General features: G+C 71.0%; 42 protein-coding genes and 1 tRNA gene (2 of these 43 running past the window's edge). 9 read left to right on the top strand and 34 right to left on the bottom strand.

Going from position 1 to position 57,671, the window contains the following annotated elements; genetic code table 11:
• The 4 genes in view from MUN74_RS16435 to MUN74_RS16420 are tightly spaced (at most 51 nt apart) and all read right to left on the bottom strand, a layout consistent with a single transcriptional unit that may run on beyond the window.
• Nucleotides 1-304 carry the 5' portion of an AAA family ATPase gene (locus MUN74_RS16435; RefSeq protein WP_370647311.1) on the bottom strand. It extends 725 nt beyond the left edge of the window, so 304 of the gene's 1,029 nt are visible here — the first part of the coding sequence; its start codon is at nt 302-304; the stop codon falls past the left edge of the window.
• A complete protein-coding gene (gene coaD / locus MUN74_RS16430) occupies nt 301-792 on the bottom strand; it encodes a pantetheine-phosphate adenylyltransferase (RefSeq protein WP_244853670.1) in 492 nt (163 codons plus the stop codon). Before coaD ends, MUN74_RS16435 begins: the two co-directional genes overlap by 4 nt.
• Before the next feature lie 51 nt (nt 793-843).
• Nucleotides 844-3,135 carry an ATP-dependent DNA helicase RecG gene (locus MUN74_RS16425; protein WP_244853669.1) on the bottom strand — a complete coding sequence of 764 codons (2,292 nt, stop codon included), beginning with the start codon at nt 3,133-3,135 and terminating at the stop codon, nt 844-846.
• On the bottom strand, nt 3,132-3,962 hold the full coding sequence (locus tag MUN74_RS16420) for a tetratricopeptide repeat protein (protein ID WP_244853667.1): 831 nt from the start codon (nt 3,960-3,962) through the stop codon (nt 3,132-3,134). The genes MUN74_RS16425 and MUN74_RS16420 overlap by 4 nt, the downstream gene beginning before the upstream one ends.
• A 103-nt stretch (nt 3,963-4,065) precedes the next feature.
• Here MUN74_RS16420 and rsmD point away from each other — a divergent pair, with 103 nt between their 5' ends.
• A complete protein-coding gene (rsmD, locus tag MUN74_RS16415) occupies nt 4,066-4,659 on the top strand; it encodes a 16S rRNA (guanine(966)-N(2))-methyltransferase RsmD (protein ID WP_244853665.1) in 594 nt (197 codons plus the stop codon).
• On the opposite strand, the gene thiL is transcribed toward rsmD, so the two are convergent.
• A complete protein-coding gene (gene thiL / locus MUN74_RS16410; RefSeq protein WP_244853663.1) occupies nt 4,629-5,636 on the bottom strand; it encodes a thiamine-phosphate kinase in 1,008 nt (335 codons plus the stop codon). The genes rsmD and thiL overlap by 31 nt on opposite strands.
• 143 nt (nt 5,637-5,779) lie before the next feature.
• Between thiL and MUN74_RS16405 the strand changes: the two genes are divergently transcribed.
• Nucleotides 5,780-7,513: a substrate-binding domain-containing protein gene (locus MUN74_RS16405; protein WP_244853661.1), complete on the top strand. Its 1,734-nt coding sequence runs from the start codon at nt 5,780-5,782 to the stop codon at nt 7,511-7,513.
• A gap of 44 nt (nt 7,514-7,557) precedes the next feature.
• Entirely contained in the window at nt 7,558-8,109 is a 552-nt protein-coding gene (locus MUN74_RS16400) for a DUF3515 family protein (RefSeq protein WP_244853659.1), read from the top strand.
• 60 nt (nt 8,110-8,169) lie between these two features.
• Here MUN74_RS16400 and MUN74_RS16395 read toward each other — a convergent pair whose 3' ends face one another.
• The 20 genes from MUN74_RS16395 to MUN74_RS16300 all read right to left on the bottom strand — a co-directional run bounded on the left by MUN74_RS16395 (nt 8,170) and on the right by MUN74_RS16300 (nt 41,407).
• Nucleotides 8,170-9,258 carry a D-alanine--D-alanine ligase family protein gene (locus MUN74_RS16395; protein ID WP_244853658.1) on the bottom strand — a complete coding sequence of 363 codons (1,089 nt, stop codon included), beginning with the start codon at nt 9,256-9,258 and terminating at the stop codon, nt 8,170-8,172.
• A complete protein-coding gene (locus MUN74_RS16390; protein ID WP_244853656.1) occupies nt 9,158-10,291 on the bottom strand; it encodes an NAD(P)H-dependent glycerol-3-phosphate dehydrogenase in 1,134 nt (377 codons plus the stop codon). The genes MUN74_RS16395 and MUN74_RS16390 overlap by 101 nt, the downstream gene beginning before the upstream one ends.
• Nucleotides 10,281-11,057 carry a lysophospholipid acyltransferase family protein gene (locus MUN74_RS16385; protein WP_244853654.1) on the bottom strand — a complete coding sequence of 259 codons (777 nt, stop codon included), beginning with the start codon at nt 11,055-11,057 and terminating at the stop codon, nt 10,281-10,283. The genes MUN74_RS16390 and MUN74_RS16385 overlap by 11 nt, the downstream gene beginning before the upstream one ends.
• 7 nt (nt 11,058-11,064) lie before the next feature.
• A complete protein-coding gene (gene murA, locus MUN74_RS16380; RefSeq protein WP_244853653.1) occupies nt 11,065-12,435 on the bottom strand; it encodes a UDP-N-acetylglucosamine 1-carboxyvinyltransferase in 1,371 nt (456 codons plus the stop codon).
• On the bottom strand, nt 12,432-13,052 hold the full coding sequence (gene leuD, locus MUN74_RS16375) for a 3-isopropylmalate dehydratase small subunit (protein WP_244853651.1): 621 nt from the start codon (nt 13,050-13,052) through the stop codon (nt 12,432-12,434). The genes murA and leuD overlap by 4 nt, the downstream gene beginning before the upstream one ends.
• A complete protein-coding gene (gene leuC, locus MUN74_RS16370) occupies nt 13,052-14,500 on the bottom strand; it encodes a 3-isopropylmalate dehydratase large subunit (RefSeq protein WP_244853649.1) in 1,449 nt (482 codons plus the stop codon). Before leuC ends, leuD begins: the two co-directional genes overlap by 1 nt.
• A gap of 167 nt (nt 14,501-14,667) precedes the next feature.
• Complete coding sequence (locus tag MUN74_RS16365) at nt 14,668-16,974, bottom strand: transglutaminase domain-containing protein (protein ID WP_244853647.1); 2,307 nt, start codon at nt 16,972-16,974, stop codon at nt 14,668-14,670.
• Entirely contained in the window at nt 16,971-18,341 is a 1,371-nt protein-coding gene (locus MUN74_RS16360) for a DUF58 domain-containing protein (protein ID WP_244853646.1), read from the bottom strand. The genes MUN74_RS16365 and MUN74_RS16360 overlap by 4 nt, the downstream gene beginning before the upstream one ends.
• Nucleotides 18,338-19,306, bottom strand: a complete 969-nt coding sequence (locus tag MUN74_RS16355; protein WP_244853644.1) for an AAA family ATPase — start codon at nt 19,304-19,306, stop codon at nt 18,338-18,340. The genes MUN74_RS16360 and MUN74_RS16355 overlap by 4 nt, the downstream gene beginning before the upstream one ends.
• Nucleotides 19,307-19,358: 52 nt before the next feature.
• Complete coding sequence (locus MUN74_RS16350) at nt 19,359-24,743, bottom strand: Ig-like domain-containing protein (protein ID WP_244853642.1); 5,385 nt, start codon at nt 24,741-24,743, stop codon at nt 19,359-19,361.
• A 136-nt stretch (nt 24,744-24,879) separates the two neighbouring features.
• The gene (locus MUN74_RS16345; protein ID WP_244853640.1) at nt 24,880-25,470 is read right to left on the bottom strand and encodes an FHA domain-containing protein; all 591 of its coding nucleotides are present in this window, start codon (nt 25,468-25,470) and stop codon (nt 24,880-24,882) included.
• Between the two features lie 9 nt (nt 25,471-25,479).
• Nucleotides 25,480-27,786, bottom strand: a complete 2,307-nt coding sequence (locus MUN74_RS16340; RefSeq protein WP_244853638.1) for a transglutaminase TgpA family protein — start codon at nt 27,784-27,786, stop codon at nt 25,480-25,482.
• Nucleotides 27,783-29,117 (bottom strand): DUF58 domain-containing protein, encoded by a 1,335-nt coding sequence (locus tag MUN74_RS16335; RefSeq protein ID WP_244853637.1) that lies wholly within the window; start codon nt 29,115-29,117, stop codon nt 27,783-27,785. The genes MUN74_RS16340 and MUN74_RS16335 overlap by 4 nt, the downstream gene beginning before the upstream one ends.
• A complete protein-coding gene (locus MUN74_RS16330; RefSeq protein WP_244853635.1) occupies nt 29,114-30,082 on the bottom strand; it encodes an AAA family ATPase in 969 nt (322 codons plus the stop codon). Before MUN74_RS16330 ends, MUN74_RS16335 begins: the two co-directional genes overlap by 4 nt.
• A 73-nt stretch (nt 30,083-30,155) precedes the next feature.
• Complete coding sequence (locus MUN74_RS16325) at nt 30,156-35,504, bottom strand: Ig-like domain-containing protein (RefSeq protein WP_244853634.1); 5,349 nt, start codon at nt 35,502-35,504, stop codon at nt 30,156-30,158.
• A 201-nt stretch (nt 35,505-35,705) separates the two neighbouring features.
• A complete protein-coding gene (locus MUN74_RS16320) occupies nt 35,706-36,425 on the bottom strand; it encodes an FHA domain-containing protein (protein WP_244853632.1) in 720 nt (239 codons plus the stop codon).
• On the bottom strand, nt 36,422-38,119 hold the full coding sequence (locus tag MUN74_RS16315; RefSeq protein ID WP_244853630.1) for a serine/threonine-protein kinase: 1,698 nt from the start codon (nt 38,117-38,119) through the stop codon (nt 36,422-36,424). Before MUN74_RS16315 ends, MUN74_RS16320 begins: the two co-directional genes overlap by 4 nt.
• The gene (locus MUN74_RS16310; RefSeq protein ID WP_244853629.1) at nt 38,119-39,384 is read right to left on the bottom strand and encodes an FHA domain-containing protein; all 1,266 of its coding nucleotides are present in this window, start codon (nt 39,382-39,384) and stop codon (nt 38,119-38,121) included. The genes MUN74_RS16315 and MUN74_RS16310 overlap by 1 nt, the downstream gene beginning before the upstream one ends.
• The gene (locus MUN74_RS16305) at nt 39,377-40,249 is read right to left on the bottom strand and encodes a PP2C family protein-serine/threonine phosphatase (RefSeq protein ID WP_244853628.1); all 873 of its coding nucleotides are present in this window, start codon (nt 40,247-40,249) and stop codon (nt 39,377-39,379) included. Before MUN74_RS16305 ends, MUN74_RS16310 begins: the two co-directional genes overlap by 8 nt.
• 120 nt (nt 40,250-40,369) lie before the next feature.
• Nucleotides 40,370-41,407, bottom strand: a complete 1,038-nt coding sequence (locus MUN74_RS16300) for a TerC family protein (RefSeq protein WP_244853627.1) — start codon at nt 41,405-41,407, stop codon at nt 40,370-40,372.
• Nucleotides 41,408-41,620: 213 nt separating this feature from the next.
• Here MUN74_RS16300 and MUN74_RS16295 point away from each other — a divergent pair, with 213 nt between their 5' ends.
• On the top strand, nt 41,621-42,316 hold the full coding sequence (locus tag MUN74_RS16295; RefSeq protein ID WP_244853626.1) for a TIGR00645 family protein: 696 nt from the start codon (nt 41,621-41,623) through the stop codon (nt 42,314-42,316).
• A gap of 166 nt (nt 42,317-42,482) precedes the next feature.
• Here MUN74_RS16295 and MUN74_RS16290 read toward each other — a convergent pair.
• Nucleotides 42,483-42,555 (bottom strand) — tRNA-Glu (locus MUN74_RS16290).
• Nucleotides 42,556-42,714: 159 nt separating this feature from the next.
• On the opposite strand from MUN74_RS16290, the gene MUN74_RS16285 reads away from it, so the two are divergent.
• Nucleotides 42,715-43,353: an MBL fold metallo-hydrolase gene (locus tag MUN74_RS16285; protein ID WP_244853625.1), complete on the top strand. Its 639-nt coding sequence runs from the start codon at nt 42,715-42,717 to the stop codon at nt 43,351-43,353.
• Between the two features lie 21 nt (nt 43,354-43,374).
• Here MUN74_RS16285 and MUN74_RS16280 read toward each other — a convergent pair whose 3' ends face one another.
• From MUN74_RS16280 to MUN74_RS16250, 7 genes are all read right to left on the bottom strand, one after another.
• Entirely contained in the window at nt 43,375-45,807 is a 2,433-nt protein-coding gene (locus MUN74_RS16280) for a transglycosylase domain-containing protein (RefSeq protein WP_244853623.1), read from the bottom strand.
• Between the two features lie 133 nt (nt 45,808-45,940).
• The gene (locus MUN74_RS16275) at nt 45,941-46,774 is read right to left on the bottom strand and encodes an ATP-binding cassette domain-containing protein (protein WP_244853621.1); all 834 of its coding nucleotides are present in this window, start codon (nt 46,772-46,774) and stop codon (nt 45,941-45,943) included.
• On the bottom strand, nt 46,771-47,622 hold the full coding sequence (locus MUN74_RS16270; protein ID WP_244853620.1) for an ABC transporter ATP-binding protein: 852 nt from the start codon (nt 47,620-47,622) through the stop codon (nt 46,771-46,773). The genes MUN74_RS16275 and MUN74_RS16270 overlap by 4 nt, the downstream gene beginning before the upstream one ends.
• Nucleotides 47,619-48,506, bottom strand: a complete 888-nt coding sequence (locus tag MUN74_RS16265) for an ABC transporter permease (protein WP_244853618.1) — start codon at nt 48,504-48,506, stop codon at nt 47,619-47,621. Before MUN74_RS16265 ends, MUN74_RS16270 begins: the two co-directional genes overlap by 4 nt.
• On the bottom strand, nt 48,503-49,453 hold the full coding sequence (locus MUN74_RS16260; RefSeq protein ID WP_244853616.1) for an ABC transporter permease: 951 nt from the start codon (nt 49,451-49,453) through the stop codon (nt 48,503-48,505). Before MUN74_RS16260 ends, MUN74_RS16265 begins: the two co-directional genes overlap by 4 nt.
• Nucleotides 49,454-49,458: 5 nt before the next feature.
• Nucleotides 49,459-51,087 carry an ABC transporter substrate-binding protein gene (locus MUN74_RS16255; protein ID WP_244853614.1) on the bottom strand — a complete coding sequence of 543 codons (1,629 nt, stop codon included), beginning with the start codon at nt 51,085-51,087 and terminating at the stop codon, nt 49,459-49,461.
• 83 nt (nt 51,088-51,170) lie between these two features.
• Nucleotides 51,171-52,271: an amidohydrolase family protein gene (locus MUN74_RS16250; protein ID WP_244853613.1), complete on the bottom strand. Its 1,101-nt coding sequence runs from the start codon at nt 52,269-52,271 to the stop codon at nt 51,171-51,173.
• 129 nt (nt 52,272-52,400) lie between these two features.
• Between MUN74_RS16250 and MUN74_RS16245 the strand changes: the two genes are divergently transcribed.
• Complete coding sequence (locus tag MUN74_RS16245) at nt 52,401-53,078, top strand: FadR/GntR family transcriptional regulator (RefSeq protein WP_244853611.1); 678 nt, start codon at nt 52,401-52,403, stop codon at nt 53,076-53,078.
• Nucleotides 53,071-53,859 carry an ankyrin repeat domain-containing protein gene (locus MUN74_RS16240; RefSeq protein WP_244853609.1) on the top strand — a complete coding sequence of 263 codons (789 nt, stop codon included), beginning with the start codon at nt 53,071-53,073 and terminating at the stop codon, nt 53,857-53,859. Before MUN74_RS16245 ends, MUN74_RS16240 begins: the two co-directional genes overlap by 8 nt.
• 33 nt (nt 53,860-53,892) lie before the next feature.
• Here MUN74_RS16240 and MUN74_RS16235 read toward each other — a convergent pair whose 3' ends face one another.
• On the bottom strand, nt 53,893-54,864 hold the full coding sequence (locus MUN74_RS16235) for a cytochrome b/b6 domain-containing protein (protein ID WP_244853607.1): 972 nt from the start codon (nt 54,862-54,864) through the stop codon (nt 53,893-53,895).
• A 132-nt stretch (nt 54,865-54,996) separates the two neighbouring features.
• On the opposite strand from MUN74_RS16235, the gene glsA reads away from it, so the two are divergent.
• Together glsA and MUN74_RS16225 are read left to right on the top strand one after the other, a co-directional pair.
• Entirely contained in the window at nt 54,997-56,028 is a 1,032-nt protein-coding gene (gene glsA / locus MUN74_RS16230) for a glutaminase A (RefSeq protein WP_244853605.1), read from the top strand.
• Nucleotides 56,028-57,671: the 5' portion of an MFS transporter gene (locus MUN74_RS16225; RefSeq protein WP_244853603.1), read on the top strand. The gene runs 39 nt beyond the window's last position; 1,644 of the gene's 1,683 nt are visible here — the first part of the coding sequence; the start codon lies at nt 56,028-56,030; the stop codon falls past the right edge of the window. The genes glsA and MUN74_RS16225 overlap by 1 nt, the downstream gene beginning before the upstream one ends.

Raw genomic sequence — 57,671 nt, 5'->3', positions numbered from 1 at the left:
ACACGCCGGTCACGTCGCTCGGCAGCAGGTCGGGCGTGAACTGGATGCGGTTGATCGTCGCGTCGACCGAACGGGCGAGCGCCTTGGCGAGCATGGTCTTGCCGACGCCCGGCACGTCTTCGATGAGCAGATGCCCTTCGGCGAGCAGCACCGTGAGCGCGGCGGTGACGGCGTCGCGCTTGCCGGCGATGACGGTCTCGACGTTGGCGACGATGCCCGCCGCGAGCGCGCCGACCTCGTCGATGCCCATGATCTCGCGACCGGTGGCACCCGGCTCGCCCGACACCGCCACCGCCTCGCTCATGGCGTCATCGCCGTCTCGAGGTAGTCGGCGACGACGGTCGGCACGTAGGGGGCGACATCGCCGCCGAGCGACGCGACCTGCCGCACGAGCGAGCTCGACACGTGGGCGTTCGCCGGGTCGGGCAGGAGGAAGACCGTCTCGACGCCGGCGAGATGGCGGTTGACGATCGCCATGGGCGTCTCGTAGGCCACGTCGACCTGCGAGCGGATGCCCTTCACGAGCACCGTCGCGCCGACGTCGGTGCAGTAGTCGACGAGCAGCCCCATGCTCCAGGATGCGACGACGATGCGACCCTCGATGCCGGCGTCCTCGATCGAGCGTTCGATGAGCGCGACGCGCTGTGCGATCGGCAGCAGCGCCGACTTGTCGGGGTTGTGCACGACGACGACGTGCAGTTCGTCGTAGAGGCCCGCGGCCCGCGCGATCACGTCGAGGTGGCCGCGCGTGACGGGGTCGAACGATCCGGGAACGACGGCGATCCGCTGCATACGCACCAGCGTAGTGTCTCCGCGGTGCGCCGCGGCGCCCGGTCGAGAGTCTCAGCCCTTGCTCAGGTATCCGCTCGCCTCGTCGTCGAGCCGCCGGTGCACGGCGGCGGCGAGCGCGCGGTGGTCGGCGAGCTCGGGGTCGGTCTCGAGCAGCTGCTCGGCCTCGGCTCGTGCGTCGGCGATGACGTCGCCGTCGCGCACCACCCGCAGCAGCTTGAGCGACGACCGGCCGCCCGACTGCGAGGCCCCGAGCACGTCGCCCTCGCGCCGGAGCTCGAGGTCGACCCGGGCGAGCTCGAACCCGTCGAGGGTCGCCGAGACGGCCTCGACGCGCTGCAGTGCGAGCGAACCGGGCGGCGCCTGCGTCACGAGCAGGCAGAGGCCGGGCACCGAACCCCGGCCGACCCGCCCGCGCAGCTGATGCAGCTGCGAGACGCCGAACCGATCGGCGTCGACGACGACCATGACGCTCGCGTTGGGCACGTCGACGCCGACCTCGATCACGGTCGTCGAGACGAGCACGTCGAGCTCGCCGGCCGCGAAGGCCCGCATGACCCGGTCTTTCTCGTCGGCGCTCATGCGGCCGTGGAGGGGGGCGACCCGCAGCTCGGCGAACCCGGGGTGCGCGGCCAGCTCGGCGAGCACCGTCTCGACCGAGGCGACCGGCGCGGATGCCGCCGGCTCGCGCCCGTTCGCGGCGTCGCCGTCGTCGGCGCCGGAGCGGGCGGCGCTCGGGCCGCCCTCGCCCGGCCCGAGGTCGACGGTCTCGCCGTCGTCCTCGGCGACGCGCGCCTCGATGGCGGGGCACACGACGAAGCCCTGCCGACCGAGCGCGACCTCTTCGGCGAGACGCTCCCAGACCCGCGGCCGCCATGCCGGCCGGATCGCGAGCGGCACGACCTGCGACTCGATGCCGGCGCGACCGGCCGGCAGCTCGGCGATGGTCGACACGTCGAGGTCGCCGAAGACCGTCATGGCCACGGTGCGCGGAATCGGCGTGGCGGTGAGCACGAGCACGTGCGGCGGCTCGGCCCCCTTCTGGCGCAGGGCCTCGCGCTGCTCGACGCCGAAGCGGTGCTGCTCGTCGACGACGACGAGTCCGAGGTCGGCGAACGAGACGCGATCGCCGATGAGCGCGTGCGTGCCGACGATGAGGCGCGACTGGCCCGCGGCAGCCCGCAGCAGCGCCTTCTTGCGCTCGGCGGCGGGCAGCTGCCCCGTGATGAGGGTCGGGATCAGCTCGGCCGAGAGCTCGGGGCCGAGCATCTTCGCGATCGAACGCAGGTGCTGGGCAGCGAGCACCTCGGTCGGCGCGAGGAGCGCCGACTGCCCGCCGGAGTCGGCGACGGCGAGCATGGCCCGCAGGGCGACGAGGGTCTTGCCCGAGCCGACCTCGCCCTGCACGAGCCGGTTCATCGGCACGGGCTCGCCGAGGTCGTGCGCGATCTCGGCGCCCACCAGCTGCTGGTCGCCGGTGAGCGAGAACGGCAGCGCGGCGTCGAAGCGCTCGAGCAGGCCACCGGCCGCCGGACGCCGCGCGAGGGCACGGGTCGAGCGGAGTGCGGCGCGCCGCTGCAGGAGGGCGGTCTGCAGCACGAACGCCTCGGTGAACCGGAGGGTACGGCGCGCGGCCTTCCACTCGGACTCGTGCTCGGGACGATGCACGCGCTCGAGGGCGTCGCAGTGCCCGAGGAGCCCTCGCCCCGATCGCACCGACGCGGGCAGCGGGTCGTCGACCGGGCCGAGCCCGTCGAGCAGGAGCGCCATCGACTTGGCGAGCTGCCAGCTCGCGATCGTCGACGTCGCCGGGTAGATCGGGATGGGCGACTCGGCCCAGCGCTTGGCCGCCGCGTCGCCGACGGCGACCGGTGCGAGATCGTCGAAGAGCTCGTAGTCGGGGTGGGCGAGCTGGCGGTTGCCCTTGTAGTCGCCCACCTTGCCCGCGAAGATGCCGCGTCGGCCCGGCCGCAGGTCGTTCTCGCGCCAGCGCTGGTTGAAGAACGTGAGCGTGAGCACGCCGGTGCCGTCGGAGATCTTCGCCTCGACGATCGAACCCCGGCGCTGTCGCATGTCGCGCACGCGCACCTCGAGCACCTCGGCCACGATCGTGACGTTCTCGTCGAGCGGCAGCGAGGCGAGCGCGGTCAGTTCGCCGCGCAGCGCGTACCGACGCGGGTAGTGCGCGAGCATCTCGCCGACGGTCGCGTAGCCGAACGCACGCTCGACCGCCTTCGCCGTGCGCCCGCCGAGCACGCCCGCGAGTTTCGAGTCGAGCGTGAGACTGCCGGGCGGGACGGGCGCGATCGGCTCGCCGGCACCCGGCTCGGGGCGTGGGGCGGTCATGCCTCGATCGTAGGCTCCGCCTCCGTCAAGGCGGCGAGTTCGGCCTTCACGTAGGGGTCGTCGGGTCGTTCGGCCGCGAGCTCCCGCTGCAGTGCGAGTGCCTCGTCGGTGCGGCCCAGGCTGCGCAGGCACCGCGCGACCGACCAGCGGGCGACGTGACGCTGCTCGGCGGTGCCGTACGCGTCGGCAGCCTCGACGGCCTGCTCGAACTGCATGAGCGCGCCGGTCAGCCGGCCGGAGTCGTGCAGGGTCCAGCCGAGGTTGTTGTGCAGTGCGACACCCCACCGCAGCACGCGCGGATCGCGGGCACCGTCGAGCACGTCGAAGCCCTCGGTCGCCCATTCCTCCTCGTGGCCGGCGTCGTTGAGGGCGAGCATGTGCAGCGCGTCGAGCACCAGGAACGGGGAGCCGGCGACGGCGGCCTCGCGCACACCGCGGGTCAGCTCGGGCACGGCGTCGCCGGGGCGGTGGTCGGATGCCGCGAGCCGGCCCCGTTCGATCGCGACGCGTGCGCGCAGCTCCGCGGCGTAGGCCTCGGGCTCGCCGGGCACCGGCTCGAGCGCCGCCACCTCGTCGAGCGCGGCGAGGGCGTCGTCGCCGCGGCCGAGGATGCCGAGCGCGCGCGCCAACTGGGTCGTCATGACCGCCCTGGTGTGCGCCGTGTTCGATTCGTCGGCCGCCTCGGCACGGAAGCGCTCGGCGCTCGCCTCGGGATCGGAGAAGTCCCAGAGGCGGTCGAGGAGCTGCTGCTCTCCCCCGCGGTGTCGGGACGGTTCGGCGGGCAGGCGGTCGGCGGAGTCGATCGCTTCGTCAAACTGAGCAGGCACACTCCCATCATGGCAGTGCCGGGCGCGCAGGGCACGGCCTGGACATCGCGGCCCGCCTGTGCATCGTGCGGTGTGCACCGGCCGCCGATAGGCTGCCGGAATCATGACCCGCATCATCGCCGGATCGGCCGGCTCGCTCACCCTGCAGGTGCCCCGCACGGGAACCCGTCCGACGAGCGACCGTGTGCGCGAGGCGATCTTCTCGGCGCTCGAGTCCCGCGATGCGATCGACGGCGCTCGCGTGCTCGACCTGTACGCCGGCTCGGGCGCGCTCGGGCTCGAGTCGGCCAGCCGCGACGCGGCGGAGGTCGTGCTCGTCGAGCGCGCGCCGGCGGCGGCCGACGTGTGCCGGCGCAACGCCGACGCCGTGCGCCGTGCCGGTCGCGGCGCGGTCGCGGCGCGTATCCGGGTCGTCCAGCGAGCCGTCGCCGCCTACCTCGAGGGCGCAGCGCCCGGCTTCGACCTCGTCTTCATCGATCCGCCGTACGACCTCGGCGAAGCGGCACTCGCCCGCGATCTCGAGCTTCTCGCCCCACTGCTCGCCGACGAGGCGATCGTGGTCGTCGAGCGCAGCAGTCGCTCACCCGAGCCGACGTGGCCGGCCGGCATCGAGCCGTCGCGACGACGCGACTACGGCGAGACGACCCTGTGGTGGGCCGACGCGACTCAGCCCGCGCCGCCGTCCCAGCCCGCATAGGGGTCCCAGCCCTCGGCGTCGATCGCGGCGCCGTCGAGCAGGATCTCCCCCGGCGCGTCGACGACCCGGCCGATCGCCTCGAACGGTGCCGGCAGCACGGCTCCGGACGGGAACGTCGCGAGCAGTCCGTGGTCCTCGGCGCCCGCGAGGGCGATGCGCACCTCGGGCCCGAGCGCCGCGCCGTCGAAGTCGAGGCCGACGCCACTGGCCTCGGCGAGGCGGCGCGCGTCGCGCGCGAGCCCGTCGGAGACGTCGAGCATCGCGGTGGCCCCCGCGAGCGCCGCCGCCGGCCCCGCGTGCACGGGCGGTGACGGCGCGAGCTGGGCGCCGACCACCTCGGGGTCGCGTTCGCGGAGCACTGCGGCGAGCGCCCGGTCGGGTCGGCCCGCCGCATCCACCCCCTCGGCGAACAGCAGGGCGAGGCCGCGTGCGGCGTCGCCGCGCGCGCCGGCGTGCGCGACGACGTCGCCGACGCGGGCACCCGACCGCATGACGGGCGCACGCCCGTCGAGGTCGCCGAACGCGGTCACCGAGATCGTGAGCGTCGACGAGGTCGACAGGTCGCCGCCGACGACGCCGCAGCCGGGTGCGAGGGCTGCGAGCGACTCGCGCAGCCCGTCGGCGATGCCCTCGAGCACGCTGACCGGCAGGTCGCGCGGCGCCGCGATCGCGACGACGAGGGCCGTCGGCCTCGCGCCCATGGCCGCGACGTCGGTGAGGTTCGTCGCGGCGGCCTTCCAGCCGAGGTCGAAGGGCGTCGACCACGCGAGCCGGAAGTCGGGTCCGTGCACCATGAGGTCGCAGGTGACGACGTAGCGGCCGTCGGGTGCCGCGACGACCGCGGCGTCGTCTCCCGCGCCGAGGAGCGCGGCGTCGCCGGGCTCGAGTCGCGGCAGGATCCGGGCGAGCACCGCCTGCTCGCCGAGCTCGCCGATCGGGCGGTCGTCGGACGTCGCGGAACCGGTCGGCTGGGGCATCCGTCCAGCGTAGACGAGCGCCGAGCGCGCGAATGGTGTGTAATGGATCCTTACGAACCCTTCGGCAGCGTTCGCCGGGTTCGTCCAAGAGACCCGATCGCGGTGAGTCCACCCCGCTCATCGCCCCGTGCAATGGAGCATGCGTGAGCCGACAGAGCGAGAGAGCCGAGCGAGCTGCGATCCGTCGGCGCCGACGGCGGCTGATGGCCGCCGTCGGCGCAGCCACCGTCGTCGTCGCGCTCGTCGGCGGTGCCGGCGTCGCCTGGGCGAGCGGCGGTTTCGACAGCTGGATGCATCCCGAGGTCCCGTGCACGAAGCCGGTCGAGCTCACCGTCGTCGCCGACCCGGCGATCGCGGCGACCGTCGAGGCCGTCGCCGCCGACCACGACGCCGCCGAGGGCTCGTGCTCGCGCACCGAGGTCGTCGCCCAGGCGTCGGCCGACACCGCGGCGATGCTCGCGTCCGGCAACGCCTCCGAGCTCGACGCCTGGATCCCCGACTCCCCCGTCTGGCTCGTGCGCATGTCGGGCATCGCCCGATCCCTCGGCCGCCCGGTCCCCGACCTCGCGCTCGAACGGTCGATCGCCTCGAGCCCCGTCGTCTTCGCCGCCCGCGCCGACCGGTCCGATGCGGTGGGCGACGAGGATCTCAGCTGGAACGCGCTCCTGAACGACGGGTTCTCGGCACTCCTGCCCGACCCCGAGGCGTCCTCGGCCAGTCTCAGCGCGTTGCAGGCGATGGAACGACGCGCCGACATCGGATCGCCGCGCCAGTTCCAGCAGGCCATGATCGAGCTCAACGACACGATGCCCGCGTCCGTCGAGGAGGCGTTCGACGCACTCGCCGACGGCGCCGACGGCACGGTCGCGATCGCGAGCGAGCAGCAGATCGCCCGTCACAACCGCGAGGGCGCGTCGACGCCGCTCGTCGCGCTCTACCCCGCCGACGGCACGCTCGCGCTCACCTACCCGTTCCTGCGCGTGCTCGACGAGTCGGAACTCGCCAAGAACCTGCCCGCCGACGACGCCGAGGCCGACGACACCCCCGAAGCGCGCGCCGTCGCCCTGCATGCCCGCGAGCTCGACGCGCTGAAGCTCGCGCTCTGGTCGGCGAAGGACGCGTTCGCCGCCGACGGATTCCGCGACGGCACCGGGTCGGGCACCCTCGAACAGGAGGGCGTGCTCGCGGAAGCCGTCGCCGTCGACGCCTCAGCGGCGGGTGCACAGGTGGCGATCCTCCGTACCTGGGGCGTCCTGAGCCTCCGGTCGCGCATCCTCAGCGTCATCGACGTGTCGGGATCGATGGAGGAGCCGACCGTCACGGGTCTGCGCCGCATCGACCTGCTCACCCAGGCTGCGACGAAGACGCTCTCGCAGTTCTCCGGCGACGTCGACCTCGGGATGTGGATCTTCTCCACCGCGCGAGCCGGCGACCGCGACTGGGAGTCGCTCGCGCCCGTCCAGAGCCTCGGCGACGACGAGCAGCGCGCCCGCATCGACACGGCGATCGCATCCCTGCCGGGTCGCCTCGGCGGCGCCACCGGACTCTACGACACCGTGCTCGCCGCGGTCGCCCAGATGCGCACGACCTACGACGCCGATCGGGTGAACTCGGTGCTGCTGCTGACCGACGGTCGCAACGAGGACGAGAACGGCATCTCGCTCGAGACGCTCCTCGACAAGCTCGCGAAGCTCGACGACCCGGCGAAGCCGGTACCCGTCGTGCTCGTCGGCATCGGTCCCGACACCGACGTGCAGGCGATGCGCGCGATCGCGAAGGCCACCGGCGGTGCCGCGTACTCGGCCGCGAAGCCGCAGGATCTCTCGACCGTGCTCACGGACGCGCTCTCGCAGCGCGCCTGCCGCCCGAACTGCTGATCCGTGCAGCGGGCGTCCTGGTTGCGACGGCTACCCTGAAGGGGATGTCTCAGCCGAACGCCCGCCTCCGTCGCGCCCGCCTCCCCCTCGTCGCCGCCGGCTCCGCAGCACTCGTGCTCTCGCTCGCCGGCTGCAGTCAGCCCGTGCCGATCGACGCGGCCGACGGCGCGAGCTCGCCCGACTGCGCGGCCCTCGTCGTGCGTCTGCCCGAGGTGCTCAACCAGAACCCCGATCCGAACGCCCCCGAGACCGGCGAGGAGCAGCCCGAGCGCGAGACGAACGCACAGGGCACGGGCGCGTGGGGCTCACCCGCCTCGGTGCTCCTGCGCTGCGGCGTCGCGACGCCGGGGCCGACGACCGACACCTGCTACTCGGTGAACGGCGTCGACTGGCTCATGGACGACACCGACAAGCCGAACTACCGGTTCACGACCTACGGGCGCACGCCCGCCGTCGAGGTGCTCGTCGACAGCGACGTGGTCTCGGGCACGACCGTGCTCACCGACCTGTCGAGCGCGGTCGCCGTCATCCCCGCCGAGGCCGCGTGCACCTCGGTCGACGACGCCGCCCCCACCGAGGAGCCCGCGGCCGGCTGACCGAGGTCTCGGCCCGCCGGGCCGCCGGGCTGCCGGGCCGCCGGGCCGCCGGGCGAAGCCCTATCGGGCGCCTGTCGCGTGCCCGACCTCGATGAGCTCCGTGATGAGTTCGGGGTAGCTGAGCCCCGAGTTCAGCCAGCACGTCGGGAACATCGAGATGGGCGTGAAGCCCGGCATGGTGTTGATCTCGTTGACGACGTAGCCCTCGCCGGTGAGGAACACGTCGACCCGGGCCAGCCCCTGCCCGCCGATCGCCTCGAACGCCCGCCGCGCGATGCGCTGCAGCTCGAACAGTTCGCCGTCGCCGAGGTCGGCCGGGCAGACCAGTTCGACGCCGGGCGCGTCGAGGTACTTCGCCTCGAAGTCGTAGAACTCGCGGCCCGTCATGACGATCTCACCGGCGACGCTGACCTGCGGCGTGCCGTCGCGCCCCTCGAGCACGGCGCACTCGATCTCGCGGCCGACGACGCCCGACTCGACGAGCACGGTGCCGTCTTCCGCGAAGGCGACGTCGAGCGCGTCGTGCAGCTTCGCCCAGTCGTCGACCTTGCTGACACCGACCGACGAGCCGGCGCGGGCCGGCTTCACGAACACCGGCAGGCCGAGGCTGTGCATGCGCCGGTCCCACAGCTCGGGGTCGCTCGCGAGCCCGGCACGCGTCACGGTCACCCACGGCGCGACGGGGATGCCGGCACCCTCGAGCACCGTCTTCGTGAAGTGCTTGTCCATGCCGAGCGACGAGGCGAGCACGCCGTTGCCGACGTACGGCAGGCCCACGAGCTCGAGCAGGCCCTGGATCGTGCCGTCCTCGCCGAACCGTCCGTGCAGGATCGGGAACACGACGTCGACGTCGCCGAGCGAACGCGTGCCCGCAGCATCCGTGACGGTGAGCTCGCGGGAGGACGCCGAGGTGGGCCAGGCCACCCGGGTGCCGTTGTCGACGACCTCGGGCAGGTGCGCCGGGTCGAGCGCGAACCGCGTCGGGTCGTCGGCCTCGAGCACGTAGGCGCCGTCGCGCGTGATCCCGACGGGGATCACGTCGAAGCGGCTACGGTCGATCGCCCCCAGCACCCCGCCCGCCGTGGCGCAGCTGATCGAATGCTCGCTTGAGCGCCCGCCGAACAGCAGAACCACCGTGAGCTTGTCCATCTTTCGTCCTTTCGCCCTGCGGCTCGTCGTCGGTCGTGAGGTGCGGGGCGATGTCCTTCGGGTCGAGGGTGCCCGCGAGCACCTGTCGGACCTGTTCGACGATGGGCATGTCGACGCCCTTCGCCCGCGCGAGTTCGAGGATCGGGCCGACCGAGGCGAGACCCTCGGTGGTCTGCTGCATCCGGTTCACCACGTCGTTCAGGTGATAGCCCTGCCCGAGCAGACGCCCCGCGGTGTTGTTGCGCGAGAGCGGCGACTGACTCGTCGCGATGAGGTCGCCGAGGCCCGCGAGGCCAGAGAGCGTCTCGGGGTGGGCGCCGAAGGCGACGGCGAAGTCGGTCATCTCGACGAGTCCGCGCGTGATGATCGACGCCTTCGTGTTCTCGCCGTAGCCGGCGCCGTCGACGATGCCGATCGCCACGGCGATGAGGTTCTTCAGCACGCCGCCGAACTCGGTGCCGATGACGTCGGTGTTGACGAACGAGTGGAAGTAGGTGTTGCGCGCGATCGACGCGATCGCCTGCGCGGTCTCGAGGCTCGTCGACGAGACGACCGCGGCGGTCGGCTGCTCCTTCGCGATCTCGAGCGCGAGGTTCGGGCCCGAGATGACCGCGATCTGCGACTCGTCGATCGGCAGCACGTCGGCGATGACCTCGCTCATGCGCAGGCCCGTCGACTTCTCGACGCCCTTCATGAGCGACACGATCTTCGCCTCCGCGTGGAGGTGCGGCTCGATCGCGATCAGGTTGTCGCGCAGCGACTGGCTCGGCACCGAGACGAACACCTGCTCGGCCCCGGCGAGGGCGAGGTCGAGGCGGCTCGTGGCGCGCAGGCTCAACGGCAGGTTGATGCCGGGGAGGTAGTCGCTGTTGCGCTTGGCCTCCTGGATCTCGCGGGCCATCTCGGGCCGCCGGGCCCAGAGCACGACGTCGGCGCCGCCGTCGGCGAGGATCTTCGCGAACGTCGTGCCCCAGCTGCCGGCGCCGAGGACGGCGACGCGGGTGCCGTGCGGCGGCTTCTGCCTAGTCTTCAAGTCGCCCCGTCTCCTTCTGGCCGTGGGCGGCCGGGTTCCAGCGCTCGGCGGGTGCCGGCTCGTCGCGCAGTTCGGCGAGGAGCCCGGCGATCGCGTCCATGAGTTCGCCCGTCGCCTTCAGCAGCATGGCCTGGTCGAGCGGCTTGCCGCGGTACGCGGTGAGGTCGAGCGGCTCGCCGATGATCACGTCGATCGTCTTGCGCGGGAAGAGGCTGGGCTTCTTGCTGTACCGCGGCAGCACCGCCTGGGTGCCCCAGTGGGCGGCCGGCACGATCGGGATGTCGCGTTCGAGTGCGATCCGGACCGCCCCCGTCTTGCCGCGCATGGGCCAGAGGTCGGGGTCGCGGGTCAGCGACCCCTCGGGGTAGACGATGACCATCCGACCCTTCTCGACGAGCTCCTCGGCGGCACGCAGCGCCTGGTGCCCGTTCGAGCCGGTGCGCTCGACGGGGATCTGGCCCGAGGTGCGCAGGAACCAGCCGACGACGGGGTTCTTGAAGAGCGACGCCTTCGCGAGGAACCGCGGCGCACGGCCGAGCTTCCAGGCGGCCGCGCCCATGACGACCGGGTCGATCTCGCTGTAGTGGTTCGGCGCGAGCACGAAGGCGCCCGTCTGGGGCATGCGCTCGCGGTGGTGGAACCGGAAGCGGATCACCAGGCTGAGCAGGGGCAGGATCAGGACGGCGAGCACCCAGAAGAACGACGGACGCCGCTTCTCCGAGCCGGGCTTCGCGGTGGCGTTCGCCGAGGAGGTGTCGTGTGGCACTCCCCTATTATCCTTCGAGTTCGAAGTCCGCCCCGAGCAGCTCGAGCTTCGTGATGAAGTCCTCGTACCCGCGCGCGATGATGCCGACGTTCGAGACGGTCGAGGTGCCCTCGGCGGTGAGCGCCGCGATCAGGTGGCTGAACCCTCCGCGGAGGTCGGGCACCTCGATGTCGGCGCCGGTGAGGGTCGCCGGACCCGAGATGACCGCCGAGTGCTTGAAGTTGCGCTGGCCGAAGCGGCAGGGCCGTCCGCCGAGGCACTCCTTGTGCACCTCGATCGAGGCGCCCATCTCGACGAGGGCGTCGACGAAGCCGAACCGCTGCTCGTAGACCGTCTCGTGCACGATCGACACGCCCTTCGCCTTCGCGAGGGCGACGACGAGCGGCTGCTGCCAGTCGGTCATGAAGCCCGGATGAACGTCGGTCTCGATGATGACGGGCTTGAGCTCACCGCCGGGGTGGTAGAAGCGGATGCCCTCCTCCTCGATCTCGAACGCGCCGCCGACCTTGCGGAAGACGTTGAGGAAGGTGAGCATCTCCGCCTGGCGGGCGCCGCCGACGAAGATGTCGCCGTCGGTCGCGAGCGCAGCGGCAGCCCAGCTCGCGGCCTCGTTGCGGTCGAAGAGCGCGCGGTGCGTGTAGCCGTCGAGTTTGTCGACGCCTTCGATGCGGATGACGCGGTCGGTGTCGACCGTGATGATCGCGCCCATCTTCTGGAGGATGTTGATGAGATCCATGATCTCGGGCTCGATCGCAGCGCCCGAGAGCTCGGTGATCCCGTCGGCGAGGACGGCCGTGAGCAGCACCTGCTCGGTCGCCCCGACGCTCGGGTACGGCAGCGAGACCTTGGCGCCGTGCAGGCCGGCCGGCGCCGACATGCGGATGCCGCTCGGCAGCTTCTCGACGATGGCGCCGAAGTTGCGCAGCACCTCGAGGTGGTAGTCGATCGGGCGGTCACCGATGCGGCAGCCGCCGAGGTCGGGGATGAAGGCCTCGCCGAGCCGGTGCAGGAGCGGCCCGCAGAACAGGATCGGGATGCGGCTCGACCCCGCGTGGGCGTCGATGTCGGCCATGTGCGCGGTCGCGACGCCCGACGGGTCGAGGATGAGCTCGCCCTCCTCGATGCCGTGGGTGACGCTCACGCCGTGCACCTCGAGCAGCCCGCGCACGATGCGCACGTCGCTGATGTTGGGCACGTTCTTCAACACGCTCGGGGTGTCGCCGAGGATCGCCGCCACCATCGCCTTGGTGACGAGGTTCTTGGCGCCCTTCAGTTCGATCCGGCCGCGGAGCGGTTTGCCGCCGTTGATCGTGATCTTGTCGACGTTCAACCCGACTGCCGTTCCATGGTTCTTGGCATCTTGCCCGAGTGTGTTCACAGACTCCCTGATTCCGCCGGCTCCCGGATGGGGAGCGTCTTGGGCCGCCACGCCGCTCGATGTGTCTCGAACTCGGCGATGGCGTCTTCGTCCCGGAGGGTGAGGCCGATGTCGTCCAGGCCCTCCAGAAGCCTCCATCGAGTGTAGTCGTCGATGTCGAACGGCACGGTGAGCGCACCCGCGCTCACCGTTCGTGCAACCAGATCGACCGTCACTGCTATTCCCGGGTCGGCCTCGACGACCTCCCACAGGCGCTCGACGTCTTCGTAGGCGACCTGGGCGGCGAGCAGGCCCTGCTTGCCGGAGTTGCCGCGGAAGATGTCGCCGAAGCGCGAGCTGATGACGACGTCGAAGCCGTAGTCGCGCAGCGCCCACACGGCGTGCTCGCGGCTCGAACCGGTGCCGAAGTCGGGGCCGGCGATGAGCACTTTCGCACCCTCGTACTCGGGCCGGTTGAGGATGAACTCGGGGTCCTGCCGCCAGGCGTGGAACAGCGCATCGTCGAAGCCGGTCTTGGTGACCCGCTTGAGGAACACCGCGGGGATGATCTGGTCGGTGTCGACGTTGGAGCGGCGCAGCGGAACGGCGACGCCCGTGACGGTCGTGATCTTCTGCATCAGCGCACCTCTCCTTCGTTCTGCAGATCCCAGGGGCTCGACAGCGTGCCCCGGATGGCGGTCGCCGCAGCGACGAGCGGCGAGACGAGGTGCGTTCGCCCGCCCTTGCCCTGGCGTCCTTCGAAGTTGCGGTTCGACGTCGACGCGCAGCGCTCCCCCGGCGCGAGCTGGTCGGGGTTCATGCCGAGACACATCGAGCAGCCCGCGAAGCGCCACTCGGCGCCGAACGCCTCGAACACCTTGTCGAGCCCCTCGGCCTCGGCTTCGAGCCGAACCCGGGCGGAGCCCGGGACGACCATGACGCGCACGCCGTCGGCCTTCTGCTTGCCCTCGATGATCGACGCGAACGCACGGAGGTCTTCGATGCGGCTGTTCGTGCACGACCCCATGAAGACCGCGTCGACCCTGATCTCCTTGAGCGGGGTGCCTGCGGTGAGGTCCATGTACTCGAGCGCCCGCTCGGCGGCGGCGCGCTCGTGCTGGTCTTCGATCGTCGCCGGGTCGGGGACCGACTCGGAGAGGGAGACGCCTTGGCCGGGGTTCGTGCCCCACGTGACGAAGGGCTCGAGGGCGTCGGCGTCGATGAAGACCTCGGCGTCGAACTCGGCGCCCTCGTCGGTCGGCAGCGTCTTCCAGTACTCGACCGCGGCGTCCCAGTCGTCACCCTCGGGCGCGTGCGCCCGGCCCTTCAGGTACGCGAAGGTGGTCTCGTCGGGTGCGACCATGCCGGCGCGTGCGCCGGCCTCGATCGACATGTTGCAGATCGTCATGCGGCCGTCCATCGACAGGGCGCGGATCGCGGAGCCACGGTACTCGAGCACGTAGCCCTGGCCGCCACCGGTTCCGATCTTCGCGATCACGGCGAGGATGATGTCCTTCGCGGTCACGCCGGGGCGCAGGGTGCCCTCGACGTTGATCGCCATCGTCTTGAACGGCTTCAACGGCAGGGTCTGCGTCGCGAGCACGTGCTCGACCTCGCTCGTGCCGATGCCGAACGCCATCGCGCCGAAGGCGCCGTGCGTCGAGGTGTGCGAGTCGCCGCAGACGACGGTGATGCCGGGCATCGTCAGGCCGAGCTGCGGGCCGACGACGTGCACGATGCCCTGCTCCTTGTCGCCGAGCGAGTGCAGCCGGATGCCGAACTCCTTCGCGTTCCTGCGGAGGGTCTCGATCTGGGTGCGGCTCGTCGGGTCGGCGATGGGCCGGTCGATCTCGAGCGTCGGGGTGTTGTGGTCCTCGGTCGCGATCGTGAGGTCGGGCCGGCGCACCGGGCGGCCCGCCATGCGGAGGCCGTCGAAGGCCTGCGGGCTCGTGACCTCGTGCACGAGGTGCAGGTCGATGTAGATCAGGTCGGGAGTGCCGTCTTCGCCCTGCTTGACGAGGTGGTCGGTCCAGACCTTCTCGGCCAGGGTGCGGGGACGTGCGGCGTCATCGTGCGCAGCGTTCATTCGTTCGTCTTCCTTCGAGGATCGGTTTCGGCCGACGACGGACTCCGCGACGGGGACGGCCTCAGATCGAAGCCCCGTCGCGGCGACGAAGGAGAAGTCGTGGCGCGCGCATGACCCTCAGGCTAACACCTCGCCGCAGGCACGCCGACCGCGGGCGGCCCCGGCGGTCATCGGGCGTCACGCCGCGGCATCCGCTTCGAGAACCGGTACCGCGCGACGAACCGACGCAGGCCGCCCGCGACACCGCCCATCGCGTCGACGACCGCGTCGACCTCGGTCCAGCGCCGGGTGGCGGTCTCCTCGGGCACCGTCTCGCCCGCGAACACGTCGCCGTCGATCGTCGCCGCGAGCGTGCGCAGCCGCACCGGCTGGCCGTCGACGCGCGGATCGAGCCCCTGGTCGGCGAGCTGCCGCTCGAGCGAGCCGGCCGCCTGCGACCGCGAGGAGCGCTCGGGCGTCTCGAGGCCGAGCTCGGCGGATCGGTCGAGCAGTTCCTCCCACGCCCCGGCGGCGCTGCGATCGCCGGCACCGCGCTGACGGCGGCGCCGACGGCCCGCCTTGCGGGCGACGACGACGAGCATCGGCAGGAACACGATCGCCGCGAGCGCGAGGATCGAACCGCCGGTGACGTACACCCACCCGGGGACCTCGAACGGGCGGTCCTTCTTCTTCTTCTCGCTGTCGTCGATCTGCGTCGTCGAGAGCAGCTCGTCGGCCGAGTGCTCGGCGCGCGGGGGCTGTCGCACCTGCGGCTGCGGCACGCTCTTCGTCTTCGGTGTCTCCTGCTGCGGCGCATCGGTGCGGTCGGGCGTGGGGTGGAACGCGACCCAGCCGACGCCCTCGAACGGCACCTCGACCCACGCGGTGACGTCGGAGCCCTGCACCTCGACGCGCGTCTGGCCCTCCTCGACGTCGGGTGCGAAGCCCATGACCACGCGCGCCGGGTAGCCGAGCTGACGGGCCATGAGGGCCATCGCCGCGGCGTACTGCTCCTCGTCGCCGACCATGGTCGAACGGGTGAACAACTCGATGAGCCGGTCGGCGCCGTGCCCCGCGCGCGACGGCACCTTGTCGGAGGAGAGGCCGTGGCTCAGGAAGCCGCCGTTCTGGAGGCCCTTCTCGATCGAACGCAGCTGCGCGATCGGGCTCGGGTCGTCGCCCGCGAGCTCCTTCGCCTTCGCGGTCACGACATCGGGCACCTCGTCGACGGTCGACAGCGGGACGTCGGCGACGGCGACGTCGGCGAGCGCGTCGTCGTCGGGCTCGGCCTGCACGTCGGCGGTGAGCCGGTACTCGTCGCCCGCACGCAGCCCGCTCTTCAGCACGGCGGTGCCGGCGGCCGCGTCGTACCGCAGGTCTCCCGAGCGGGCGGATGCCGCGCCCTCGAGCCGCAGGTCGCGGCCGTAGCCGACCGTGGGCAACCAGACGTCGGCGTAGTCGTCGACCGTGACGTCGAGCGTGCGACCGCCGTCGAGCGTCGCGAGCGGCGGCTCGGGCAGGGTCTCGCCCGTGATGGCGTAGCCGCCGTCGGCCGAGCGCCCGTCGGGGCCGGCGATGCCGTAGAGCTGGCCGTCGTACGCGTCCATCGTCGCGAGGCGGAGCACGTCGCCCGGCTGCATGCCCTCGACCGTGAAGATCGTCTCGTCGGCCTTGGTCTTCGTGTACGCGCGGAAGCCGCTGAGCGGACTCGGGTACTGCGTCGTGTCGAAGGGCGGCACGACCTGGTCGCGCAGCACGAACCGGTCGGTCTGGGTCGGTGCGAGTGCGAACCCGGCGACGGCGCCGACGACGAGCGCACCGGCGACGACCACGGCCGAACCGCGGATCCGACGCGCGCGCAGGCGCTTCGCCCCCTCCCCCTCGGCCTCGATCGCCGACCCGCGACGCGAGGCCAGCCAGGCGAGGGCGATGCCGGCGAACACGACGCCACGCGCCCCTGCGAGGTAGGCCTGGTCGGTGCCGAGCAGGATGCCGGCGAAGTAGAGCAGCACCGGACCGATGAGCAGCAGGCTCGCCCGCAGCACGGTGCGCCGTCGCGGCAACCAGCGCAGCACGAGCATTGCGCCGACGAGCGACACGATCCAGGCCGCGAAGTAGGGCACGACCGCGATGTACGCGGGCGCCTGCACGGGGGTGCCGATCGTGAGGATGTCGGCCCACCCGAAGACGGCGCCGAGCGCGAGACCGGTGAGCGAGTTGAGGCTCGGCAGCACGAGGTAGAGCGCCGACTCGGGCATCGTGAACGGCGTGCCGAACAGGAAGTACGCGACGATCGCCATGAGCACGGTCGGGAGCACGCCGAGGCGCAGCATCGTGCCGAGCACGGCGACGAGCGTGCCAACGACGACGCCCGCGACCGCGGCGACGAGGAAGTCGAGGCCGCCGAAGCTCGTCTCGAAGCCGGCGATCGCGACGAGCGAGAGCACCGACAGCACCGAGAGGTCGACGATCGAGGCGGCGGGGATGCGTTTCACGGGTGCGCCCTCCGCATGAGCGCCGAGAGCTCCGACAGCTCGCCGACCGTCACCGCGACGGTCTCGGCGATGCGGCCGAGGCGGGCGGGGGCGCCGCGCTCGACGCGCACGGCGACGAGCTGGGTCTCGGGGCCGAACACGGTCTCGGCGGCACGGACGTCGGCGAGACCGGCGCCCGAACCGGTCACGATCATCGCGACGCTCGCGGGCGCGAGGCGGCGGGTCGCCTCGCGGGCGAACTCGCGGATGCTCGCGTGCCGGCCCGAGGTCGGCGTGATGCGGCTCGTGTCGTCGAGGAGCGCCGTCACCGTGGTCGTGGAGAGCGGCCCGTGCTCGGTCGCGACCGCGAGCTGCGTGCGGTCGCGCACGACCTGCACGCCGATCGAGGCGAAGACGGAGACGGCGAGCTCGAACTCGTCGTCGTCGGCGTAGTGCGACTCGTCGGTCGAGAGCATGAGCACGAGCTGCGACCGCCGGCTCTCCTCGTACTGGCGCACCATGAGCTGACCGGTGCGCGCCGAGCTTCGCCAGTGCACGTTGCGCAGCGGGTCGCCGGGCTCGTACGGGCGGAGTGCGTGGAAGGAGATGTCGTGGTCGGTGATGGTCCTCGTCGGGGTGCCCTCGAGGTCGCGCACGAGTCCGGCCGCCGAGGGCTTCAGGCGTGCGGTGACCGGGTGCACGAAGAGTTCGACGGGGTCGTTCCACCGCACGGCGCGGCGGAGGAGGCCGAGCTGGTCGCCGCGCACCGAGACGGCGGGGCCGGCGACGATCACGGCGCGGCGATGCGTCGGCACCGCGAAGAGCTCCTCGTGCTCGGCGCCCGATGCGAGCGAGGGCACGACGAACTCGGCCACGCCCTCGCCCACCGGGAGCTCGATCTTCGCGGGAGCGGTGCCCTTCGGCGCCGTGCTCGTGACGAGGAGCCGGCCGAGCGCGCGACAGCCCGCCACGACCCGGTGCGGTTCGAGCTCGACGGCGACGTCGAAGCGCATCCGCCCGAAGACGAACGGCAGTGCCACGAGGAGGGCGGCCGCGAGGGTCGCCCCGAGATAGACGAACTCGACCCAGTCGAGCACCGCGGCGATGACGAACGAGACGAGGGCCGCAACGATGACGAGCCACCCCATCGTCGTGATCGTCGACGTCACGGGGGCCGCGAACCGCCCGACGGCGCGTGCGGCGGTACCGAGGCCGTGCCCGGCGCGCGCGAGTGCGCGACCGGCCGTGCTCGCGGCGAGTCGCAGCGCGAAGCGCGTCTGGTCGGTCGCCTCGGCGCGCGCGGGACGCGCCGCCGGCTTCGACGGTGCGCTCGGCGTGGGGCTGGACGGCCCCGCCTGCGCGTGCGGGGCCTCGGTGTCGGTGGTCATGCCGCCCGGTACGCCGGTGGTGCGACCTCGACCAGCACCCGGTTCACGATATCCACCGCCGACACACCCGCGAACTCCGACTCCGGATCCACGATGATCCGATGCGCCAGGACGGGAACGGCCAGCTCACGCACATCATCCGGCGTCGCGAACGTCCGCCCCTGCGAGATCGCCCGCGTCTTCACCGCACGCGCCAACGCCAACGCCCCACGCATGCTCACACCCAACGCGGAATCCTTGTCCGCACGCGTCGCCGACACCAACTCGTTCAGATACGACAACACCGCCGCATCCACATACACCTCGCTCGCGAGCTGCGCCATCGTCGTGATCGACTCCGGCGCGATGATCGGCGACACCTTCGACGCCCGCGCACGATTCGCCGAATCGAGCAGGAGCGTCACCGCGGTGTCATGATCGGGATACCCCAGCGACGTCTTGATCAGGAACCGGTCCAACTGCGCCTCCGGCAGCGAATACGTGCCCGCCTGCTCCACCGGGTTCTGCGTCGCGATCACCATGAACGGACTGCCCACCTCGTAGCTGACGCCGTCGACGGTGACCTTGCCCTCCTCCATCACCTCCAGCAGCGACGACTGCGTCTTCGGCGACGCCCGGTTGATCTCATCCGCCAACACGATCGACGCGAAGATCGGACCCCGATGGAACTCGAACTGCCCCTTGCCCTGGTCATAGATCGTCACGCCCGTCACATCCGACGGCAGCAGGTCGGGCGTGAACTGGATCCGCGAATTCGTCCCGTCCAACGTGTTCGCGAGCGCCTTCGCAAGCACCGTCTTCCCCGTACCCGGGAAATCCTCCAACAACACATGCCCGTCAGACAGCAACGCCGTCACGACCAGCTCGATCACCTCACGCTTACCCAGAATCGCCCGATCCACGTTATCGACCAACTTCGAAAACGCATCCTGAAACCACAACGCCTGATCCTGCGAAACCGTCATGTCTTGTCTTCCTCAACTCGAAACCCACGAGCCTGTCGACTCATCGAAAATGTCACCAATTGTTGCTTCTCACGCCGCCGACGATCACGTAACCCCAGTTCGCGCACTTGCCGCCGGTCTTCGTCTTCGAACCGTCGAACGTCCCCCGGCCGTCACCACCAACCCACATCGAGGTCGTCCGGAACACCGAGTCGCTGCCGCAGAAGGTCTGAACCGTCTGCGTGGTGTTCGCAGGGAAGCCCGAAACACTGATCACGTACCACGTGCAGCCCCAGTTGCCGTTGCTGCAACTCTCTGCAGCGCTACGCGACAGAGAAACGACCTTCGGCGGCGGCGGCGGATTCTCCACGCTGACCGCGTTGCTGGTGCCAGTACCACCGGTGAGTCCACCACTGTTCGTCGCCTTCACCGTTACGCGGTACGTGCCTGCTCCTGCGCCGCCCCACGAGGTCGAAGTACCGGTGACCTCCTTGCAGCTGCCGTTATTGAGGCACGCGGTGTACTTCAACGACCCACCGCCCGTGGTTGGTGTCGACCAACTCGCGTTGATCGTTCCCGGCGCGTACCCCGACACGCTCGCGTTCACACTGGGCGTGCCCGGTGTCCCGTACGGCGTAACCGCCGGAGAGGGCGCCGAATACGAGCTCATGCCGATGGCGTTGCGGGCGAGGACCTGGAACGTGTGCGCGGTTCCGTTGGTCAGGCCGGTGATCGTCTGCGTGACGCCGGCCGCACTCGCGGGGAACGTCCGCTGCCCGCCGCCGGTCCAGATGAGCGTGTAGTCGAGGATGGGCGAGTTGTTGTCTGCAGGGGCCTGCCACCGAACGTTCGCGGTCTGCGAACCAGCTGCGGTGGCCGACGGCGCGCCAGGTGTGTCGGGCTTGTCGCGCACCGTGACGATCAGGTTGCCGCGCACCCGGCGGTCGGGGTCCTCGGTGGCGTCCTCGACCGTGTAGACGACGCTCAGCGTGCCGGTGAAGGCCGCACCCGTGCGCACCGTCACGTCGGTCGCCGTGAAGGTCACCGACGCGTTCGATCCGACGTCGGCCTGGTTGATCTCGGCGGCGACGATGCGCAGTGGCTTGCCGTCCTGCGCGAACGGATTGAAGTCGTTCGCGAGCACGTCGACCGTCTTCGACTCGCTGCGGAGCATGTCGACGGCGTCGTCGTTCGCGCTCGCGCTCGCACGCGTCGACGAGACGACCTTGATGTCGACCGAGCCCTTCACGGTGAATTCGTTGAACGTGAGGTCGAAGCTGAACGTGCTCTGCTCGCCCTTCTGCACGCCGAGCGGCGCCGACACGCGCAGGGTGTGACCGTCGACGATCTCGCCGTTGATCTTCGCGTTCGTGCTCTTCAGGTTGCCGTAGCCGATCTTGTCGATGTTGTCGGGGTTCGGCTGCCCGGTCGACTGCCGCAGGTCGATCTCGATCGGCGCCTCGCCGGCCTCGATCGTCTCCTGGCGCGGCGTGAACGTCGGCGGCGTGTCGTTGTAGTTCGCGTCGCCGACCGTGATCGGCAGGGTGAGCAGCGCCTTGCGCCCGATCGGATCGTCGGCGTCCTTGCCGTCGGTCACCTCGAACGTGATCGACGCGGGACCGCGGTAGTCCTTCTCGGGCTGGAACTGCAGGTGGGTGCCGTCGACGAACGCGTCGGAGCGCGCCTTCTGCGCCGTCGCGGACAGGATGAGGGCGGGCTGCCCGCTCGGCACCTCGACGAGGTCGTCGACCGACCACTCGATCGAGCCGTTCATGGGCACGACGATGGGGTCGAGCTGCTTGAGGTGAGGCGCGGGGTACTTGTCGCGCTCCTCCTTCTCGAGCTCCTCCTTCGTCTTCTGCTTCGTCGGTTCGGGCTTCTCGCTCGCGCCGGGCGTCGGGGTCGGCGTGGGTCCGCCGACCGACTTCGGCCGGTCCTCGAGCGGCACCTCCTGACCGGGCACCGGTGGCACGATGACGAACGCCATCGCCGAGAGGTCGTCGACCTCGTTCGTGACCCGGTACGCGACCGCGAATCGCTCGGCGCCCGGCGTGACATCGATCGAGCCGTCGGAGCGCACCTTCGCGGCATCCGCGTTCGGCCCCTCGACGGTGACGACGAGGTCGTCGACGAGGCCGCCGGGATTCGTCGCGTCGTGCAGCGGGTCGACGTTGACGGCCTGGCCGTCGGCGACCTCTTCGGGTTCGACGACCTGGTCTTCGGCGGTCGGCGGCAGGATCTTCGCATCCTTCTTGACGGCGATCTGCAGGAAGGCCGAGTCGACGCCGCCGTGCCCGTTCGAGATCTCGTAGCGGATCGTGTAGCCGCCCTCCTCCTTCGGGGCGGTCACCACGATGCGGCGCTGGTCGTCGATCTCGGCGGTCAGTCCCTCACTCACCTCGGGGATGCCGCTCACCTGCAGCGCGTAGCCGCTCGGGTCGGTGTCGTTGAGCAGGACCTCGGCGGAGCCGGTGCGGCCGGGACGCATCTCGATGGCGTCGTCGACCGCCTTCGGCGGCAGCATGATCGGCGGACGCGGGATGACGCCGACCCGGATGGTGCCGACCGCGGTCGCGCCGAACGCGTCGCTCAGGGTGTAGCTGAACGTGTCGGTGCCGGTCGAACCGGGGAACGCCTCGTACGAGATGCTGCGGCTCGTGCGGCCGACGACGCGACCGAGGGCCGGCGGGTTCTCGAGGCCGGTCAGCACGACGGAGTCACCGTCGGGGTCGAGACCATCGAGCGGCACGTCGATGCGCACGACCGACCCCTCGAACACGCGCGCGGTGAGCGGCTCGGGCAGCGGCGAGCGGTTCGTGCCGCCGCCCTTCTTGGTCACGTCGAACACGACCTGGGCGCGGGCGACCTGCCCGAAGTCGTCGGTCAGCGTGTAGACGAGCCGGTAGGTGCCGGGCTCGTCGGGCGCCTGGTACCGCACGTGGTCGCGGCTCACGAAGGCGAGGCCCGCTCCCTGCAGCTCGCGGACATCGAGTTCATCGGCGACGTGCATGGTCGCCCCGTCGGGGTGGAAGTCGTTGGCGAGCACCGGCACCGTGACGATGTCGCCCGCGCGAACGGTCGCGCGATCGTCGATCGCGACGGGCGGCTGGTGCTTGACGAGCGGCGGCACCGGTACGACGGTCACCGTCGAGGTCGACGTCTGCGAGCCGTCGGAGATCGTGTAGGCGAACTGCACCTGCTTGTCGAGCGCCTCGGAGCTCGACACCCGGATGGCCGCGTTCGACACCATCTCGACCGTGACCTGGCCCTGCACCGCCGCGTCGTCGACGGTCTGCACCGCGAGCACGGAACCGGACTGCGACACGTCGTTCGCGAGCACGGGGATGGTCGCGGGCTCGCCCGCCCGGAGGTAGGCGGTGTCGCGCACCGCGATCGGCGGCGCGTCGGCGAGGCTCGCGGGCGGTTCGGTGACGTGCACGCGGATGAGCCCGCGACTCGTCGCCTCGCCGGCGCCGAGCTCGTACATGAACTGCGCATCGCCCGGTTCGGTCGCGCTGAACGAGATGACGCCGCGCTCGAGGTTCGGGGTGAGCCCGAACCAGTCGGGCTGGTCGTCGGCCTCGACGACGCCGAGGAGCTTGATCGGGGCCCCGGAGGGCGACACGTCGTTCGCGAGCGGCGTGAGCTGCACGGTCTGTCCCACGAACGCCTGCTGGTAGTCGGGTGTACCGATCGGCTCCATGGCCCCGGCCGGCTTCACCTCGACGACGAGGGTGCCCGTGGCCGTCGTCGCGCCGTCGGACACGGTGTACTGCACCTCTTTGCGACCGAGCTCCGACGACTTGTGCTCGAACGTGAGGTACCCGTCGGGGCTCGTGCGCACGGCGTCGCCGCTCTTCGGCGAGGCGTTCACGAGGTAGAGGTCGTCGCCGTCGGGATCGCGCCAGTCGGCGAGCACGTTGTACGTCGTCTTCTGGCCCTGCTCGACGCTGAGGGCGGTCTTGCGCAGCAACGTCGGCGGCTCGTTGACGGTCTCGGGGCTGACGCTCACGTTGACGGATGCCTCGGCGACGCCGTCTCGGCCGTCGTCGATGCCGTACCGGAACGAGACCGTGCCGGTCAGCCCGGCTGCCGGCGTGAATTGGAGGGCGCGTCCGCCGTCGATCGACTCGAGGCGACCGGCCTGCTCGGAGATCTCGGAGGTCTTCGCGATGACGAGCACGTCGCCGTCGACGTCGCTGTCGTTCGAGAGCACGTCGAGGATGGTCGCCCGGCCGGGGCGGACGCCGTACTCGTCGTCGTTCGCAACGGGCGGGCGGTTCTGCTCGGTGCGCTGGGCGAGCGCGTCTTCGAAGGTCTGCTGCGAGACCTCCTCGTCGCCCTCCTCGTCGGTCTCGCCGTCTTTCGGCGGGGTGACGTCGCTCCAGTTGTCGACGACCGTGAGCTCGTCGTCGGCGAGCCACGAGTCGCCCGTGCGGAGGTCGTTGAGCGCGATGACGTCGCGGTTGACCCGGAACTCGAGCCGTGCCCCGCTCGACACGTCGGGGATGTCGATCGCGGTCGACTCGCCGTCGCACACCTTCAGGTACCGTGCGCTGTCGACCCACGCCGCGTGCACGCACGCGCCGACCCGCGCCGGCGCGGCGATGCGTTCGGGGTCGCCGTCGACCGGGTCGGCCTCGGCCGCCACCTGCTCGACCGTGCCGCCCGCGAGGGGAACCTCGAGGAGGCCTTCGCCCGTCGCGACGACGGCGTCGTCGGCCGCCGGACCGGACTGCTGCAGGCGGACGCCCGGCGTCGGCAGGTCGATCGCCCGCTCGCGCGTGATCAACCGGCTGTCGGCGGTGTCGAGCACGACGGGTTCTTCGCCGACGGCGGCGAGCTGGTGTGCACCGAACGCCGCGACCTTCGTCGAGGCCGGTTCGAGCTCGTCCTTCGCGAGTGCGAGCACCGTGCGCTTCTTCGACGAGGTGCCGAAGACGGTGCCGTGCGTGCTCACCGCCACCCGTGCTTCGCCGGCGAGCTTCGCGATAGGGTCGGTGCCGCGCCAGTCGAAGGCGAGCTCGCCGCCGGCCGGCACCCGCCAGAGCTCGCCCTTCGGCGAGAGCACGGCGAGCACGCCGCCGCCGAACGCGACCTGCGACGACGGCGGCACGTCGATGCGCTGGACGAGGGTGGTGTACGCACGGTCGATGCGCTCGATCGATCCGGCGCCCGGGTCATAGAGGAAGACGTCGTCACCGTCTTGGAAGACGTCGGCGTCGCTCGAGGCCGTCGCGACCGCCGCGTCGAGCTCCTCGATCTGCCGGTTCAACCGCCCGGCGAGCAGCTTCTCGCCGTTCGTGACCCAGACGTTGCGGGCGTGCAGATCGGGGTCGGTGACCGGGAACCCCTGATGCAGCACCGCGAGCGTCAACGGAACTCCGGCGAGCACCGCCAGGACGACCGTCACCGCCAGCGACTTGTGCGCGCGCACCCACGCAGCGATGCCCTTCACGCGCACTCCTCGAATCGGCGAACAACACCGACGAGCACGGCCCATTCGGTCGGTGTGAGGCTAACACGCGATCAGTCGTCCCCCGAATGGGGAGCGCTCCCCATGACGGCCCGGGCCCGAAGGCCGCACCGACCGCTCAGACCGGGCGAGCGAGCCCGTCGACGCGGAGTCCGAACTCGCCGAGATAGAGCGCCGATCCGACGGCCACGAGGGTCGGTTCCCCCTGCGCCAGTTCGCGCACCGCTCCGTCGGGGCCTTCGACCCGTACCCCGTTCGTCGAACGGAGGTCGGTCACGCGCAGCCCCTCGGCGATCGGCTCGGCGTAGGCGTGCGTCTTCGAGACCGTGCGCGCAGGGTCGTCGACGGCGACCGGACGTGCGCCCGGCGTCGCGGCCGGCTGCGGGTCGCGGCCGAGCACGACCGGTCCGTCGATCACGACCTCGAATCCGGATGCCGCGACGAGACGCCACGCGGGGCCGGTGACCGGCGCGGCCGGAGTCGACGGAACGGCGGGCGACTCCGTCGGCGACGGCGTCGCGACGGCGGGCGCGGCGTCTCGGCTCGGCGGCTTCGGCAACGGTGCGCCCGGCGCCCCGATCAGCGGCCCGGCGGGCGCGAAGGTCGGCAGCGTGCGCGGTACCGCCCGCACCGTGCGATCGGGCGCGTGCGGCTGCGGCGCCTGGGGAACGAGCCCCGGAGGCGGAACGATGAAATCGGGTTCGGCCACCGTTCCAGCCTAGCGACGCCTGCGGATGCGGTAGCGGCTGATGAAGCGGCGCGCCCGGCCCACCGCGGCGGTCACGGCGGCCGTCGCCGCGTCGGCCTCGGTCCAGCGTCGGGTCACGACCTCGTCGGCGACGGCGCTGCCGTCGAACACGTCGCGGTCGATCGTCGCGGCCAGCGCCGTCAGCGGCACCGGTCCGTCAGCGGCATCCGGCCCGATCATCGACTGGGCGAGCCCCTGCTCGGCGATCTGGCGCTCGAGCACCGTCGCCGACTGTAGTCGGGTCGCGTGCGACGGCGGCTCGAAGCCGAGCTCGGCGTAGCGGTCGACGAGCTCCTCCCACGCGGCCGCCGCCTGGCGGTCGTTCGGGCCCGAGCGACGCCGTCGCCGGCGCGCGGCCTTCACGGTCGCCGCGGCGAGCATCGGCAGGAAGACGAGCGCTGCGGGGATCGCGATCGACCCGAGCGCGACCCACACCCAACCGGGGATCTGGAACGGCTTGTCCTTGTCGTCATCGTCGGAGTCGTCGATCTCGACGGTCGCGAGCAGCTCGTCCTCCGTGTGCTCGGCGCGCGGCGGCTGGCGCACCTGGGGCTGGGGCTCGGACTTGGGCTTCGGGGTCTCCTCCTTCGGCACGTCGACCTGGTCGGGGGTCGGGTGAAAGGCGACCCAGCCCACGCCGTCGAACGCGACCTCCACCCATGCGGTGACGTCGTCGCCGACGACCTCGACCTCGTCCTGACCCTCGGCGACCTCGGGCGCGAAGCCCATCACGACCCGGGCCGGGTAGCCGAGGTCGCGGGCCATGAGCGCCATGGCGGCCGCATACTGCTCGGCGTCGCCGACCATCTGCGAGCGCGTGAAGAGCTCGGTGATGCGGTCGGCACCGTGACCGGCCCGCGACGCGACCTCGTCGGACGCGAGGCCGTGACTCAGGAACCCGTTGGTCTTGAGCGCCTTCTCGATCGCGCGGAGCTGCTCGATGGGGCTGGCCGCATCGCCCGCGAGTTCCTGCGCCTTGGCGTCGGCGACGTCGGGTGAGTTCTCGACGATCGGCAGCGTGAGGTCGGCGACCGGCACGTCGAGCAGCGCCTCGGTGTCGGGTTCGCGCTGCACGTTCGCCGTCAGCTCGTACCGGGTGCCCTCGCCGATGCCGCTCGTCAGGACTGCGGTGCCCGCGTCGGGGTTGTAGCGCAGGTCGCCCGCGCGCGCGGCGCTGTCGGCGTCGTCGAGGCGGAGGGTGCTGCCGTAGCCCACGGTCGGCAACCACACGTCGGAGTACGCGCCGATCTCGATCTCGAGATCGCGCTTCGACCCGAGGTCGGCGAGACCGGGCTTCGGCAGCGACTCGCCGACGATGCCGTAGCCCGCGTCGGATCCCGCATCCTCAGGGCCGGCCACGTTCCAGAGTCGACCGGTGTACGAGTCCATCGTCGCGAGGCGCAGGGTGTCGCCGGGTTCGAGCCCGCGCACCGTGAAGAGCGTCTCCTCGGCCAGGTCCTTCGTGTACTTCCGGAAGCCCGACAGCGGACTCGGGAACTCGAGCGGGTCGAACGGCGGCACCACCTCGTCGCGCAGCACGAACCGGTCGGGGCTCACGGGGGCGAACGCGACGCCCGCGAGGGCGCCGATCGCGACCGCCCCGGCGACGACCGCGGCGGTGCCGGTGACCTTCTGACGGCGCAGGCGCTTGGCCCCCTCGCCGCTCGCCTCGACGGTCGTTCCGCGATGCCACGCGATCCACACGAGGGCGATGACCGCGAACGCGACCCCGCGCACGCCCGCGAAGTAGGGCTCGTCGGTGCCGAGCAGGATGCCCGACAGGTAGAGGAGCGCCGGGCCGACGACGAGCACGCTCGCGCGCAGGGCGGTGCGCCGCTTCGGCAGCCAGCGGATCGCGAGCATCGTGCCGACGAGCGACACGAGCCAGGCCGCGAAGTACGGCAGCGCGGCGACGTAGTACGGCGCCTCCACCGGGGTGCCGATCGTGACGATGTCGGCCCACCCGAAGACGGCGCCGTAGGCGAGTCCTGCGAGCGAGGCGAGGCTCGGCAGCACCACGGCGATGCCCTGCTCGGGCATCGTGAACGGCGTGCCGAGGAGGAAGTAGGCGGCGATCGCGACGAGCACGGTCGTCACGACGCCGAGTCGCCACATCGAGCCGGCGACGGCGACGAGCGTGCCGACGACGAGTCCGGCGATCGCCGCGACGAGGAAGTTGAGGTCGCCGAAGCTCGTCTCGTAGCCGATGATGCCGAGCAGCGACAGCAGGCTGAGTACGAGCAGGTCGCTCACGACGTTGCGGGGCAGGCGTCTCATGGGCGCACCCTCCGCATCAGCCGGGGCAGGTCGGCCAGCTCGCCGACCGTCGCGACGGTCATGCCGGCGATCTTGGTGAGCGTCGACGCGGCACCGAGCTCGACGCGAACGGCGATCGTCTGGGTGTCGTTGCCGAACACCGTCTCGACGGCGCGGAACTCGGCGAGCGGCAGGGCCGAACCGCCGACGGCGATGACGACGCTCGGCGCGGGGAGCCGCTTCGTCGCCTCGCGCACGAAGTCCCGCATCGTCGGGTAGACGCGTTCGACCGGCTCGATGCGGCAGGAGTCGTCGAGGAGCGTGGTCGGCGTCGCCGTGCGCAGGCTCACGCGCTCGGTCACGACCGAGAGCCGGGTCTGGTCGCGGATGACCTGCACGCCGATGGATGCGAGCACCGAGACGCCGAGCTCGAACTCGTCGTCGGAGGCGTAGTGCGAGCGCTCGGTCGACTGCACGAGCGCGAGCTGCGAGCGTCGCGTCTCCTCGTACTGGCGCACCATGAGCCGACCCGTGCGGGCCGACGTGCGCCAGTGCACGTTGCGCAGCGGGTCGCCGGGCTCGTACGCACGGAGCGCGTGGAACGAGATGTCGTTGTTCGTGATGACCTTCGTGATCTCGCCCTCGAGGTCGCGCACGAGGCCTGCGGCCGACGGCAGCAGCCGTGCCGTCACGGGATGCACGAAGAGCTCGACGGGGTCGGTCCAGCGGACCGTCCGCCGCAGCATCCCGAGCTGATCGCCGCGCACGGAGACCGCCGGACCGGCGACGATCACGGCACGCCGGTTCGTCGGCACGGCGAAGAGCTCGTCGTGCTCATCGCCCGGCGCGAGGTGCGGCACGACGAACTCGGCGAGTCCTGCGCCGACGGGCAGCTCGATGCGAGCGGGTGCCGACGGGGTCGAACCGGCGTTCCGCACGCCGAGACGGCCGAGGGCGCGCTCACCGGCGACGACCCGGGCGGGTTGCAGTTCGATGCCGACCTCGAAGTGCATGCGGCCGAAGACGAACGCGATCGAGACGAGGACGGCCGCCAGCAGGGTGAACCCGAGGAAGGCGAACTCGAGCCACCCGAAGGTCCACGCCACGACGAGCGAGACCGCCGCCGCCGCGAGTACGAGCCACCCCGTCGTGGAGATGATGCCCGTGACGGGTTCGCAGAACGCCGCCACCGCGCGGGCGGCGCGTACGACGGCCCGCCAGGCCGCCTGCAGGGATGCCGCGACCGAGCGACGCACCGCCCGGAAGGCGATGCCCGTCTGCGAGGGCGCCGCGGACGGCGCCCGCCCCGGTTCGGGGGCAGGCGTCGTCGGGATACGGGTGTCGGTGGTCATGCCGCCCGGTACGCCGGGGGTGCGACCTCGACCAGCACCCGGTTCACGATATCCACCGCCGACACACCCGCGAACTCCGACTCGGGATCCACGATGATCCGATGCGCCAGGACGGGAACGGCCAGCTCGCGCACGTCATCCGGCGTCGCGAACGTCCGCCCCTGCGAGATCGCCCGCGTCTTCACCGCACGCGCCAACGCCAACGCCCCACGCATGCTCACACCCAACGCGGAATCCTTGTCCGCACGCGTCGCCGACACCAACTCGTTCAGATACGACAGCACCGCCGCATCCACATACACCTCGCTCGCGAGCTGCGCCATCGTCGTGATCGACTCCGGCGCGATGATCGGCGACACCTTCGACGCCCGCGCACGGTTCGCCGAATCGAGCAGGAGCGTCACCGCGGTGTCATGATCGGGATACCCCAGCGACGTCTTGATCAGGAACCGGTCCAACTGCGCCTCCGGCAGCGAATACGTGCCGGCCTGTTCCACCGGGTTCTGCGTCGCGATCACCATGAACGGGCTGCCCACCTCGTAGCTGACGCCGTCGACGGTGACCTTGCCCTCCTCCATCACCTCCAGCAGCGACGACTGCGTCTTCGGCGACGCCCGGTTGATCTCATCCGCCAACACGATCGACGCGAAGATCGGACCCCGATGGAACTCGAACTGCCCCTTGCCCTGGTCGTAGATCGTCACGCCCGTCACATCCGACGGCAGCAGGTCGGGCGTGAACTGGATCCGCGAATTCGTCCCGTCCAACGTGTTCGCGAGCGCCTTCGCGAGCACCGTCTTCCCCGTACCCGGGAAATCCTCCAACAGCACGTGCCCGTCAGACAGCAACGCCGTCACGACCAGCTCGATCACCTCACGCTTACCCAGAATCGCCCGATCCACGTTATCGACCAACTTCGAAAACGCATCCTGAAACCACAACGCCTGATCCTGCGTCACTGACATATCGCGTGCTCTCTCTCGGGGTGTACGGGTCGCTCGTCAGAGCGGGGTTCGTCGGACAGTCGTCGGTGGCGGTTCACCATGTGTCGTACGGGATGCTGTTCCATTGGCTCCCGCTGATCTCACCGAGGGTCTTGGATGTTCCGCCGCCCACGTTCTCGAAGCGCACCGCGATCCGCTCGCCGGCCGACCGGATGCCGAGGTGGTTCTGCAACTGAAGTCGACCGTTCGCACCGACGTCGTAGGTGCCCTTCCAGTTGCTCCACGAGCCGTTCACGACCACGTACACCTTGTACGTGCCCGGGTCCATGTTGCTCCAGGTGATGCGCACGTCGGCGCATCCGCCGCCGCCCGAATCGCAAGCATGGCTCGCCCCCTTGCCGATCGATCCGGATGCCGCAGGGGGCGGCGGCTTCGTCGGCGTGGCCGAGTTCGACGCCGCGTAGGCGCCGCACCCTCGCGCATTGCAGGCTCGCACCTGGTAGCGGTACGTCGTGCCGTTCGACCCGTTCGCGGTGTCTGAGGTCGCCGTCGTCGACCCTGAGGCACTGCCGCCGACGGTGTAGTTCCACTCGTAGCGCTGCACGGCGCGGCCTCCGTTGTCGGCCGGGCGCGTCCAGTCCATCGTGAGCCTGCCGCTGCCGTCCTGCGCCGCCGTGAGCGAGACGCCCTGCGGCGGCGTCGGCACGCCGTACGGCACACCGCTCATCGAGTTCGAGGCGTCAGAGGTGCCGATAGCGTTGACCGCACGCACCGTGAAGGTGTACGAGGTTCCGTTGGCGAGCTGCGTGATGCGTTGCGGGGTGCCGTCGGCCGTCGCCGGGAAGGTCGCCTCCTTGCCCGCATACGAGACGACGTACCCGGTGATCGGCGAGTTGTTCGTGGCGTTCGCGCGCCACGTGAGGTCGATCCAGCCGTCGCCCTCGACGAGGCCCGTGAGCGTCGGGGCATCGGGGCGGTCGCGCACGATCACCTGCACACGCCCCTGCGTCTCGCGGGCCGGGTCCATCGTCGCGTCGCCGATCCGGTAGATGACGCTCAGCTCACCAGTGAACGACGCGCCCGTGCGCACCGTGATACCCGACTCGGTGTGGCTCACGGAGGCGTTCGAACCGACGTTCTGCGAGTCGATCTCGGCCGCGACGACGCGCAGCTTCTCGCCCTCGGCGTTGAACGGGTTGAAGTCGTTCGCGAGCACGTCGACGTCCTTCGTGTCGCTGCGCACCATCTCGATCGGGCCGTCGTCCTTCGCGATCGGCTTCGCGCGGGTCGACGAGACGACCTTGACGTCGACGTACCCGGGCACGGTGAACGACTCGAACTTCAGGTCGAAGGTGAGCCTCGTCGAGGTGCCCGGCTGCACGCCGAGCTCGGAGGAGACCGTGAGGGTGCCGCCGTCGATCGAGGCCTGGATCTCGTCGGTCGCGCCGTCGAGGTTCGTGTACTCGACGCGCTCGATGTTGTCGGGGTTCGGCTGGAAGGTCGACGACCGCAGGTCGACCGCGAGCGGCTTCTCGCCGGCCTCGATCGTCTCGGTGCGCGGCGTGAACGTCGGTGGGGTGTCGTTGAAGTTCGGGTCGCCCACCGTGATGGGAATCGTGAGGATCGCCGTGCGGCCGACCGGGTCGGACGCGCTCTCGCCGTCGGTGACCTCGAACGTGACGGCCGCCGAACCGCGGTAGTCCTGTTCCGGCACGTACTGCAGCGTCTGGCCGTCGACCATCGGCGCTTCCTTCGCGTTCGTCGCCGAGGCCGACAGGATGAGCGGCGGCTTGCCCGACGGCACGACGACGATGTCGTTCAGGTCCCACGTGATGCTGCCGTTCATGGGCACGATCACGGGGTCCATGGCCGCGAGGTGCGGTGCCGGGAACTTCGCCTTCTCCTCGGCTGCGAGCTCCTCGGGCGTCTTCGGCCGCTGGGTCTCCTCGGGCACGTCCTCGCCGGGGATCGGCGGCACGATGACGAACGCCATCGCCGAGAGGTCGTCGAGTTCGTTCGTGAGCCGGTAGGCGACCGCGAACCGCTCGCGACCGGGCTTCACGTCGATGCTGCCGTCGGAGAGCACCTCGGCGCGCCCCGCGTTGGGGCCTTCGACGGTCACCTTCAGGTCTTCGACGAGCCCGCCGGGGTTCGTCGCGTCGTTCAGCGGACGAACGTTCACCGAATCGACGTCGACGACCTGTTCGGGCTCGATCACCTGGTCTTCGGCGGTGGGCGGCGGGATGACGGCGTCGTCGGTGACCGCGACCTGCAGGAACGCCGCGTCGGCGCCGCCGTGGCCGTTCGAGATCTCGTAGCGGATCGTGTAGGCGCCCTCGGTGTCGGGCGCTGTGACGACGACGCGGCGCCGGTCGCGGATCTCGGCCTCGATGCCCTCGTCGACGTCGGGCAGACCCGCCACGTGCAGCTCGTACCCCGACGGGTCGGAGTCGTTGAGGAGGACTTCGACTCCGACGGTGCGGCCGGGCTTCATCTCGATCGTGTCGTCGACCGCCTTCGGCGGCAGCTGTACGGCGGGGCGCGGGATGACGCCGATGCGTGCGACCCCGGTGGACTTCGCTCCGGCGGTGTCCTGGACCTCGTACTGGAAGCTGTCGGTTCCGGCCGAGCCGGTGAGCGCCTCGTAGGTGATCGACGTGCTCGTGCGGTCGATGATGCGGCCGAGTGCGGGCGCCGACGCGATGCCCGTCAGGGTGACCGAGTCGCCGTCGGGGTCGATGCCGTCGAGCGGCACGTCGATCTTCACCGTCGAGCCCTCGAACGTGCGCGAGGTGAGCGGCGTCGGCAGCGGCGCCCGATTGTTCTCGGGGTCGGGGCCGATGACCGTGAAGTGCACGGTCGCCCGCGCCGTCTGCTCGAAGTCGTCGCCGATCGTGTACACGGCGCTGTACGTACCCGGCGTCTTCGGCGCCTGGAACCGCACCCGGTCGCCGTTCACGAACGCGAGCCCGCCTTCGGCGACGACCTTCGAGAGCTCGGGCAGCACGTGGATCGCCGCCGCGTCGGGGTGGTAGTCGTTGGCGAGCACCGGCACCGAGACGATGTCGCCCGCACGCACGTTGACGCTGTCGTCGGCGGCCACCGGCGGCTGGTGCTTGACGAGGGGCGGCACCGGCACGACCGTGACCGACGCCGTCGCGGTGTTCACCCCGTCGGAGATCGTGTAGGTGAACTGCAGCTGCCGGTCGAGCGCCTCCGACGCGGTGACGCGCGCCGCAGTGTTCGTGAGGATCTCGACCGACACGAGGTCGTCGGTCGCCGAGTCGTCGACCGACTGCACCGCGAGCACGCGCCCCGAGGGCGACACGTCGTTGGCGAGCACGGGCACCGTCGTCGGTTCGCCTGGCCGCAGGTACGCGGTGTCCTTCACCGCGATCGGGTCGGGCGCATCGTCGGGTGCCTCGTTCACCTGCACCCGGACGAGCCCGATGCTCGTCGCCGTGCCGGCCGCGAGGTCGTAGAGGAAGACGTATTCGCCCGGCTCGTCGGACGAGAACGTGATCGTGCCGCGCTCGAGGTTGGGCGTGACCTCGGCGCCGTCGGGCACCTCTTGCACGCCGGCGAGCTCGAGCGGGGCCCCCGAGGGCGTGAGGTCGTTCGCGAGCGGTTCGATTGCGACCGATTCGCCGACGAACACCTGTGCGAAGTCGGGTGTGCCGACGGGGTTCAGGGTGCCGCTCGGCTTCACCTCGACCTCGAGGGTGCCCGACGCCTCGGTCTGCCCGTCGGAGACGACGTACTGCACCTCCTTCGTGCCGAGCTCACCCGATCGATGGGCGAACGTGACGAGCCCGTCGGGGCTGAACCGCACCGAGTCGCCGCTCGTCGGCGAGGCGTTCACGAGGTAGACGTCGTCGCCGTCGGGATCGTTCCAGTCGGCGAGCACGTTGTACGAGATCTGCCGGTTCTGCTCGACGGCCGTGGCGCCGTTGCGCATCGAGACCGGCGCCTCGTTGGCGCTCTCGGGCCTGATGCGCACGTTCACGGATGCCTCGGCCTTGCCGCCGCGCCCGTCGTCGACCGTGTACCGGAACGAGGCGGTGCCGGCCGCCCCCTTCTCGGGCGTGAACTGGAGCGCCCGCCCGCCGTCGATGAGTTCGAGGCGCCCCTGTGCGCCGCTCACCGTCGGAAGCTCGGCGACGGTGAGCACGTCGCCGTCGGGGTCGGTGTCGTTCTCGAGCACCTCGAGGATGGTGGTTCGCTCGGGCCGCACGCCGAACTCGTCGTCGCGCGCGAGCGGCGGTCGGTTGACGGGACCCCGCTCCGCGAGGGTGTCCTCGAAGTTCTGGCGCGAGCTCTTCTCCTCGCCCTCCTCGTCGTCGGACTCCTCGGGCGGGGTGACCTCCTCCCAGTTGTCGACGAGCCGCAGGTCGGAGTCCACGAGCCAGGCGTTGCCGTTCGAGAGGTTGTTGAGCACGATGACGTTGCGGTTCACCCGGAACTCGAGCCGCTGGCCCGCGGTCTTCTGCTCGATCTCCTGCGAACGGGGCTCCTTGCCGTCGCACACGGCGAGGTAGCGCGACGAGGTCGACCATGCGGCGTGGGCGCAGCCGTTCAGCCACACCGGTGCCGCCACCTGCGACGCCTTCTCGGCCGCGGCGTCGCCGCCCGACGGGATGACGCGGACCTCGCCGCCCGACAGCGGAACCTCGAGCAGGGACTCGGCGGACGCGACGAGGGCGACATCGTGCTCGGCACCCGACTGCTGCAGGCGCAGGCCCTGCTCGGGCAGGTCGACGGCGGTGTCGCCCGCGATCAGCCGGTTCTCGTCTTCGTCGAGGATCACCGCCCGCTCACCGACCGCGGCGAGGCGGTGCGCACCCAGCTTCGGCGTGCTGCGCTTCTGCGGATCGCCGTCGACGGCGATCGTGTACAGCAGACGCTTGCCGGGCCTGGTCGCGAAGACCGTGCCCTCGCTCGAGACGGCGACCTGCGCACCCTTGCCGAGCTTCAGGAGCGGATCGGTTCCGGCGGCGTCGAACGACAGTGCCGAGCCGGCCTGCACAGTCCACAGTTCACCCTTCGGCGAGAGCACGGCGATCACGTCGCCGCCGTAGGCGACGGAGGAGCCCGGCGGAACGTCGATGCGCTCGGTGAGCGTCGTGAACGACGGGTCGATGCGCTCGATCGAACCGATGCTCCGGTCGTAGAGGAAGGCGTCGTCGCCGTTCTGCAGCACATCGAACTCGTTCGTCGCCGTGTTGACGGCGGCATCGAGCTCGCCGATCGGACGGTTGAGCCGACCGGCGAGCAGGTCTTTGCCGTTCGTGACCCACACGTCGCGCGCGTCGAGGTCGGGATCGGTCACGGGGAAGCCCTGGTGCAGCACCGCGAACGTCAGCGGCACTCCGGCGAGCAGCGTCAGGGCGACCACGGTCGCCGTCGCCTTGCGCGCGCGCACCCACGACGCGAAGGTTCCCACGATGGCTCCCCGGGTTCACTGCGGACATGGACGTGAGGCGATCGACCCCCACAACGGGGTACACGCTAACACGGCTCGTCCGAGCGATCACATGGGGAGCGATGCCCATGCGGGCTCGACCCACGGTCGTCGCTCAACGTCCGGGACGGATCGCCCCGGCCGCTTCACAGCCCTACGGCCTCGGGCTGGACGGCGCGCGACTCACGACCGAGCGGCGTCGTCGGCATCGGCGGCCGGGCGGTCGAGCAGCGGAAGGTCGTCGGCACTCACGAGGCGGGTCGCGACGGCGTACTCGACGAGCCGGGCGCGCCGGTTCGTCGCGAGCTTGCCGCGACCGCCGCGCAGCCCGTCGACGCCGATGCGGTCGAGCTTCTCGCACACGTTGTCGAGCTTGCGGTTGAACGTCGTCATGCTCCAGCCGAGGCGGGCGGCCGCCTCGGCGGAGGTCGGCACGGCAGCCCGGCCGGCCGCGGGCTGGGCGAGCACGTGCTCGGCGAGCGCCACCACGAGCAGTCGCTGGCTGGTCGTGAGCGTCACCGGCATGACGGTGGTGCCGCCGTCGGCAGGGGTGGCCGTGAGCGACGTGTTGTAGAAGTCCTCCTCGGCGTGCACCGTGAAGTCGTACGTGGTCGCGCCGGCGCTGAACATGACGTGCACGGTCTGGAAGACGAGGGGCAGCTTGGCGCCGGGTGCGACCCAGGCCTGCACGCTGCCCGTCGCGTCGGAAACGGTCGCCGACAGCAGCTGCCCGACGTTCGAGAGCCACCAGAGCCCGTACTCGCTCGAGAGCGTCAGGAACGTCCGGTGCAGGTAGGGGTTCTCGTCGATCGTGAGATCGGAGTCGCGCCCGATGGTGAACGGCTCTCCCCCGGCCTCGACCGTGTACCACTCCCCGCAGTATTCGACACGCAACGGCCTCATTCCGAGCATCCCCTCACTTGCTCCGACGTCTTGCTGCCGCGCTGCACCTGGACGTCGATGCAGACGACTCCCCCACCCGGGTTGTCGACCGTGATGGTCGACTCCTCGGTGACCGCGGTCGTGCCCGAGCCGTCGGCGCGAGCCCACCGATAGCGGTCGCCGTCTTCGGCGCGGTCGTGCGAGACCTCGAAGACCGCCGACGATCCCTTCGCCCCCGCGTACTCGACCTTCGCCACCGGCACCGTGTTCTCGATGAGCGCGTCCTGCCCGTCGCCGTCGGGCGTCGGTTCGGGCTCGGGCGTCGCGAACGTGCCCGCGAGCGCGATCGCGATGCCGACGACCGCCACGATGACGACCCCGGCCGCGGCCGCGATGATCGCGCCGACCCGCCCGCGACGCGGCGCGCGCGTCTCGGTCGCGGCGGCGCCGGGCGCCTCGGCCACGTTCGTGCGCGGTCGCACGATCGTCGCATCGGTCGCCGGCGCACCGGCCGTCGGGGTCGCCGCACCGCGGATCACGGTCGCGTCGTCGACGACGGGAGCGGGTCGCTGCGGCTGCGCCACCACCTGCTGCGGCGTCCGCGCGCGGGTGCGGTCGTCGTCGATCGGCGGGGCGCCGGGCGCTGGGGCGGATGCCGCGACCGGGGCGGCCGCGGGCGGGGCGCCGATCGCGGTCGGTGCGGGACGCGGCGCCTGCGCCTCGACCGTCTGCACCGTGCGGGCGCGCGTCGCGTCGGCGCCGTCGTCGGCCGGCGCGGCATCGCGTTCGGCGCCGAGGTTCGGCACCTCGATCGTCGTGGCGGCGTACCCGAGCTCGAGCTCGACGCGCTGCAGGGCGCGGGCGAACTCGACCGCGCTCGGGTAGCGGTCGGCACGATGCACGGCCATGCCCTTGGCGAGCACCGCGACCAGGCTCGCCGGCACGTCGGGCCGGCCGATCGGGGTGATCGCCCCGCGCTCGATGCGTCCCATGAGGTCGAGCGAGCCGTTCGACCGGCCGGGGATCTCGAACGGGGTGCGACCCGCGAGCAGCGTGTGGACCGTCGCCGCGAGCGAGAACACGTCGCTGCGGGTGTCGGGCTTCGGGTCGTCCTCGAACATCTCGGCGGGCGACCACGGCACGCTGAGCCCGACCGCCGACTGGCCCGAACCCGACCCGGTCGCGCCGAGCTCGGCCGCCGTGACCGTGTGCACCGGCAGTTCGCCCTCGAGGTTCGACGAGATGCCGAAGTCGGTGAGCGCGGGCCAGCCGTAGTCGTTCGTGAGCACGTTCGCGGGCTTGATGTCGCGGTGCAGGATGCCGGCGGCGTGCGCCGTGGCGATCGCGCCCGCGAGGCGCACGCCCGTACGCAGCGCGTCCTCGACCGAGAACGGCTCGCGCTTGTAGCGCTCGGCGAGGCTCGGCCCCGAGCAGTACTCCATGACGAAGTACGGCCGACCGTCGGCCGACACGTCGGCGTGGAAGATCGTGACGATGAACGGGTGCGCCGACAGCTGCGCCATGAGGTTCGCCTCGGCGACGAACTGTGCGCGGGTGTCGCGGCCGAGCTCCTCGGTGAGCAGCACCTTGACCGCGACCTTGCGGCGCGGCAGCTTCTGCTCGTACAGGAAGACGTCGGCGAAGCCGCCCGAGCCGAGCAGGCCGAGCGACGAGTAGCCCGGCAGGTCGGGCGGGGTCGACGGGGCGCGGCGCATCAGTCGCCGACCACCTGGATGGTCCAGCCGCCGCCGAGGTCGACGACGGTGCCGATCAGCACGGGCGTGGGCTCGCCCGCGCGCAGCTTCACGGGCGGCTTGCCGGGCGCGACGACGAGGGTGCCGTTGCGCGAGTGCAGGTCGGTGACGACGACGGTGCCGCCCTCGAGCGCGAGGCGCACGTGGCTGCGCGAGATGTCGGCGTCGCCCTGGCCGATCGTGACGATGCGCGGCAGGCGCCCGCCCGAGACCTTGCTCACACTCGGGGCGCGACCGAGCACGATCTCGTGCACGAGCGGCTCGAAGCTGCCGTCGGGCATGCGCAGCCGCACCTCGGGCCCGGCGGCCGGCGAAGCCGCCTCGGGTGCCGACGGACGGGAGGCGTCGCGCTCGGCGCGCAGGCGCTGGATGTCGGAACTCGCGATCGTCAGCCCGTCGTGGTCGCCGTCGCCGATCGGCGGCGAGACGAACTCGCCCGCCGGTCGTGCGATGGTCTCGTCGAGGTCGGTCTCGGGCTCGGCCGCCCCGCCGGCCGCGGTCGCCGCGGGCGGCTGGATGAGCTCCGAGACGCCGACGATCGTCTCTTCGACGGGCGCGATCGTGTGCTCAGGTGCGGTCGGGGCCGGCACGGGCGCCTCCGGAGCCGGGGCGACGACGGGCGCCTCGGGAGCCGGGGTCTCGGGCACGCTGGCGGGCGGCACCGGCGCGAGCACGGTGGGCGCCGTCTGCGGCCCCTTCGACGCGGATGCCTCGGCCACGACCCGACCGGCCGGCTGCGATGGCGCTGCCGAGCTCGCCGCACTGCGCACCGGCGATGCGTCGGACCCGTCGGCGTGGGGCACCGCGATCGCCGCGGTCGGCACGACGCCGTCGAGGATGGGCAGCCACGAGGCATCCGCCCCGATGCCCGCCGCGGTCACCATGATGCGCTCGACGCCCTCGACGACGCGCTCGGCCCAGGTCGACACGGCTGCACCCGACACCACCGCGTCGCCCGCGACGACCTCGAACGCGCCGCGCACGATGATGCGGACCGTGCCGAGCGCTCCCGCCTCGCCCGACCAGGTCGCGAGCGCGAAGTCTGGTGTGCGTCCGAGGCCGTCGGCCGTCAGCCGCTCGATCACCTCGGTCGACGCGTCGGGGCTGAGGGTCGGCCACAGCTCGGTCGCGATCGAAGGCGCCGCCGGGCCCGACACGATGAGCGCGGCCCCCGCCCGAACCGCCGCGACCGCGTCGCCCTGCACGTCTGCGCGAAACTCAGGCATCGCGACCCCCCTCTTCTCGTGGTCTCGTCTCTTCGACCGCTTCGACCCCCCGGTCGCGCGTGGCCTCGCCGTCGTCGGCCTCGCCGCCGATGGAGGACTCGACGACCACGACGCTCACGTTGTCGCGACCGCCGTGGGCGAGCGCCGCATCGACGAGTTCGCCCGCCATGCCCGCCGGGTGGGCGGCGTCGCCCGCGAGGATCGCCGCGATGCGATCGTCGGCGAGCTCTTTCGTGAGGCCGTCGGAGCAGATGAGGAACACCTGGCGGCCCGCGGCCGGAACGAGCCAGACATCGGGCTCGACGAGGTCGTCGGCCCCGAGCGCGCGCGTGATCACGTTGCGCTCGGGGTGGCGTTCGGCGTCGTGGGCGCTGATCAGCCCGGCGTCGATGAGCTCCTGCACGGCCGAGTGGTCGACGCTCAACTGCTCGAGCGAGCGGCCGTCCCAGGAGTAGATGCGGGAGTCGCCGATGTTGAACGCCATCCAGTGGAACCCGCCGGCGTCGCCCGCGTCGACGAGCGCGACGCCCGCGAGCGTCGTGCCGGCCACCGCGGTGCCCTCGTCGCCGTCGTCGCTGAGCGCGCGCACCGCGTCGTTCGAGCTGTGGATCGCGTCGAGGACCTGCTCGGGCGAGGGCGGCGTGCCCGGCTCGATGTGACGGCGGAAGGTGTCGACGACCGCCTGGCTGGCGGCGTCGCCTCGGGCATGGCCGCCCATTCCGTCGGCGACGAGGTACACCGGCGCCTCGGCGAACACCGCGTCCTCGTTCACGCTGCGGACGAGTCCGAGATCGGTGCGCGCCGAATGCGCGATGAGCGCTGAGCCGCGAGTCAGGGCGACGACGCCCTCGGCATCACCTGGCACGGAACTCCTCGGTAGGGCGGGACGGTCGGGACGGCAGCCCGAGCGACGCCGCCGGGGCGTCGCCCGTCCACGGTAGCAAGTCCGGCGCCCCGGCGCCCGCGCATGTGGAGAACGAGGGGCTCAGCGGCCCGACCGCTCGGCGTCGTCGGTGAAGTGCGGCACTTCCTCCATGAGCGTGTGTCCGCGGCGCTTCGCGTCGACGCGCGCCTTGACGAGGCTCGCGACCGTGGCCACGAGCATGGCGACCACGATGACGCCGAGCGACATCCACGTCGAGATCTCGGGCGCCCACTCGATCGGCTCGCCGCCGTTCAGGAACGGCAGCTCGTTGACGTGCATCGCGTGGAACACGAGCTTCACCCCGATGAAGGCGAGGATGAACGCGATGCCGTACTTCAGGTACTCGAGGCGCTCGAGGAGGCCGCCGAGCATGAAGTAGAGCTGCCGCAGCCCCATGAGCGCGAACACGTTCGCCGTGAACACGATGAACGCCGACTGGGTGATGCCGAAGATCGCGGGGATCGAGTCGAGGGCGAAGAGCAGGTCGGTCGTGCCGATCGCGATGAAGACGATGAGCATCGGCGTGAAGAACCGCTTGCCGTCGATCGTCGTGCGCAGCTTCACCCCGTCGTAGTCGTCGGTGAGGCGGACGCGCTTGCGGAGCATCCGCACGACGAACGTGTCGGAGTCGTCGTCGTCATGGTCGCCGCGCACCTGCTGGATCGCGGTCCAGACGAGCCAGGCGCCGAAGATGTAGAAGATCCAGCTGAAGTTCTCGATGAGCGAGGCGCCGAGCAGGATGAAGATGCCGCGCAGCACGAGCGCGATGATGATGCCCACCATGAGCACCTCCTGCTGCAGCTTCCGCGGCACGGCGAACTTCGCCATGATGATGACGAACACGAAGAGGTTGTCGATCGAGAGGCTGTACTCGGTCAGCCAGCCCGCGAGGAACTGGCCCGCGAACTCACCGCCCGCGAAGAGGTACATGAGCCCGGCGAACACGAGCGCGAGCACGACGTAGAAGACGACCCAGAGGGTCGACTCCTTCATCGATGGCACGTGCGGGCGCTTGAGCACGAGCAGCAGGTCGCCGACGAGGATGAGCGTCAGGACGACGAGGGAGCCGACTTCGAACCAGATGGGGAGTTCGAGCACGTTGAACCTTTCGGGGATCAGGGTACGACAGGACCCGAAAGTCTCTCCCTCGTGACCTCGGTCACTCCCACGCCCGGAGCGGCTGCATCGGCGCTCGTACTGACGATCGTGGGTCGGGGCGCTCGCCCCGCGGGATACTCCCCTTCGCTCCGGCGAGTCTAGCGGACGGGGCGGCCCACGTAGACTCGAACCCCGCGAATCCGAGGAGAGAGCTTGAGCGCCAGAACGACGCCCACCCCCGCCCGCCAGTACCGCCCGGCCCCCGGCAGCGCCGTGATCGGGTACTCGATCTTCGCGAGCCGCTGGCTCCAAGCGCCCCTCTACCTCGGGCTCATCGTCGCCCAGGCGATCTACGTGTGGGTGTTCCTCAAAGAGCTGTGGCACCTCGTCGACGGCGTGTTCATCGACCAGGAGCATGCGTTCACCGAGGCGGACATCATGCTGCTCGTGCTCGGCCTCATCGACGTCGTGATGATCGCCAACCTGCTCATCATGGTCATCATCGGCGGGTACGAGACCTTCGTCTCGCGCATCAGGGTCGACGACCACCCCGACCAGCCCGAATGGCTCTCGCACGTCAACGCCAACGTGCTCAAGGTCAAGTTGGCGATGGCGATCATCGGCATCTCCTCGATCCACCTGCTGAAGACGTTCATCGAGGTCGGCGACCTCGGCAGCCCGCACGCCGAGAACACGACGGGCAACGACTACACGGGCGAGGGCGTCATGTGGCAGGTGATCATCCACTGCGTGTTCATCCTGTCGGCGCTCGCGCTCGCGCTCATCGACCGCATGTCGTACCACAAGGTCGCCGCCGGCGAGATCCACGACGGCGTCGCCGTGTCGATCCCTCCGGCGCCCGTCGAGCCGGCCGCCGCCGAGCCGGCGATCGAGACCGTGCGGTCGTGAGCGCGGTCGCCTGATCCGAACGACTCGGATGCCTCGGAGCCACGTCGCTCCGGGGCATCCGGCGTCGTCGGGATGCCGCGGAGCGGCTGACCGCCATGACGGATGCCGCCCCGGAAACGACGAACGCCCCCGCTTTCGCGAGGGCGTCCTGTCGTGTTGCCGTTCGTGACCCCAGCGGGATTTGAACCCGCGCTACCGCCGTGAGAGGGCGGCGTCCTAGGCCGCTAAACGATGGGGCCGTGTGTCGAATCGATCTCCTGCGGGATCTCGTTCCGTTTTCGGCAACTCGAAGAGTATGACACAGGTTTCGGGCGGTTTCCAAATCGGCCGCTCCCCCGCTCGCGACCGGCTGCGCAACCGGCTTGCGGTGCCCTGTCGCGCGGGTGTTGGCTCGGAGCATGCGCCTCACGAAACTCGAGCACGCCGCCCTCGTCGTCGAGGACTCGGGCGACAAGCTGTACATCGATCCCGGCGTCTTCACGACGCCCGTCACCGAGTCGGCGGGGGCGGTGGCCGTGGTCATCACGCACGAGCATGACGACCACTGGTCGCCCGACCAGCTCGACCGCATCGTCGGCATGAATCCCGAGGTGCGCATCTTCGGTCCTGCGGGGGTCGCGGCGCGCGCCGAGGGGTATCCCGTCGAGGTCGTGGCTGCGGGCGACGAGGTCGAGGTCGGCCCGTTCCGGCTGCGGTTCTTCGGCGGCGAGCACGCCGTCATCCACCGGTCGATCCCCGTGATCGACAACATCGGCGTGCTCGTGAACGAGGCGCTCTACTACGCCGGCGACTCGTTCGCCGTGCCCGAGGGGGTCGCGGTCGACGTGCTCGCCGCACCGGCCGGCGCCCCGTGGATGAAGATCTCGGAGGCGATGGACTACGTCGAGGCCGTCGCGCCCCGGCGCGCGTTCCCGACGCACGAGATGCTGCTCTCGCGGGCGGGCAAGGCGCTGTCGAACGTGCGGCTCGGGTGGGCGACCGAACAGCACGGCGGCGAGTTCGTGCCGCTCGAGCCGGGCGACACGCTCGACTTCTGAGCGGCAGGCGGTGCTCACCGGTCAGCCGGTGTCGTCGCCGCCATTGCCGTTGCCATTGCCGTTGCCGTTGCCCGGTCCGCCGCCGTTTCCGCCGGAGTTGCCTGGGCCGCCGGAGTCGCCTGGGCCGCCGGAGTCGCCCGTGCCGCCGGAGTCACCGACGTCGTCGGAACCGTTCGAGTCGTTCCGAACGCCGGGCGGCGGCTCGACGACGGGGCCGGGCCCGAGCTGCGTGAACTCGCCGCCCCCGTACTTCGCGGCGGCGACCGACATCACCATCGGCCACATCCGATGCCGTGCTTCCGCAGCACGCCCGCTCTCGAACCAGATGCCGCGCTGGTTGGCGTCGCCGTTCACGCTCACGACGGCGGCGACCGTCGCGACCTTCGTGCTCGCGCCAGCCATCCAGGTGTCCTTCGCGCCGTCGGTCGTGCCCGTCTTGCCGATGAGCGGAACGTGCGGAACCGTGTTCGCGTTCGACAGCTGGGCGGTGCCGTCGGTCATGACCCTGCTCAGCGCGTAGTGCATCCCCGCGGCGATCTCGGGCGCCACCGCCTGCGTGCAGGTGCTCTTCGGCGGCGGCACGTCCTTGCCGTCGCGGCCGACGATGCGGTCGATCGCGATGGGCGTGCAGGTCAGGCCGTTGTCCGCGATGCCCGCGAAGGCGACCGCGAGGCTCAGCGGGGCGATCTCGTTCGTTCCGATCACCGTCGACGGGCTCTCCTGCAGCGGGTTGCCGTCGGCCCGGTGCATCCCGAACGCCTCGGCGGCCTTGCGGATGCCGCAGAGGTCGAGCTCCTTCGCCATGCCGAGGTAGCCCGTGTTGATCGAGTTGATGGTCGACTGCAGCGCGGTGTAGCCGCCGCCGGACTCGCCCTCGTCGTTCTTCGGGTTCCAGCCCTCGCCCGATACGTCGTAGTCGCCGAGACAACTGTCGTGGAAGACGCCCCAGTTCGACCTCGGTCTCGAGTCGACGCGCTCGCTCAGGCCATGGCCCTCCTGCAACCAGCGCGCGAGCGTGAACACCTTGTAGGTCGATCCGGGCTGGAAGCCGCTCGAACCGCCCTGGTCGAAATCGGTGTTGTAGTTGATGCTCGTGTACTCGGGACCGGACGCGAGCACCGCCGGGTCCTGGCTGTAGTGCTTGTTCTGCGCCATCGCGAGCACACGCCCCGTGCCCACCTCGACGCTCACGATCACGCCGCCGAGGTCCCAGCCGGGGTAGGTCATCGGCACGTTCTCGGCGATCGCCCGCACGGCGGCTCCCTGCAGGTCGACGTCGAGGGTCGTGTACACGTCGTACCCGCCGCGGCGGAAGTTGAGCATGCGCGTCTCGGCGTCGTCGCCGAACGTCGGGTCGGTCTGCAGGATGTTCTTCACGTAGTCGCAGAAGTACGCACCCGTCGACGCGGTCTGACAGCCCGTGCTCGGTTCGGTGATCTTCGGCTCCACGGGCGTCGCGATCGCCTCGTCGTAGCGGTCGCGGGTGATCTTGCCGAGCGACAGCATGCGCTTCAGGATGTAGTCGCGGCGGGTGTGGTTCGCCGCGTAGCCGTTCGCGGCGCCGTTCGTCTCGCTCGACGGCCGGTCGAGCCGGAACTTCTCGGGGTTGTTCACGATCGCGACGAGCGACGCCGCCTGCGGAAGGCTCAGCTGCGACGCGGGTGTGCCGAAGTAGTAGTTCGCTGCCGCCTCGATGCCGTACACGGTGCCGCCGAAACCCGCGATGTTGAGATAGCCGAGCAGGATCTCGTCTTTGCTGTACCGCTTCTCGACGCCGATCGCGAGCCGCATCTCCTTGACCTTGCGATCGATCGTCGTCGCGGTGACCGCGTCATAGCAGTCCGACTTCACCTTCGCGACGACCTCGTCGCGCTCGGCCTGGCCGAACGTGGTGCCGGCGGCCTCGGCTGCGGCCTCGGCCTCATCGACCTGGGTCGTGCCGGTCTCGACCTCGCACTGCTGCACGCGCACGTTCTTGACGTACTGCTGGGCGATCGACGAGCCGCCCTGGGTCTCGCGCCCGCTCGCGGTCGTGACCGCTGCGCGGAGCGTGCCCTGCAGGTCGATGCCGCCGTGGTCGTAGAACCTGGGGTCCTCGCTCGCGACCGTCGCATCCTTCACGTCCTGGTCGATCGCGGTCCAGCCGACCTCGACCCGGTTCTGGTCGTAGAACGACGCCATCAGGCTCGGCTTGCCGTCGCGGACGACGTAGATGTTGCTCTTCTCGCTCAGCTCGCCGATCTGCAGGTAGCTCGGCAGGCTGTCGAACATGCCGATCGTGCCGCTCGCGGCCAGGCCGACCATCGCGATCGCGGGGGTCGCGGCGACGACCACGAGTGCGGCGACCGCGGCGCTCGCGGCGACGAAGCCGACGAGGCCGCCGAGCACCCCGAGCGGCGTGCGCGTCTCGACGAAATCACGGTTGCGCCTGTTGCGCGGCTTCGACGACTGCACCCGACGCACCCCCAGCCAATGCGTACCCGGCGGATGCGAGCGGAACCGATCCGCGCTGTCCTTCAATGACACCGCAGCCGGCCGGACTTGTCCAGCATCCGGCCGGCCGCGTGTCGCCTGCTGCCCGCGCCTGTTACGACGCCAGCCGTTCGCGCCGCACCGGCCGCCAGCCGGGCCGCGGCACGGCGGCTCGCAGCGAGCGGGTGTACGGGTGCAAGGGGTCGGCGAGCAGCGCCGCCGTGTCGCCCGAGTCGACCACGAGCCCGTGCTCCATCACGATCATCCGGTCGGAGATCTGGTTGACGACGGCGAGGTCGTGCGAGATGAAGAGGTAGCTGATCTCGCGCTCGGCCCGGATGTCGGCCAGGAGGTTGAGGATCTGCGCCTGGATCGACACGTCGAGCGCGGCGACCGCCTCGTCGAGCACGATGACCGCGGGATCCGCGGCGAGCGCGCGGGCGATCGCCACGCGCTGCCGCTGCCCGCCCGAGAGCTGATACGGGTACTTCGACGCGAACTGCTCGCCGAGCCCCACGCTCTCGAGGATCTCGAGCGCCGCGGTGCGTGCCGGGCCCCGGCGGCCGGCGCGACCCGCGGTGTGCAGCGCGACGCTCGTCTCGATGATGTCGCCGACCCGCTGCCGCCCGTTGAGCGACGAGTACGGGTCCTGGAACACGTACTGCACCTCGCGCGCCCAGCGGCGACGGTCGGCGAGCCGTTTCACTCCCCCGGCGCGCGACTCGCCGCGCACCGAGAGCTCGCCGGCCGTGAGCTTCTCGAGCCCGACGAGCATGCGTGCGACGGTCGTCTTGCCCGAGCCCGACTCGCCGACGATGGCGAGGCACTCGTTCGGGTACAACTCGAACGACACCTCGTCGACGGCGACGATCGGTTCGTCCTTCGCCCGGCCCGGGTACACCTTGCGCAACCGGTTCGCGACGACGATGGGTTCGGTTCGGTCGGTCATGCCTCCGCCTTCAGGAGTTCGTGGGTCTGACGGTCGTAGCGCAGCACCGGGAGCCGGTCGACCCGCTCCTCGATGCTCGGCCGCGCGCCGAGCAGCTCGATCGTGTAGGGATGGGTCGGCGCGTCGTACACGTGGGCGCCCTGCTCGACGATCTCGCCCGCGTACATGACGGCGAGCCGGTCGCAGCACGCCGCCGCGAGCTCGAGGTCGTGCGTGATGAACAGCAACGAGAGCCCGCGGGCGCGGCGCTGCTCGTCGAGGATGGCCATGACGTCGGACTGCGCGGTGACGTCGAGGGCCGTGGTCGGCTCGTCGGCGAGGATGAGGCGGGGTTCCGCGAGCAGCACGCTCGCGATCATCACCCGCTGCAGCAGTCCGCCCGAGAGCTCGTGCGGGTACTGCCGCAACCGGTGCTCGGGGTTGCGCACGCCGACCTCGTCGAGCAGCACGACCGCGCGCCGCTCGGCCTCGCGGCGGTCGACGCCGCGGTCGAGCACGAGCGCCTCGGTGAGGAAGTCGCCGACCCGATGCACGGGGTTCACGTGGGCGCGGGGATCCTGGAAGATCATGCCCACGTCGCGCTGCCGGTACCTGCGCAGCGCGGCGGCGTTCATGTCGAGCACGGATGCCCCGTTGAAGCCGATCCCGCCGCTGACGGTGAACTCCGGGCCCAGCATCCGCGTGATCGCACGCGTGGTGAGCGACTTGCCCGATCCCGACTCGCCGACGAGCCCGAGGGCCTCGCCTTCGCCGATCTCGAACGAGACGCCGTTCAGCAGGGTCTGCTCCCCGGCCTTGAGGCGGAGCGTCGCCCGCACGTCGTCGAGCCGAAGCAGTGGTGAGGTCATCGGAGGCTCCTTGCGCTGGAGGTGAGGCGGTCGCCGATGACGGTGACGCACCAGACGATGAGGACGATGAGGGTGCCGGCCGCGATCGCCTCGATCGGGTGGCCGCGCAGCACCGAGTCGAACCCGCTCTTGACCATGAGGCCGAGGTCGGCGGTCGGCGGCTGCACGCCGAGCCCGAGGAACGACACGGCGGCGAGGTCGATGACGGCGAACCCGAGCGACGACACCGCCTGCGCGACCACGATGGGCTGCACGTTCGGCAGGATCTGGGTGAACGTGATGCCCGTGCCCGACTGTCCCTGCAGCCACGCCGCCGAGACGTACGGCATGTTGCGTTCGCGGAGCGCCGCGCCGCGCACGACCCGCGCGACGTACGGGATGTACGCGATCGAGAGGCCCGCGACGACGGTGCCGAGGCCGGGGCCCCAGATGGCGACCGCGATGAGCCCGAACACGATCCCGGGCACCGCGAAGAGCACGTCGAGGAGCCACGTGATGCCCGTGTCGGTGCGTCCGCCGCGCCATGCCGCGAGCAACGCCAGCAGGGTGCCGACGACGGTCGCGATGAGGATCACGAGGCCGGGGCCGGCGAGCGTGATCCGGGAGCCCCAGATGAGCCGCGAGAGGATGTCGCGCCCGAGGGCGTCGGTGCCGAGCAGGTGCGCCGGCGACGGCCCCGAGAGCGCCGCGAGCAGGTCGGGGAAGTCGGGGTCGTACGGCGCGATCACCGGGGCGAGCGCGGCCGCGAGCATGATGACGAACAGGATGACGGCGGCCGTGCCGCCGAGGACGCCGAGCCGGTCGCGGGTCGCGGCGACGAGGCCCGACCGTCGCCGGTCGCGCACCCGCGCGACGGCGAGGCTCGTGGTGGTTGGGGTGGTCATTGCCGGCTCCCGAGCGCGATGCGCGGATCGATGAACGTGTAGAGGAAGTCGACGATCGCGTTGACGACGACGAACGCGACGACGAGCACGAGGATCACCGCCTGCACGACCGCGAAGTCCTGCTGCAGGATCGCCCGCACGAGCAGCGACCCGAGACCGTCGAGCGCGAAGACGTTCTCGACGACGACGGCGCCCGCGATGAGCGTCGCGACGGTGAGGCCGAGCACCGTGACGATGGGCACGAGCGAGTTGCGCAGCACGTGGTGCCGCACGATGTGCTGCGGCGAGAGCCCGCGCACGGTCGCCGTCTGCACGTGCTCGCGCCCGCTCTCCTCGAGCACCGCCGCCCGCGTGATCCGTGCGAGATAGGCGGCGCTCGCGACCGATAGCGCGATCGCCGGCAGCGTCAGGTGGTAGAGCGTGTCGACCCCGCCGGTCCCCGACCCGAAGGTCGGGAACCAGCCGAGCGTCACTGCGAAGACGCTGATCAGCGCCACGCCGATGACGAACGAGGGCGTCGAGAGCCCGATCGCAGCGAGGGTCGACGTGAGCTGGTCGCCCCAGCCGCGCCGGAGCGCGGCGTACGTGCCGGCAAGGATTCCGACGACCGCGATGATGAGCGCGGCCATCGACACGAGCACGAGCGTCGTCGGCACACGGCCCGAGATCAGGGTCGAGACCTCCTGCCGGTAGACGATCGAGTAGCCGAGGTCGCCGTGCAGGATGTCGCCGAGCCAGGCCGCGTACCGCACGAAGAACGGGTCGTTCAGGTGGTACTGCTCGGTGACCGCCGCGATCTGCTCGGGAGTGCCGCCGCGCGGCCCGAGGATGAACGCGAGCGGGCTGCCGGGCGCGAGGTACAGCAGTCCGAAGACGAGGAACGAGGTCACGAGCAGCACGAGCAGGAGCCCGCCCACGCGTCGCAACAGGTAGAGACCGACCGACATCGGGCCTACTCCACCCCGCCGAGCGTCGCGGCCCACGGCGCGTAGAGGTACGCGAACGAGGCGGTCGCACCCGAGATGCGGTTGTTCTGCACGAGGGTCACCGGCTCGTAGGCGAGCGGCAGCCAGGGCAGCTCGTCGGTGATGATCTGCTGCGCGGCGATCACGTGGTCGGCCCGCGCGGCGTCGTCGGTCTCGGAGCGGGCCGCGAAGATGTCCTCGTCGGCGTGGTCCCAGCCGGCGTAGTTGTGGCTGTCGGTGCTCGCGAACATCTGGTAGACGTCGGTCGGGTCGGCGAAGCTGCCGTACTGGGTCGTGAAGAACCCGTCGATGCCCTCGCGCGCGGCCGGGTCGAAGTAGAGGTTGCCGAACTGCTCGACCGGGATCACCTTGGTCTGGATGTCGAGCCCGATCGCCTGGCCGGCCGCCTGGATGACGTTGGCCGTCTGCTCGTGCACGGCCGAGCTGCCCTGCACCGCGAGCACGATCGGCGGCACGGTGCCGGCCTCGGCGACGAGCTCCTTGGCCTTCGCGATGTCGGGGTCGGCCGAGAACCCGTCCCACGCCTGCTGGAACTTCTCCTCCTCGTAGCCCCAGTACGCCGGGCCCGCGAGGGTCGTCGCGGGGATGCCCGCCCCCTGGAACACGACCTTCGTGAGCGCCTCGCGGTCGATCGCGAGCGAGAGCGCCTGACGGACGCGGTCGTCGCCGAGGCCGCCGTCGAAGTTCGTCGTCATCATCGTCCAGAACACGAGCGAGTCGCCGTAGGTGGTGGTCACGGCGTCGCTGTTCGCGAGCTGGCTGAGGCCGGCCGGCGGCAGGTAGAAGTACTGTCCGTCGACGTCGCCCGTGCGCAGCGCGTTGACCGCGGTCGACTCGTCGGCGATGAAGCTGAAGCTGAGCTTCTGGACGAGGGGCGCGCCGTCCCAGTAGTCCGGGTAGGCGGCGAGCTCGATGCTCTTGCCCGAGTTCCAGGCCTCGAGCGAGAACGGCCCGGTGCACTGGAGCCCGCCGTCGGGCGTGCCGAACGCCTCGCCCTGCGACTCGGCCGCCGCCTTCTGCACGATCGCGCCGGCCGCCGTGGCCATCGCCTGCGTGAAGAGCACGTCGGGCTTCGTGAGCTTGACGGTCACCTGGTTCGGGCCGGTCGCGGCGACCGACTCGACGTTCTGGAAGTAGCTCGAGAAGTAGCTCGTCGCGGTCTCGCCGACCTGCCTGTCGAGCGAGTAGACGACGTCGTCGACGGTCAGCGGCGTGCCGTCCCAGAACGTCACGCCGTCGCGGATCGTGTAGACGACGGTCGTGTCGTCGGGCTGGGCGACCTCGGACGCGAGCCCGGGCTCGATCGAGAAGTCGGCCTTCATGCGCAGCAGGCTCTCGCAGAGGTTCGCGGTGGCGGTGTTCTCGGCGTAGTTGTACCCGAACTGCGGGTCGAGCGACATCGGCTCGTAGGGCAGGTTCCACTTCACCTCGTCGACCGGAGCGGTGCCGGGCTCGGTGGTGGTGGCGAGGTTGTCGAGGTCGACCGACAGGGTCGCCTGGTCGCTCTGGTCGGTCGACTGCCCGGTGCAGCCGGCGAGCGCGAGGCTCGCGGCGGCCAGGGCGGCCGCGGTGAGGGTGATACGGCGTCGGAACACGGGGGAACTCCTTTGTCGTCGTGCGTGCGATTGCGGATGGTGCGGGGTGAGCGGTGCGGATGGCGGGGTGGTGCGGCCGGGTGTCAGTTCCGGCCCGGCAGCGGGAGCCCGTCGCGGATCACGCGGACGGGCCTCGGGCGGTCGACGACGATCTGCGCGATCGATTCGCCGGTGAATTCCAGTCGGGTGGGATGCTCCGGGCCGGAGGCCTCCACGAGGTCGGCTGCGCCGACGAGGCGCGCCCCCTCGGTGGAGCAGATGCGGTAGCAGCGTTCGAGCTCGGCGTCGGTCATGGCGCCCGTGCGATAGGCGAGCAGGTGGGCACGGTCGAGCATGCTGCCCGAGCCGAACGGAGTCCACGAGTCGCGGACGCCGTCGCTGCCGGCGGCCAGTCGCACGCCGTGGCGCTCGAGCAGGTCGAGGTCGGGCACGGGGTCGTCGCCGAGGGCGCAGTTGGTGATCCACACCTCGGCCGCGGCGACCGCGTCGAGCGTCTCCCGGAGCGTCGGCGCCGAGGCATCCCCGAGCGCGAAGGCGTGGCTGACGGTGACGCGGCTCTGCATGCCGGCTGCGCGGGTGCGGGCCGCGATCTCGCGGATCTGCGCGAGGCCCGGCTCGCCGCGGTCGTGGAGGTGGATGTCGAGGTCGCGGCCGGCGCGCTCGCCGAGCCCGAACACCGCATCGAGGTGCCCGTCGACGTCGCCCTCGAGACCGAGGGGGTCGATGCCGCCGACGAGGTCGGCCCCGTTCTGGAGCGCGGCGGCCATCGCCTCGAGGGTGCCGGGGTTCGTGAGCAGGCCGAACTGCGGGAACGCGACGATCTGCACGGTGAGCCATGGCGCGAGCCGCTCGGCCGCGGCGCGCACGCCTTCGACGTTCTTCGTGCCGAGCTCGGCCGAGACGTCGACGTGCGCGCGCATCGCGAGCGTGCCCTGCTCGAGCGCGGTCGAGAGGAGCGCGTGGGCGCGCTCCTCGACGCTGCGGGTGTAGCCGCGTTGCGTCGCGAGGTCGTTCGCGATGAACTCGGGCAGCGACCCGGCGCGACGGCGCGACATCCACGGCCCGCCCCAACTCGACTTGTCGGGGTGGATGTGGGCGTCGACGAGAGCCGGGGCGGCGACGACACCGGTCGCCGTGTGGTGGTCGTCGACGGTCTCGGCCGTCGTTGCGGTCGCGTCGGTCATGCGAACGAACTCCCTTGTCCGTGAGGTCGGTCGGTGGCTTCGCTGCTGCCGTCCGCCGAAACGTGAATTGTCAGATGTATGATAACCATACATTCCCCCGAGGGGGAAAGAGTCGAGAGAATGGCAATCGTGAAACCCATCCAGCGAAGGTCGATCGTCGATTCGGTCGTCGATCGTCTGCAGTCCGAGATCGCGAGCGGCTCCTGGCCCGTCGGCACGCGCATCCCGACCGAGGCCGAGCTCACCGAGTCGTTCGGCGTGAGTCGCCCGTCGGTGCGCGAGGCCGTGCGGTCGGTCGCGCAACTCGGGCTGCTCGAGACGAGGCAGGGCGACGGCACCTACGTCATCGCGAGCGACGCGACCGAGGTGGCGCTGCGGCGGGCCCTCGTCGTCGCCGACGCTCGCGAGGTGCTCGCGGTGCGCCGCGCCCTCGACGTGCTCGCCGCCCGCGAGGCGGCGCTCCATCGTGATGACGTCGACATCGCGGCGCTGCGCGAGGAGCTGCAGCGCCGGCGCACCGCGATCGACCGCAACGACGTCGACGCGTTCGCCGACCACGACGTCGCGTTCCACGTCGGCGTCGCCGCCGCTTCGCACAACCGGTTGCTCGTCGGCATCTACGCGAGCTTCGACGCGTCGCTCAAGCACTCGGTCGCGCAGAACTCGTGTCTCTCGAACAACGCCGACCCGAGCACGGTCGACCTCCACGAGCAGCTGCTGCACGCGATCGAGGCCGCCGACCCCGAGGCCGCGACCTCCGCAGCCCTCGGCGTGCTCGACCAGACCGAGCGCTCGCTCGATGGCTGATCGGCGCCGCACGCCGTTCGTCGTGGTTGCGCCGCTCGCCGCCGCCTCGGCGCTCGTCGTCGCCGGCACCCTCGCCGGATGCGCGGCAGCGGACGGCGCACCCGACGTGCCCGCGACGACCGCCGCCGCGCCCACCCCCGCCGACACCCCCGCAGAGGAGACGCCCGTGCCCACCCCCGAGATGACCGCCGCCGAGGCGGCCGACCTGCTCGTCTCCGCGACCGCCGCCGGCGACCTCGCGGGCGTCGAGCGGGCGATCGCGAACGCCGCCGACGTCGACGCGCGCGACGGCGAGGGACGCCCCGTGCTCGTGACCGCCACGCGGGCGAACCACGTCGCGATCGCCCGCGCCCTGCTCGAGGCGGGCGCCGACCCGAACGCGAAGGACGCGATCGAGGACTCGGCATTCCTCTACGCGGGCGCCGAGGGCCTGAACGACATCCTCCGCCTCGCGATCGAGCACGGCGCCGACCCGACGAGCACGAACCGCTACGGCGGCACCGCACTCATCCCCGCGAGCGAGCACGCGCACGTCGAGAGCGTCGGCATCCTGATCGAGGCGGGCGTGCCGGTGAACCACGTCAACAACCTGGCGTGGACGGCGTTGCACGAGGCCATCGTGCTCGGCAACGGGGACGACGCCCACGTCGAGACGGTCAGGCTGCTGCTCGCGGCCGGCGCAGATCCGTCGATCCCCGACGGCGATGGCGTGCTCCCCCGCCGGCTCGCCGCGCAGCGCGGCTACGACGCGATCGTCGCCGAGATCGACGCCGCGACCTGATCGAGCGAGGATGCCCCGTGGCCGGCCGGGGCGTCAGCCCCGGGTCGCACTGCGCGCCGGTGCGGCGGGGGCCGGCGGCATCCGCCTCACCTGACCGAACCGCTCGGCGACGGGGGCGAGCAGCAGCGGCTTCGCGAGCACCCATGCCCCGGCCATCACCGCGAGCGACACCGCGAACACGGCGAACCCGACCCAGTCGTCGGACTCGCGCGCCGCGTACATGTGGTTGAGGTTTCGCAGCGCCCCCGTGGCGAGCACGAGCACGACGTGCACGGCCGTGAAGAGCAGGAAGAACAGCATCACCGGGTAGTGCAGTGCCCGCGCGAAGCGCTCGGGCACCACCTTCGTCCACCCGCCCTGCATCGGCCACACGGGCGAGAGGCGCAGCCCCGTGACGATCGCGAGCGGCGACGCGACGAACACGATCGCGAAGTAGGCGAGCACCTGCGCATCGTTGTACGACACCCACGAGTTCTCGACGGGCCAGTCGAGCGAGAGGTACTGCAGCACGACCGAGATCGAGTTCGGCACGACCTCCCAGCTCGTGGGCACCACGCGCACCCACTGCCCGGTCGCGAACAGCAGCACGACGTAGACGACGCCGTTGAGCACCCAGAAGCCGTCGACGACGAGGTGCAGCCACACCGAGATGCCGAGCCGCCGCGGCGCGCCCTTGGTGCGCGGCCAACGGGAGTTGTCGCGCGTCCAGAACGCCGGCGGTCGCGCCTTCGAGCGGATGATGAGGCCGGTGCGCACGAGCATGACGAGGAAGAACGCATTGAAGAAGTGCTGCCACGCGAGCCAGGCCGGGATGCCGACCGGGGCCCCGTCGGGCAGCGGGCTGTGCCCGGGGTACTCGGCGATGAAGTCCTGCACGGCCGGCAGCGTTCGCAACAGGCGGGCGACGAGCACCGCGACCACGAGCGCGACCACCGCTGCGCCGGCGTAGACGAGCGCACGCTTCGCGGTGAGGCCCCGTGACCGGGAGCGCGAGGATGAGGGCACGTCTCACAGCGTGACAAAGCCGCCGGGGCCGCGCAACTCGGCCGTAACGAAGTGCAGAGCACACACGGCGGTATCTGCGCAATGCTGGCGAGATGCTCGCGCTCGGGGTGGTGGACGGTCCAGAGTGGAGGCATGTTCGAGACGGATCTCCGTGATGTCGTCCAGCGCAGCGCGACCGGTGCGCTGCCTTCGGGTGCGGAGGTCGACGAGATCGTCGCCCGCGCGCACGCCCGCTACGCCGGGCTCGACGAGGGCGACGTGGCCGACTACATCCCGATCCTCGCCGAGGCCGATCCGGCGTGGTTCGGCCTCGCGCTCGTCGGGGTCGACGGCGGCGCCCACGTCGCGGGCGACGTCGGCGTCGCGTTCTCGATCCAGTCGATCTCGAAGGCCTTCGTGTTCGCGCTCGTGTGCGACGAGCTCGGCCACGAGCTCGTCCACGAACGGGTCGGCGTGAACAACACGGGCCTGCCGTTCAACTCGGTCATCGCGCTCGAGCTCAACGACGGCAGCCCCATGAACTCGATGGTGAACGCCGGTGCGATCGCGACGACCGCGCTCGTGCCCGCCGCGGACGACGAGGACCGGTGGCGGCGCGTCCGCGAGGGCTTGTCGCGATTCGCCGGTCGCCGGCTCGACGTCGACGACGAGGTGTACCGGTCGGAGTCGCTCACCAACCACCGCAACCGGGCCCTCGCGCGCCTACTGCAGAGCTACGACCGGCTCGACGCCGACCCCGATGCGACCGTCGACGTCTACACGAGGCAGTGCTCGCTCGCGGTGACCGCGCGCGACCTCGGCGTGATGGGGGCGACGCTCGCCGACGGCGGCGTGAACCCGGTGACGGGCGAACGGGTGGTCTCCGCAGAGGCGTGCCGCGACACGCTCGCGCTGCTCGCCTCGTGCGGACTCTACGAACGCTCAGGCGAGTGGCTCTTCGAGATCGGTCTTCCCGCGAAGTCGGGCGTCTCGGGCGGCCTCGTCGCGGTGGCGCCGGGCAAGGGCGCGGTCGGCGCCTTCTCTCCCCTGCTCGATCCAGCCGGCAACAGCGTGCGCGGGCAGCGGGCGTGCGCCCACCTGTCGCGCTCGCTCGGACTCAACCTGTTCGCCTCGGATCCCGCACCCGCGGCCGCCGTGGCGTCGACGAACGAAGGAGTGGCATGATGAGCGACATCTCCGGCACCACAGGAACGGGAATCACCGACGTGACCGGAGCCTCCGGCGGCGCGCGGCCGCCCGAGGAGCGCCGTTCGTGGGCGCCCATGGTCGGCCTCTTCCTCGCCCAGGTGCTCATGTCGTTCAACGTGGCCGCGCTGCCGATCTCGCTCGGCGGCATGGTCGAGGACTTCGGCGTGCCGCCGACCGTCGCATCGACGACGATCGTCGTCTACGGCCTCGTCGTCGCGGCGCTCGTGATGACGGGCGCGAAACTCGGGCAGCGGGTCGGCTGGGTGCTCATCTTCCGTGTCGTCGTCGCCCTGTTCGCGGTCTCGTCGCTCATGATGATCTTCTCGCCCACGATCGGCTGGGCGATCGGCGGGCAGGTGCTCGCCGGGGCATCCGCCGCCATCATCGTGCCCGCCCTCGTCGCCCTCATCGCCGAGAACTACCGTGGCGCGCAGCAGGCCACCGCGGTGGGGTCACTCGGTTCCGCCCGGGCGTTCTCGGGCATCAGCGCGTTCCTCATCGGCGGTACGCTCGGCACGCTCGTCGGCTGGCGACCGGTGTTCTTCATCACGCTCGGCCTCGCGGTCGCGGTGTTCGCCCTGAGCTTCCGGCTGCGCGGCGATCGGGGCGATCGGAGCATCCGCATCGACCTCGTCGCTTCCGTGCTCATCGGCGCCGCGATCGTGCTGCTCACGCTCGGGTTCAACAACCTCAACGCGTGGGGCATCGTGCTCGCGGGGCCCGATGCGCCCTTCTCCGTGCTCGGGCTCTCGCCCGCGCCCGTGCTGGTGCTCGCCGGCATCATCCTGGGCCAGGCGTTCTTCATGTGGACGAGACGGCGGATGCGGCTCGGCCGGGTGCCGCTCGTCGACCTCAGCGTGCTCTCGCAGCCGACCGAGCGCGCAGCGGTCTACGCGATGTTCGTCATCGTGGCGATGGAGGCCGCGGTGAACTTCACCGTGCCGACGTACATCCAGGTCGTGCAGGGGCGAACCCCGTTCGACACCTCGCTCGCGATGATGCCGTTCAACCTCACCGTGTTCGTGACGGCGACGCTCATCGTGCGGTTCTACCGTCGGCACAGCCCCCGCACGATCGCGCTGTTCGCGTTCGGCCTGACGACGGCCGCCCTGCTCTGGCTCGCCTTCGTCGTCTCGAACAACTGGGAGACGGTGCCGACGATCGTCGGGCTCATCGCGTTCGGCATCGGCCAGGGCGCGCTCGTCACGCTCGTGTTCAACGTGCTCGTGACCGCCGCGCCGAAGGAGCTCGCGGGCGACGTGGGGTCGATCCGCGGCACGACCCAGAACCTCGCGAGCGCGGTCGGTACCGCGGTCATGGGCGCACTGCTCGTCACGATGCTGACGCTCAACTTCACCCAGGCCGCGGTCGAGCACCCGGAGCTGCCCGAGGAGCTCAAGGCCGAGGTCGGACTCGCGCAGGTCAACTTCGTCAGCAACGACGACCTGCGGGCAAAGTTCGAGGAGACGAGCGCGACACCCGAGCAGATCGACGCCGCCGTCGAGATCAACGAGGAGGAGCGCCTCAACACGCTGCGGCTCGGCTTCCTCGTGCTCGCGGGCATCAGCGCCCTCGCTGCGCTGCCGGCCTCCCGCCTGCCGAAGTACAAGCCCGAGGAG

This window comes from Agromyces sp. H17E-10 (genome assembly GCF_022919715.1).
In the GTDB taxonomy this organism is placed as follows: domain Bacteria; phylum Actinomycetota; class Actinomycetes; order Actinomycetales; family Microbacteriaceae; genus Agromyces.
The sequence above is the reverse complement of the archived record's forward strand: the minus strand, read 5'-3'. Positions and strand labels throughout refer to the sequence as shown.

What these genes read in the sequence shown, in the direction of transcription:
- MUN74_RS16340 (WP_244853638.1), bottom strand. Translation starts at nt 27,786, where the DNA reads ATGAGACGCCTGCCCCGCAACGTCGTGAGCGACCTGCTCGTACTCAGC.
- MUN74_RS16360 (WP_244853646.1), bottom strand. Translation starts at nt 18,341, where the DNA reads ATGACCACCGACACCGAGGCCCCGCACGCGCAGGCGGGGCCGTCCAGC.
- MUN74_RS16400 (WP_244853659.1), top strand. Translation starts at nt 7,558, where the DNA reads ATGTCTCAGCCGAACGCCCGCCTCCGTCGCGCCCGCCTCCCCCTCGTC.
- MUN74_RS16275 (WP_244853621.1), bottom strand. Translation starts at nt 46,774, where the DNA reads ATGACCGACCGAACCGAACCCATCGTCGTCGCGAACCGGTTGCGCAAG.
- glsA (WP_244853605.1), top strand. Translation starts at nt 54,997, where the DNA reads ATGTTCGAGACGGATCTCCGTGATGTCGTCCAGCGCAGCGCGACCGGT.
- MUN74_RS16355 (WP_244853644.1), bottom strand. Translation starts at nt 19,306, where the DNA reads ATGACGGTTTCGCAGGATCAGGCGTTGTGGTTTCAGGATGCGTTTTCG.
- MUN74_RS16315 (WP_244853630.1), bottom strand. Translation starts at nt 38,119, where the DNA reads ATGCGCCGCGCCCCGTCGACCCCGCCCGACCTGCCGGGCTACTCGTCG.
- MUN74_RS16310 (WP_244853629.1), bottom strand. Translation starts at nt 39,384, where the DNA reads ATGCCTGAGTTTCGCGCAGACGTGCAGGGCGACGCGGTCGCGGCGGTT.
- leuD (WP_244853651.1), bottom strand. Translation starts at nt 13,052, where the DNA reads ATGCAGAAGATCACGACCGTCACGGGCGTCGCCGTTCCGCTGCGCCGC.
- MUN74_RS16250 (WP_244853613.1), bottom strand. Translation starts at nt 52,271, where the DNA reads ATGACCGACGCGACCGCAACGACGGCCGAGACCGTCGACGACCACCAC.
- MUN74_RS16260 (WP_244853616.1), bottom strand. Translation starts at nt 49,453, where the DNA reads ATGTCGGTCGGTCTCTACCTGTTGCGACGCGTGGGCGGGCTCCTGCTC.
- MUN74_RS16425 (WP_244853669.1), bottom strand. Translation starts at nt 3,135, where the DNA reads ATGACCGCCCCACGCCCCGAGCCGGGTGCCGGCGAGCCGATCGCGCCC.
- MUN74_RS16330 (WP_244853635.1), bottom strand. Translation starts at nt 30,082, where the DNA reads ATGTCAGTGACGCAGGATCAGGCGTTGTGGTTTCAGGATGCGTTTTCG.
- MUN74_RS16335 (WP_244853637.1), bottom strand. Translation starts at nt 29,117, where the DNA reads ATGACCACCGACACCCGTATCCCGACGACGCCTGCCCCCGAACCGGGG.
- MUN74_RS16240 (WP_244853609.1), top strand. Translation starts at nt 53,071, where the DNA reads ATGGCTGATCGGCGCCGCACGCCGTTCGTCGTGGTTGCGCCGCTCGCC.
- leuC (WP_244853649.1), bottom strand. Translation starts at nt 14,500, where the DNA reads ATGAACGCTGCGCACGATGACGCCGCACGTCCCCGCACCCTGGCCGAG.
- MUN74_RS16285 (WP_244853625.1), top strand. Translation starts at nt 42,715, where the DNA reads ATGCGCCTCACGAAACTCGAGCACGCCGCCCTCGTCGTCGAGGACTCG.
- MUN74_RS16265 (WP_244853618.1), bottom strand. Translation starts at nt 48,506, where the DNA reads ATGACCACCCCAACCACCACGAGCCTCGCCGTCGCGCGGGTGCGCGAC.
- rsmD (WP_244853665.1), top strand. Translation starts at nt 4,066, where the DNA reads ATGACCCGCATCATCGCCGGATCGGCCGGCTCGCTCACCCTGCAGGTG.
- thiL (WP_244853663.1), bottom strand. Translation starts at nt 5,636, where the DNA reads ATGCCCCAGCCGACCGGTTCCGCGACGTCCGACGACCGCCCGATCGGC.
- MUN74_RS16395 (WP_244853658.1), bottom strand. Translation starts at nt 9,258, where the DNA reads ATGGACAAGCTCACGGTGGTTCTGCTGTTCGGCGGGCGCTCAAGCGAG.
- coaD (WP_244853670.1), bottom strand. Translation starts at nt 792, where the DNA reads ATGCAGCGGATCGCCGTCGTTCCCGGATCGTTCGACCCCGTCACGCGC.
- MUN74_RS16270 (WP_244853620.1), bottom strand. Translation starts at nt 47,622, where the DNA reads ATGACCTCACCACTGCTTCGGCTCGACGACGTGCGGGCGACGCTCCGC.
- MUN74_RS16320 (WP_244853632.1), bottom strand. Translation starts at nt 36,425, where the DNA reads ATGAGGCCGTTGCGTGTCGAATACTGCGGGGAGTGGTACACGGTCGAG.